Here is a 55,370-nt window from a genome sequence, read left to right as displayed (position 1 = left end):
TCGGTGCGGAACGGCATCTGCATGAACAGCTCGATCGGCGGGAACGGGATGTGCAGGAAGAAGCCGATCCGCAGGTCCGGCCGCAGCTCGCGGAGCATCGCCGGCACCAGCTGGAGCTGGTAGTCCTGGACCCAGACCGTGGCGCCCTCGGCCGCCACGTCGGCCGCGGCCTCCGCGAACCGGGCGTTCACCAACCGGTACGCCTCGCGCCAGCGCCGCTTGTATGCGGGTGTCTCCACGGCGTCGTGGTAGAGCGGCCAGATCGTCGCGTTCGACTGGCCCTCGTAGTAGCGCTCCAGCTCCTCGGCGCTCAACGGCACCGGGTGCAGGCGGATGCCCTCCAGGTCGAACGGCTCGGGCGCGGCGCCGGTGCCGCCGGCCCACCCCACCCAGGTGCCCTGGTGCTCGGCGAGCACCGGGTGCAGCGCGGTCACCAGCCCGCCCGGGCTGCGCCGCCACTGCCGCCCCTCGGGTGTGCTCACCTCGTCGACCGGCAGGCGGTTGGCCACTACGACAAAGGAGCTACGGACGGTCACGATCGGCCACCTCCGGGTACTGACGGGTCCACCGCGATGAGCGTACTGAGCGTAGCTGCGGCCTCTGTTCCCCCGTGCCGGAGTTACCTACCCGTCCCAGAACCGCCGAACCCACCGCGTGATCTTGTCGACACCGGTGGCTCAGAGGTCGATGATCGGCCACTCCTTCGGCAGCACCTCCCCGAGCAGCTCCCGCCGGTCCGTCACGATCGGCACGAGCGGATTGGCGGCGGCCTCCATGGCCAGCTGCGCGAGATCCATCCGCCCGGTCATCCGCCGCGACCAGCCTCCGAGGTAGGCGCACATGTCAGGTTCCACGGGGGTGATCTGCACCTGCGGCAGGGCGGCCAGCAGTTCCAGAAGCTCCCACTGCGGAGCCGTGGCCTGCTGATGGGCATGCGCCAGGCAGAGGGCGGGCACCAGCACGTCACGCGCGTAGTCGGCGGCCTCGGCGATCCTCGCACCGACGTCCTTGGCGCCCGAGGCATAGGCCAGCAGCGCGGCCGTGTCGAGCGCCAGGCCGAACTGCGTCACCGCCGCGCCTTCGCCCTGGCCGCAAGGACCTCCGACTGGAGCCGGCTGGCCCGCTCACGAAGCTCGGGCGTGATACTCGCGGTGAGCTGCTGCATCTCCGCGTGGGCCCGGGCCACGTCCTCGTCGGTGATCGTGACACCGGCGCGAGCGAGCAGCACCCGCGTCTGCTCGCCGGCCATCTGCCGACGCACGGCGCGCGCTACGAAGGCGGACACGTTCGGCTCCTTGGCCAGCCGCTCCGCGACGTCGTCCGGCAGGCTCACGGCGATCTTCTTGGTCATACGCCAAGGCTATTCAGTCATACCCGCGCCGGCAAGGAGGCGCGCCACCGTACCCCTGGGGTGGGGTGATGTGGGCGTGGCGGTCCGTACCTGTCAGGATTGACGGCGGCGTGCGTGCGGCCGGCTCCCGGCCGGCGGCGGCGGGCGGAGATCGACGCCCGCGCCCCGCACCCGACAAGCCCGCGAACGCAACCGACGGAGGTAGCCCGCACCGTGGCCCAGTTCATCTACGTCCTGGACAAGGCGCGCAAGGCGCACGGCGACAAGGTCGTGCTCGACAACGTGACGCTGAACTTCCTGCCGGGTGTCAAGATCGGGGTGGTCGGTCCGAACGGCGCCGGTAAGTCCAGCCTCCTCAAAATCATGGCAGGGCTGGACCGGCCGAGCAACGGCGAGGCCCGGCTCATGCCCGGCTACTCCGTCGGCATGCTCGCGCAGGAGCCGCCGCTCAACGAGGAGAAGACGGTCCTCGGCAACGTCGAGGAGGCGGTCGCCGAGACCAAGGCCAAGTTGGAGCGGTTCAACGCCATCGCCGAGCAGATGGCCACCGACTACTCCGACGAGCTGATGGAGGAGATGGGCAAGCTCCAGGAGGAGCTGGACGCCGCCGACGCGTGGGACATCGACTCCAAGCTCGAACTCGCGATGGACGCGCTGCGCTGCCCGCCGCCGGACGCCGACGTCACCAAGCTCTCCGGTGGAGAGCGCCGCCGGGTCGCGCTGTGCAAGCTGCTGCTGGAGGCGCCGGACCTGCTGCTGCTCGACGAGCCCACCAACCACCTGGACGCGGAGAGCGTGCAGTGGCTGGAGCAGCACCTGGCCAAGTACGCCGGCACCGTCCTGGCGATCACCCACGACCGGTACTTCCTGGACAACGTGGCCAACTGGATCCTGGAGCTGGACCGCGGCCGGGCCTACCCGTACGAGGGCAACTACTCCACCTACCTGGAGAAGAAGGCCGCCCGGCTCTCCGTCGAGGGACGCCGCGACGCCAAGATGAAGAAGCGGCTGTCCGAGGAACTGGAGTGGGTCCGCTCGAACGCCAAGGCTCGGCAGACCAAGTCCAAGGCCCGTCTGGACCGCTACGACGAGATGGCCGCCGAGGCGGAGAAGACCCGGAAGCTGGACTTCGAGGAGATCCAGATCCCGCCGGGCCCGCGACTGGGCAACACGGTCATCGAGGCGCAGAACCTGACGAAGGCGTTCGGCGACCGGGTGCTGATCGACGACCTGTCGTTCTCGCTGCCCCGCAACGGCATCGTCGGCATCATCGGCCCGAACGGCGTCGGCAAGACCACGCTGTTCAAGACCATCGTCGGGCTGGAGCAGCCGACCAGCGGCTCGGTCCGGGTCGGCGAGACCGTCTCGCTGTCGTACGTCGACCAGAACCGGCAGGGCCTGGACGGCGACAAGACGGTCTGGGAGGTCGTCTCCGACGGGCTGGACCACCTCATGGTGGGCAAGGTCGAGATGCCGTCCCGGGCGTACATCGCGGCGTTCGGCTTCAAGGGGCCGGACCAGCAGAAGCCGACGAAGGTGCTCTCCGGCGGCGAGCGCAACCGGCTCAACCTGGCGCTGACGCTGAAGATCGGCGGCAACGTGATCCTGCTCGACGAGCCGACGAACGACCTGGACGTGGAGACGCTGTCCAGCCTGGAGAACGCGCTGCTGGAGTTCCCCGGCTGCGCCGTGGTCATCTCCCACGACCGGATGTTCCTGGACCGGGTCGCCACGCACATCCTGGCCTGGGAGGGCGACGACCAGAACCCGGCGAAGTGGTTCTGGTTCGAGGGCAACTTCGAGGCGTACGAGAAGAACAAGATCGACCGGCTCGGCGCCGAGGCGGCCCGGCCGCACCGGGTGACCTACCGCAAGCTCACCCGTGACTGACCGCTTCGTCTACCACTGCGCGTTGCGCTGGTCCGACCTGGACGCGTACGGCCACGTCAACAACGCCCGCTTCCTCACGCTCTACGAGGAGGCCCGGGTGGCGATGATGTTCGCCGGTGGCCGGGCGTGGGGAGTGGGCTCGTTCGCCGACGGGGTGGTCATCCGCCGGCACGAGGTCGACTACCTGCGCCCGGTCGACTACGCGCTCGGCCGGGCCAGCGCGGAGGCGGCCCCGACCGTGCGGATCGAGCTGTGGGTGGACCAGATCCGCAACGCCTCGTTCTCGGTCGCCTACGAGCTGTACGACGGCGACACGCTGGCCAGCACCGCCCGGTCGGTGCTGGTGCCGTTCGACCTCGCCGCCCAGCGGCCACGCCGGATCTCGCCGGACGAGCGCGCGTTCCTGCTCCGCTACGCGCCGGGGCTGAGCGGATGACGACCGGGCACGGGCTGACCGGGGTGGCCGACGCGGGGGCCTTCCTGGCCCGGCTGGTCCGGTTCGACCCGGCCACGGTGGTCCGCCTGCGGCCGGTGCCCGGCGCCGGGCGTACGGCGCTCTGGGCGCGGCTGCCCTGGGGGGTGCTCGTGGTCCGTACCGTGCCCGGCGCCGCCCCCGGTGACGTCACGGTGGCCGCGGGGGAGCTGCTGGCCGAACTCTCCGCCGGGGGCGCGGCGCTGCCGGTACGGCGGGACGACGGCTGGCGCTGGCAGCTCCCACCGGCTGCCAGCCGCCTGGTGGAGACGCTGCCCGGCGCGGAGTTGCGCCGGATCGCGGAGGCGGCGGCCGGGACGCTGCGCGAGGCGGCCACGCACGGGGTGGCCGGCCGCGCGGTGGGTCAGCGGGTGCTGCGGGACGCGCTGCTGGACCACGTCGCCGTGGTGGTGACGCCGGACGAGGACCCGCGTACGCCGGTGGAGGTGTCGCAGCGGCTGGTGCAGGGTCTGGTCCGGATGGGCTTCGCCGGTAGCGGCGAGGACGACGTTCAGGTGCGGGTCGCCGGCCGGTGGGTCGGGCTCGTCGGTCCGTTCGGGGCGGTGTGGTCGCGTACCGTCGCCGATCTTGCACTCAGGCCGATGCCGGGTCAGCCGAAAGTATGACCCATCATCGGCCTTCCGGTTTGGGGCGGCCGTTGGGGGGATGCCTCATGCCGCCTGTCCGGGTACCGTCCTTCCTCGGATCCAACGCACCGTAGGCGATTGGATCCGCTGGGGAGTGAGGTGCGCGAGCGATGCCGTGGTGGTCATGGCGCCCTGGTCCCGCCGCTGGCGGCGAACCGGAGACTCGAAGCGGAGTCACAGTGGATGACACCATCCGGGTGGGGCCACCTACCCCGCGCCAGCCGGGAGACGACGCGCCGGCACCCGAGCGCCCGGCCCTGGCGGACACGCCGGCCACTGTCGCCCCGGTCACCCTGAGCCGGGTCTGCGACGCGCTCGACCTGCTGGACGTGCGCTACCTGGCCGACGGCGGCGGCAACCTGCTGGCCATGTGGGAGCGGCACGCCGTGCTCGTCGCGCTGGAGGGCCCGGAGGACGAGATCCTGGTGATGCGGGCCCGCCCGCACGCCACCGTCCCGCCGGACTGGGCCGACCGGGCGTACCGGGTGGTCAACGAGTGGAACCACACCCGCCGCTTCTGCAAGGCGTACATCGGCGACCCGACCGAGCGCGGCCAGCTCCCGATCTACGCCGAACTCCAGGTCCCGCTCGGCGCCGGGGCCCACGACGCGCTGCTCGTCGAGATGCTCGACTGCGGCGCCGCGGTCGCCACCACGTTCGTCGACTGGCTGCACGACGAGGGCGCGCTGCTCTGAGAGCCGGGCGGCTCAGCCGGCCGCCGGGTCCTCCATCACGTTCACCATGAAGTAGGCGGCCCGCTCCAGGTAGTCCCAGAGCGCGCCGGCGAGCTGCGGCGGCAGGTCCAGCGCGTCCACCGCCCGGCGCATGTGCAGCAACCAGGCGTCGCGCTCCGCGGCGCCGATCCGGAACGGGGCGTGCCGCATCCGCAGCCGGGGGTGCCCGCGCTGCTCGGAGTAGGTGTGCGGCCCACCCCAGTACTGGATGAGGAAGAGGGTCAGCCGGTCCGCCGCCGGGCCCAGATCCTCCTCCGGGTACATCGGCCGCAGCAGCGGGTCCTCGGCGACGCCGGCGTAGAACTCGTCCACCAGCTTGCGGAAGGCCGGTTCACCGCCGATCGCCTCGAAGAGGGTCATCGACTCGCCTGGGGAAGTCACGCTTCCATCCTGCCAGGTGCGCCCCCGCGGTCGCGCCCGCCCGCGGGGCGGCGCGGATCACGTCACCGCGTGCCGGCGCCGGCCGTGCTCCCGGCCCCGGTCGCCCGCCGCCGGGCCACGCGCGGCGTGCGTGGGCGCGGCGGCGTCCGGGGCCGACTCGGCGCGGGCGGCCGCGATCGCCGCGTCGATGGTGCGCGGCCGAGGCCAGGCGAACGCCGCGACGAGCATCAGCAGCACGCCCGCCGCGCTCCACGCGCCGACCACCGACGGGACGGAGAACCGCTCGGCGAGGGCGCCGGTGGCGAGCACCGCGGCGCCCTGGATGACCTGGGTGCCGGTGGCCATCACCCCGAACGCCCGGGCCCGGTAGCCGTCCGGCAGGGCCTGCACGAACAGCCCGTTGGCGACCGGCACCAGCCCGGCGACGGCGAAGCCGCACGCCGCGGCGAGCAACGCCACCACGGACGGGGCCGGGTCGAGGAGCGCGGGCACGAGCACCGCCGGCGCGATCACCATCAGCGGCCGCATCAGCGCCAACCGGCGCGCCGGGGCGATCAGCCGCCCGATGATCACCCCGCCGAGGACGTATCCGACCGGACCGGCGGCCATGATGACCGCCTGGGCGGTGCCGGCGTCCATCGTGCCGTCGGTGCGCTCGGCGGCCCAGCCGGCGGCCAGCCCTTCGGGGACGATCGAGAACAGCATCGCGCTGAACACCAGCATCGCGATGGCCCGCAGCACCGGCCGTTCGAAGACGATGCGGAAGCCCTGGCCGGTCTCCCGCAGCAGGTGGCTGCGGTGCTTCGCGGTCATCGTCGACGGCCGGTCGCGTACGCCGACGCGGACCAGCAGGGCCGACAGGGCGAAGGTCGCCGCGTTGACGAGCAGCGCGGCGTTCGGGTTCAGCGCGGCGATGGTCGCGCCGATCAGGTAGCCGACGACCTGGGCGGCCTGGGACGCGCTGGTGAACGCGGACAGGCCCACCACCAGCCGGTCGCCGGTGAGGATCTGCGGCATCACCGCCGAGCGCGCCGCCTGGCTCGGCGGATTCGCGAGCGTGGCCAGGAAGATCAGCGCGAGGACCGACCAGGCCGGCATGAACGGCATGGCGACGAGCACCATCAGCGCCATCCGGATCAGGTCGCAGATCACCATGACCCGGCGGTAGCGGTGCCGCTCGGCGAGCGCGGAGAGCAACGGGCCACCGAGCAGCCAGGGCAGATAGCTGACCGCGAACGCGGCGGCGGAGAGCGCGACCGATTCGGTCTCGCGCAGCACGAGCACGGTGACCGCGGCCTTGGCGAGATAGTCGCCGACCCAGGAGAGGATGTTGGCGGCGAAGAGCGCCCGGAACTCCGGCTGACCGAACACGTCGCGGAAGGTGGCCGGGCCCTCCTGGGCGGGTCGCTCGTCGGACACCGTCGCCTCCATCGTTCCTGGTCGACCACTTGTGATGGCCCGACCGGGAACCGTCGTCAGATCAACCGATCAGCGAGGACACGAGCACGCTCCCCGGTGGAGCGTGTTCACCGGATTCTGCCCGATCGTCTGACAACTGGCTAGGGTGAACGGATTGATCGTCGCATCTCCGACTGAACCGAACGGACGATACCCGAGGGGCCGCGCGGAGCGCGACCCCCGGAAAATAGTCCGGCTTGTCCGGCGACTCAGGTGGGTCCGCTGGTCCCCGTGCCCTCGGCCGTGGGCGTCGCCGGCGTCTGGGGCGGCAGCCCGGGGAAGAGCCGGGCCGCCGCGATCTGCGCGGTGATCCCGGAGTTCTCCAGCGCCTCGGCGAGGCGGCGGCGCAGCTCCCGGCCCACCGCGAACTGCCCGTCCGCGGTGGTCTTGACGACGGTACGGATCACCGTGCCGTCCACGGTGATCTGCTCGACGCCGAGGACCTCCGGCGCCTCGACGATCTTCGGCGCCAGCTCCGGGTCCAGCGCCACCGACGCCGCCGCGGTACGCAGCACCGCCGTGGCCTCCTCGGTGCCGGCGAAGCCGATCGGCAGGTCGACCACGACCAGGGCCCAGCCCTGACTCTTGTTGCCGACGCGGACGATCTCCCCGTTGCGGATGTACCAGAGCACCCCGCGGCCGTCACGGACCGTGGTCACCCGCAGGCCCACCGCCTCCACCACGCCCGTCGCCTCGCCGAGGTCGACCGTGTCACCGACGCCGTACTGGTCCTCGATCAACATGAACAGGCCGGCGATCAGGTCCTTGACCAGGCTCTGCGCGCCGAAACCGAGCGCCACGCCGGCGATGCCCGCGCTGGCCAGCAGCGGGGCCAGGTCGAAGCTGAACTCCTTGAGCACCATCAGCAACGCGATGCCGAACACGAACGCGGTGACCATGCTGCGCAGCACCGACCCGATCGCCTCGGCCCGCTGCCGCCGCCGCTCCGGCACGAACTGGTCCGGGTCGAGCGTGGCGCTGGGAATCCGTTCCCGCAGCGGGCGGAGCATGGTCGGCACCGCGCCGTCGGTGGTGGTCCGCACCAGCCGGTTGATGGTCCGGTGCAGCGCCCAGCGGGCGGCCACCGCGAGCAGCAGGATCAGCGCCACCCGCAGCGGCTTGAACAGGATCCAGTAGCTGCTCTCGGCGAACCAGGCGGAGTCGGTGACCCGGTACACCCACTCGCAGGAGCTGCTGCCCTGGCAGTCCGGCCGCCGGTCGGAGACGGCGGACAGCAGGGCGGAGATCAGGTCGGAGAGATTCACAGTGCTTTCGTACCGCACCCGCGTCGCCCGTCCGGCGCGGACCCACCGCCGGCCGGGCAACCCGCCCTGCTTCCTGCTCCGTTGTACCGGGGGGCGGCAAAAATGCCCCGGCCCGCACGGGGGCCCCGCGACTGGCCGTCCAGCGCGCAGCTGGGCGGAGCAAGGGGAAAAGCGACATGACGGAGGAACTCTTAGGCGCGCGCCGATCCTGGTCCCGTCGTCAGGTGCTGACGGTGGCGGCGGCGGCGGCCGGCGCCGCGCCGCTGGTGGCGACCGGGGCGGCGAGACTGTCCGCCGAATCGCCGGTCAAGTTCCGCAGCGACCCGTTCGAGATCCGCGATCTGCCGCAGGGGCAGCGGCCCTACTACAGCGGCGTGCGGCTCCCGCTCGTCGACACGGGCACGCACGACGAGCACGGCGTACGCATGGCGCTGCTCACCGGGAAGCTCTACGACCATCCGGTGGCCCAGGCCCAGTACGGCATCAACCTGCTGGAGAGTTACCGGGTCACCGGCGATCAGGTGTACCTCAAGCGGGCGATGGCGCAGGCGCAGCGCCTGATCGACAGGCGGGTCGTGCGGCGGGACGCCTGGTTCTACCCGTACCGGTTCCGGCACGCCATGCACCGCGGCACCGACGTCTACGAGACGCCGTGGTACTCGATGATGGCCCAGGGGCAGGCGATGAGCCTCTTCGTCCGGCTGGCGCAGATCGTCGGCGAGCGCACCCACTGGCGGCAGGCGGCCGACTCGACGTTCGCGTCCTACCTGCTCCCGCCGGTGGGCGGCCTGCCGTGGGGGGTGTACGTCAAGGACGGGCTGCTCTGGCTTGAGGAGTACGCCCACCCGACGCGGGTGCGCGGCGACCAGACCTACAACGGGCACGTCTTCTCGGCCTTCGGGCTCTGGGACTACTGGAGCCTGAGCCGCGACGCCCGGGCCCGCCAGATGCTCCAGGGCGCGATCACCACCGCCCGGGACGCCCACCACCTCGTCCGCACCCGCCAGTGGCGGAGCCGGTACTGCCTCACCCACCGCAAGGACGCGGGCATGTACCACTCGACGCACATCATCCAGCACGCCGTGCTGCACGCGATCACCGGCGACCCGACCTTCGCCGGGATCATGGACCTGTTCTACTCCGACCACCCCACCTACGGGGTGTCCGGAACGATCCGGCTCGCCCCCGGGGACCACGTCGGCTACAAGTTCGACGCGGCCGGCACGGTCCTGGACCGCAAGCGGATCTCCCTGACCAGGCCGACCGAGGCGGCCTCCACGGAACGGCACAAGGTGATGCGGCAGACCGGCATCTGGTACGACATCAGCGAGGGGAGCCTGAGCGGCTACCTGGTCCAGGAGATCCCCGGCCGGTCGTACCAGATCGGGAGAGCGGCGCCGATCGGCTACCGCATCCCGCGCTCGGCGGTGGTCGTCGCCGCGCCCGGCAGGGCGTACTCCCTGGACGACGCCGGGAAGGTGACGGCGGTGACCGCCGGCCTCGCCGTCGGTGACACCGTGACAGTGGATCTGCGCGCCGCCATCGACGGCGTCCAGCACTACCGCCTGGCCGCCGGCCCGCACGAGGGCCAGTGGGTCCGGCTGGGCACCCTGCGTAGCGTCGGCACGGCGTAGCGCGAGCGCGCCGGACCGCCCCGGTGCGGGTGATCCGGTGGGCCGCTTGCAGATTCGTGCGTGCAATCGAGGGCGCGATCAGGGACTATTGGCGCAACGGACGTCGGTGATCCGGCCGGCGTCGGAATTCGTTCCGCGCTGTTCGCGGGCGGTTCCGGCGCGCAGACGGCGGGAGCGGCTGGACCGGGAGGGTGAGCGCGATGCCTGACATACGACCCACGGCGGGCTCCGGTGCGCTCGTTCTCAACGCCACCTACGAACCCCTGTGCGTCGTGTCGGTGCGTCGTGCCGCGATCCTCGTGCTCTCCGCCAAGGCGATCTGCGTCGCCGACGGTGAGGGCATCCTGCACAGCGCGCGCAACGCGTTACCGGTGCCCTCAGTGGTACGCCTGACCCGCTACGTCCGGGTGCCCTACCGCACCCACGTCGGGCTGTCCCGGCGGGCCGTGTTCGCCCGCGACGGGTGGCGGTGCGCGTACTGCCGGGGGCCGGCGGAGACCATCGACCACGTGTTCCCGCGCAGCCGGGGTGGCCGGCACGCCTGGGAGAACGTGGTCGCCGCGTGCGCGCGGTGCAACCACACCAAAGGCGACAAGACGCCGGCCGAGCTGGGCTGGCGGCTGCACCACCTGCCGGCCGCCCCGAAAGGGGCGGCCTGGCGGGTTCTCGGGCACCGCGCGCCCGACCCGCGCTGGGCGGACTGGCTCGACCTGCGCGAGCCCGAGTCCGAGGCGGCCTGACCGGAGCGCTCAGCGCGCCTTGACCAGCGAGGCGTAGACGACCAGGTTGTCCGCGTACCCGGTCTCGCCGCCCACCCAGCGCCCACCGCAGGTGATCAGCCGCAGGTTGGGCCGGCTGAAGTCGCCGTAGACGTCCTCCACCGGCAGCTTCTCCTTGCCGTACCGCTCGATCGAGGTCACCTCGAACACCGCCACCGAGCGGTCCTCGCGGGTCACCTCGATCCGGTCGCCGTCGTCGAGGTTCTTCAGCCCGTGGAAGACGGCCGGCCCGGTGGTGGTGTCGACGTGCCCGACGAGCACCGCCGGGCCGTACTGGCCGGGGGTGGGGCCCTGGTCGTACCAGCCGACCTCGCCGGCCCGGTCCACGTCCGGCACGTCGATGCTGCCGTCCGGCGCGATTCCGACGCGGTGCACCGGCGCGCGCAGGTCGAGCTTGCCGATGCTCAGGTCGGTCGGCGGGCTGGCCGGCAGCACCGGGAACTTCTTCGGCGGCGGGCGCAGGCCGGCGACGATCCGGTCCGGCAGCACGCTGACCCCGGTCACCCGTTCCAGCCCGAGCATGGCCACGATCAGCGCCATCACGCTCGCCACCACGAGCACCGGGACACCCGGGTTGCGGCTCGGGGCGTACCGGCGGGTGGTGGCCGGTGCGGCGCGGGCCGGGACCGGCCGCGGGTCGGCGGTGGTGACGCTGGCCGTGAAGGCGTGCCCGGCGACATGGGCGAACCGGCGCGCGGCCCGGGACGTCAGCCGCAGCGCGGCCCGGAGCCGTTTCGCGCGCTCCGGCGGCCGGCGGCCGGCGGCGCGACGGCGGGTGCGGTCCGCCGCCGGGCCGGCGCGGTCCCGGCGGCGCGATTTGCGGGCCATGTCGGCGCCTCGTCAGACGCGGTTACCGGTCTTGCGGCGGGCGCTCACACCGGCCACCACTGCCACCGCCACCAGCCCGCCGACCAGCAGCAGCGAGCCGGTGCCCCGGCCGCCCGCGGCGCCCCCACCGCCGGTCGCCGGTCCCTTGCTCGGCTGCGCCATGTTCAGCACGGTGAGCATGGTCGAGGCGGTGTTGCCGTTGGAGCAGTCCAGGTTCACCGGGTAGTCGCCGGGCGCCTTGTTGCCGGGCACGGTGACCGAGCCGGTGAGGAAGCCGTTGTCGGGTCGCAGCGTCACCCGCCCGAAGGCGTCCGAGGTGACCTGGGCCTGACGGTTGTTGCTGTTGTCGCAGCCGGCCCGCAGGCTCACCCGGGAACCGGCCTGGACGCTGTTCGGCGTCACCTCGATGAACACGCTCTCGCCGGCCCGCGCCGGTGGCGCGGTGGCCAGGACGAACGTCGCGACCAGGCCGAACAGGCCGAGTACGGACGACAGCACGCGGTGTGACAGGAGCCCTCGCATGGTTCCCCCCTCCCGGCGCGACGGTGCGCCGGACCCACTGACGGGCAGCGGCGGCTGCTTTCCCGGGGGGCGGGGGAAGCTAACGAGGCGCCTTCACCACGGGATGCCAGGCCAGCGGCGTGGAGAGCACCATCGTGCTGGACGGCTGGCCGTACGGGGCGAGCCGGTCGATGACCTCCTCGAACTCGCCCATGTTGGTGGCGGCGACCTTGAGCATGCTGCAGGCGTCCCCGGTGATCCGGTGGATCTCCATGATCTCCGGCCAGCCGGCCACCTCGGGGTCGTTGAGGATGCAGCGCGCGCCGTAGCAGGACATCCGGATCAGGGCGAGCACCGTGCGTCCGGCCCGGGTGAGGTCGACGTGGGCGTGGTAGCCGGTGATCACGCCGGACTCCTCCAGCCGCCGCACCCGTTCGGCCACCGCGGGCGGGGACAGGTGGACCCGGCGGGACAACTCGCTGTACGAGAGCCGGGCGTCGGCCTGGAGCTCACGCAGCAGCGCCCAGTCCATGTCGTCCACGCGGGGACCTTCCTTCCGTAAAGGGAGCGACGCGAGATGGTTTCGGTTCGCGAGGTGAGACCACCATACCGCCGTTGAACAGGCATTCCATTCGGTCGCCCACCAGCGGGATCATGACGTCTACCCCGCGCACGGACGGAGAACGACTGTGGAACAGACGACGGCGGTGCGCCCGGTAACCCCCCAGGAACGGGCGGCTCGGGCGGCACGCAACGGCGGCGAGCCGACGCTGGAATTCGCCGAGCGCGTGCCGTACGACGCCTACGTACGGGCCAGCACCCTGCACCGGCTCCAGGAGCCGCTCAGCGACGACCCGGGCGAGATGTCCTTCCTGATGGTCAGCCAGATCATGGAGCTGTACTTCGGGCTGACCTGCCACGAGCTGCGGCACGCCAAGCGTGAGCTGCGCGAGGACCGGATCTGGGAGGCGCTGGCCCCGCTGCGCCGGGCCGCCCTGCACCTGGAGGGCCTCAACGCGGCCTGGCACGGCCTGCGCTGGATGAGCCCGGCCGACTTCAACCGCTTCCGCGACCGGCTCGGCGAGGGCTCCGGCTTCCAGTCCGCGATGTACCGGCAGCTGGAGTTCCTGCTCGGCCTGCGCGACCGGGCGCTGATCCGCCCGTTCCGCCGGCAGACCGACGTGTACGACGAGCTGACCGCCGCGCTGGCCACGCCGAGCCTCTGGGACGAGGTGGTGGCGCTGCTGGCCCGCAAGGGCTTCGACGTGCCGGCCGAGCTGCTGTCCCGGGACGTCAACACCGAGCACGAGGCGCACCCGGCGATCGAGGCGGCCTGGGTCCGGATCTACGGCGACAGCGGCCCGGACAACCACCTGCGCCTGCTCGGCGACGCGCTGACCGAGATCGCCGAGGAGTTCGGCGACTGGCGCTGGAACCACGTCAAGGCCGTGCAGCGCACCATGGGCGCCAAGGTCGGCAGCGGCGGTTCCGCCGGACTGGCATGGTTGCAGCGCAGCATGGCCCGGGTGGTCTTCCCGGAGCTGTGGTCGGCCCGCACCGCGATGTGACGAGAGAGAACAGCATGCACACCCCCGAGAACGAAGCCCTCCGCCGCGACGCCGACGACCCCGGTCACCGGCACCTGTTCCACATCCCGCCGGCTGACGGCGGTCGCTACCCGGACACCGCGTACCTGGCCGGTAACTCGCTCGGCCTGCAGCCCCGCGCCACCCGGGACGAGCTCCTCGCCGACCTGGACGCCTGGCAGCGCCTGGGCGTGGAGGGGCACCTGGAGTCGGAGCGGCCCTGGCTGCCGTACCACGAGCTGCTGACCGCGCCGGCCGCCCGCCTGGTCGGCGCGCTGCCCGCGGAGACGGTGGTGATGAACTCCCTCACCGTCAACCTGCACCTGCTGATGGTGAGCTTCTACCGGCCGGCCGGCGAGCGCACCCGCATCGTGATCGAGGACAGCGCGTTCCCGTCGGACAGCTACGCGGTGCGCAGCCAGGCCCGCTTCCACGGCCTGGACCCGGACACCACTGTCGTCCGCCTCAAGCCGCGCCCCGGCTCCGACACGCTCGGCACGCAGGACGTGCTGGACTTCCTGGCCCGCGAGGGCCACACGGTGGCGCTGCTGATGCTCGGCGGCGTGAACTACCTGACCGGCGAGCTGATGGACATCCCCGCCATCACGGCCGCCGGGCGGGCCGCGGGCGCGGTCGTCGGCTGGGACCTGGCGCACGCCGCCGGCAACGTGCCGCTGGCGCTGCACGACTGGGACGTCGACTTCGCGGCCTGGTGCTCCTACAAGTACCTCAACTCCGGCCCGGGCGCGCTGGGCGGCGTCTTCGTCCACGAACGGCACCTCGGCGACCCGTCGATCCAGCGCTTCGAGGGCTGGTGGAGCACCGAGGCGGCCACCCGGTTCGAGATGACCCCGGTGTCCCGGCCGCCGGCCACCGTCGAGGCGTGGCAGATCTCCAACCCGCCGATCTTCGCGATGGGCCCGGTGCGTACCTCGCTGGAGCTGTTCGACTCCGTCGGCATGCCGGCGCTGCGCGAGCGCAGCCTGCGGCTCACCGCCTTCCTGGAGCAGCTGCTCGACGAGGTCACGCCGGGCCGCCCGCTGAGCGTGGTCACCCCGCGCGACCCGGCCCGGCGCGGCTGCCAGCTCTCGGTGCGGATCGGGGTGGGCAGCGCGAACGAGCTGACCAAGCGGCTGCGGCACGAGCACGGCGTCGTCGCCGACGCCCGGGAGCCGGACATCGTCCGGTTCGCCCCGGTGCCGCTCTACTCGACGTACCACGACTGCTGGCGGGTCGCCGAGGCGCTGGCGGCAACTGTTGAGAAGGAGGGCTCATGACCGAGCGCGACGAGATCGCTGTCGTCGGCGCCGGGCTGGCCGGCTGCCTGCTGGCCTGCTACCTGGCCCGGCGCGGCTACCCGGTGGCCCTCTACGAGCGGCGGCCCGACCCGCGTACCGGCACCGTCGAGCGGGGCCGCTCGATCAACCTGGCGCTGTCCGAGCGCGGCCTGGACGCGCTGCGCCGCATCGGCCTGGAGGACGAGGTGATGGCGGACGCGCTGCCGATGCGCGGCCGCATGATCCACCCGGTCGAGGGTGAGCCGGAGTTCCAGTCCTACAGCGGCACCGGCGACCTGGCGATCAACTCGATCAGCCGGGGCGCGCTGAACAACGCGCTGCTGGACGCCGCCGCCGCGCTGCCGAACGTGCGCGTCGCGTTCGACCACCGGCTGGTCGGCCTCGACCCGCTCGGCGGCGAGATGACGTTCGAGACCCCGCAGGGCAAGGTCACCGCCACCGCCTCGGTCATCCTCGGCGCCGACGGCGCCGGCTCCGCGGTGCGCGGGCAACTGCTCGCGTACGGGGGCCTGACCGAGAGCCTCGACTTCCTCGACTACGGCTACAAGGAGCTGACCATCCCGCCGCTGGGCGGGGAGTTCGCGCTCGACCCGGGCGCGCTGCACATCTGGCCGCGCGGCACCTCGATGATGATCGCGCTGCCGAACCCGGACCGCTCCTTCACCTGCACGCTGTTCTGGCCGACCCACGGCACGCGCAGCTTCGCGTCGCTGAGCAGCCCAGCCGCGATCGAGCGGTTCTTCGCCACCCACTACCCGGACCTGGTCCCGCTGGCCCCGAACCTGGTCGACGACTACCAGCACAACCCGATCGGCCTGCTCGGCACGGTGCGCTGCACGCCGTGGCAGGTGGCCGGGAAGGTCGGCCTGATCGGCGACGCCGCGCACGCCATCGTGCCGTTCTACGGCCAGGGCGCGAACTGCGCGTTCGAGGACGTGGTCGAGCTGGACCGCTGCCTCGACGAGTGCGACGACGAGTGGGCCGCCGCGCTGCCGCTGTTCCAGCACCGCCGCCAGGACAACGCGGAGGCGATCGCCCGGATGGCGCTGGCGAACTTCGTGGAGATGCGGGACAAGGTCGCCTCGCCGGTGTTCCGGACCCGCAAGCAGGTCGAGCACGCGCTGGAGCGCGCGCTGCCCGGCCGCTACGTCTCCCAGTACGAGCTGGTCTCGTTCTCGACCACCCCGTACGCGCAGGTGCGCCGCCGGGTGCGCGCGCAGTACGCGGTGGTCGGCGCGGTGGCGGCCGGCGCGGTGGCGCTGCTCGCCGGTGGGGTCCGCGCGGCGCTGGGGCGGCGGCGATGACGCTCTGGGATCCCCGGCTGATGGCCGGGCACGCGCCGGACGGCCCCGGCCTGCTGCGTAACTTCGTCGGCGGCGAGTTCGTCGACGCCGGCGCCCGGTTCACCAAGCGCAGCCCGGTCACCGGCGAGCCGGTGTTCGAGGTGGTCGAGGCGTCGCAGTCCACGGTGGACGACGCGGTGGCCGCCGCCCGGGCGGCGCTGCGCGGCCCGTGGGGCCGGATGGGGGAGCGGGAACGCGCCGAGGTGCTGCGCCGGGTCGCCGACGAGCTGGAGCGGCGCTTCGACGACCTGGTTGCCGCCGAGGTGGCGGACACCGGCAAGGCCATCTCGCAGGCCCGGACGCTCGACATCCCGCGCGGCGCGGCCAACTTCCGCGCGTTCGCCGAGATCGTCGCGACCGCGCCCACCGAGTCGTTCACCACTGTCACCCCGACCGGTGGCCGGGCGCTGAACTACGCGGTCCGCAAGCCGGTCGGCGTGGTCGCGGTGATCGTGCCGTGGAACCTGCCGCTGCTGCTGCTCACCTGGAAGGTCGCGCCGGCCCTGGCCTGCGGCAACGCCGTGGTGGTCAAGCCCAGCGAGGAGACCCCGGCCTCGGCCACGCTGCTGGCCGAGGTGATGGCCGCGGCGGGCGTGCCGGACGGCGTGTTCAACCTGGTGCACGGCTTCGGCCCGGGCTCGGCCGGCGAGCACCTGACCCGCCACCCGGGCGTGGACGCGATCACGTTCACCGGCGAGTCGGCCACCGGCAGCGCGATCATGCGCGCCGCCGCCGACGGGGTGAAGGCGGTCAGCTTCGAGCTCGGCGGCAAGAACGCCGGCCTGGTGTTCGCCGACGCCGACCTGGACGCGGCGGTGGCCGGCTCGGTGCGGTCCAGTTTCACAAACGGCGGCCAGGTGTGCCTGTGCACCGAGCGCATCTACGTGCAGCGGCCGGTGTTCGAGGAGTTCACCGCGCGGCTGGCCAAGCGTGCCGACGAGCTGGCGTACGGCTGGCCGGACGACGAGGCGACGGCGAACATGCCGCTGATCTCGCACGGGCACCGGGACAAGGTGCTCGGCCACTACGCGCTGGCCCGCACCGAGGGTGCCGAGGTCCGCGCGGGCGGCGGTACGCCGCGCTTCGGCGACGGCCGCGACGGCGGGGCGTACGTGCAGCCGACGGTGCTCACCGGCCTCGGCGCGGACGCCCGCACCAACCAGGAGGAAATCTTCGGCCCGGTGGTGCACGTCGCGCCGTTCGACGACGAGGAAGAGGCGTTCGCGCTGGCCAACGGCACCGACTACGGCCTGGCCGCGACGGTGTGGACGCGGGACGTGGGCCGGGCGCACCGGGCCGGCGCCCGGCTCGACGCCGGCATCGTCTGGGTGAACACCTGGTTCCTGCGCGACCTGCGCACCCCGTTCGGCGGGGTGAAGGCGTCGGGTGTCGGCCGCGAGGGCGGCGTGCACTCGCTCGACTTCTATTCCGAACTGACAAACGTCTGTGTGGACCTGTCATGAGCGCGCGTGGTGGGCAGAATGGCCGGAATCCCCAGCGACGTAAGCGAGGAACCGCCATGACCGTGGACATCGAGGCCGCCAACCGGGAACTCGCGGTGGCCCGGCAGGAGGGCCAACCCTGCCCGCCGCTGCGCGGCCGGCTGCTGCCCGAGGGCGACGTCGAGGCCGCGTACCAGGTGCAGCAGGTCTACACCCGGCAACGGCTGGGCAAGGGGCACCGCCGCGTCGGCGCGAAGATCGGCCTGACGTCGCGGACCGTGCAGGAGAGCTTCGGCGTCTTCCAGCCCGACTTCGGGGTGCTCTTCGACGACATGGCCGTCGGCGACGGCGTCGAGGTGCCGATCGACCGGCTGCTCCAGCCGCGGGTGGAGGCGGAGATCGCCTTCGTGCTCGGCGCGGACCTGCCGGACGAGCGGGTCACCACTGTCGACCTGATCCGGGCGGTGGACCACGTGCTGCCGGCCATCGAGATCGTCGACTCGCGGGTCGCCGACTGGGACATCTCCATCGTGGACACGGTGGCGGACAACGCCTCCAGCGGGCTGTTCGTGCTCGGCACCGCGCCCCGGCGGCTCGCCGACGTGGACCTGCGGCTGTGCGGCATGGTGCTGGAGCACGCCGGTGAGCCGGTCTCGGTCGGCGCGGGCGCGGCCTGCCTCGGCAATCCGCTGCACGCGCTGCAGTGGCTGGCCGCGACCATGGCCCGGGCGGGCGACCCGCTCAAGGCCGGTGACGTGGTGCTCTCCGGCGCGCTCGGCCCGATGGTGCCGGTCACGCCCGGCGCCGCGTACGAGGCGCGCATCTCCGGGCTCGGTTCGGTGCGTACCTGTTTCTCGACGGAGGGAACGTCATGACTGTCGGAGTGGCGGTGCTCGGGTCGGGCAACATCGGCACCGACCTGATGATCAAGGTGCTGCGGCTCAGTGAGAGCCTGCGCATGGTGGCGATGGCCGGCATCGACCCCGCCTCGGACGGTCTGGCCCGGGCCCGCCGGCTCGGCGTGACCACCACCGCCGAGGGCGTCGACGGCCTGGTCGCGCTGCCCGAGTTCGCCGACGTCCAGCTCGTCTTCGACGCCACCTCGGCCGGCGCGCACAAGCGGCACGACGAGGTGCTGCGGGCACACGGGCGCACGGTCGTCGACCTGACCCCGGCCGCGATCGGCCCGTACGTGGTGCCGCCGGTGAACCTCGACGAGCACCTGGCCGAGCCCAACGTCAACATGGTGACCTGCGGCGGGCAGGCGACGGTGCCGATCGTGCACGCGGTCGGCCGGGTCACCCCCGTCGCGTACGGCGAGATCGTCGCCTCGATCGCCTCGAAGTCGGCCGGTCCGGGCACCCGGGCCAACATCGACGAGTTCACCGAGACCACCGCCCGGGCGATCGAGGTGGTCGGCGGCGCCGAGCGCGGCAAGGCCATCATCGTGCTGAACCCGGCCGACCCGCCGCTGCTGATGCGCGACACGGTCTACTGCCTGTGCCCGGACGCCGACGCCGACCGGGTGAAGATCGCCGCCTCGGTGGCCGACATGGTGGCCGCCGTGCAGGAGTACGTGCCCGGCTACCGGCTCAAGCAGGACGTGCAGTTCGACGCCGTCGACACGTACGCGCCGGTGCTCGGCCGGCACTTCACCGGCCTGCAGGTGTCGGTGTTCCTGGAGGTCTCCGGCGCCGGGCACTACCTGCCCGCGTACGCCGGGAACCTCGACATCATGACGTCGGCCGCGCTGCGCACCGCGGAGCGGCTGGTGGCGCTGCGTTCCCCGGAGGGGGCACCCCGATGACCGACCTGTACATCCAGGACGTGACGCTGCGCGACGGCATGCACGCCATCGGGCACCGCTACACGGTCGGCCAGGTGCGTACCATCGCCGCCGCACTCGACGCGGCCGGTGTGGCCGCTGTCGAGGTGGCGCACGGCGACGGCCTGGCCGGTTCCAGCGTCAACTACGGGCACGGCGCCGCCGCCGACGCGGACTGGATCGCCGCCGCCGCCGAGGTGCTGACCACCGCGCGGCTGACCACGCTGCTGCTGCCGGGCATCGGCACCATCGCCGACCTGAAGGCGGCGAAGGCGCTCGGCGTGACAAGCGTCCGGATCGCCACGCACTGCACCGAGGCGGACATCTCCGCCCAGCACATCGCCTGGGCCCGCGAGAACGACATGGACGTCTCCGGGTTCCTGATGATGTCGCACCTCAACGACCCGGCCGGGCTGGCCGCGCAGGCCAAGCTGATGGAGTCGTACGGCGCGCACTGCGTCTACGTCACCGACTCCGGCGGGCGGCTGCTGATGTCGGACGTGGCGCAGCGCGTCGACGCGTACCGGCAGGTGCTGGAGCCGGAGACGCAGATCGGCATCCACGCGCACCACAACCTGTCCCTGGGTGTGGCGAACAGCGTGCTGGCGGTCGAGCACGGCCGGATCCTCGGCGACGGCCCGCTGGGTTCGCCGTCCGGGCGGACCGTCCGGGTGGACGCGTCGCTGGCCGGCATGGGCGCGGGCGCGGGCAACGCGCCGCTGGAGGTCTTCGTCGCGGTCGCCGAGCTGCACGGCTGGAAGCACGGCTGCGACGTGTTCGCGCTGATGGACGCCGCCGACGACCTCGTCCGCCCGTTGCAGGACCGGCCGGTCCAGGTGGACCGGGAGACGCTCTCCCTGGGGTACGCGGGCGTCTACTCCAGCTTCCTGCGGCACGCCGAGCGTGCCTCGGCCAAGTACGGCGTGGACGTCCGCTCGATCCTGGTCGAGCTGGGCCGCCGCCGGATGGTCGGCGGCCAGGAGGACATGATCGTGGACGTGGCACTGGACCTGGCCGGTAAGGAGGCCGTGAGCGCGAGGAGTGAGCCGGGTTTGCGAGCCCCGCAGTCGCGAACGAAAGGTGGCACAGCATGATCGGGCCGGACATCGCCGGCATCGCGGAGAAGCTGGGCGCGGCGGCCGACACCGCCACCGCGATCCCGCAGCTCGCCGCCGAGACCGGCCTCGACGTCGACGCCGCGTACTCGGTGCAGACCGCGCTGGTGAAGCGCCGCCTCGACCGGGGCGAGCGGCTGGTCGGCCTGAAGATGGGCCTGACCAGCAAGGCGAAGATGGCGCAGGTCGGCGTGGACGAGGTGATCTGGGGCCGGCTGACCGACGTGATGCGGGTGCCCGACGGCGGCGCCGTCGACGTCGGTGACTTCATCCACCCGCGCGTCGAGCCGGAGGTGGCGTTCCTGCTGGACCGGCTGCCCGACCCGGGCGAACCGGTCGGCTCGTTCACCCGGGCGGTACGCGCTGTCGCCCCGGCGATCGAGCTGATCGACTCCCGGTACGCGAACTTCACCTTCTCCCTGCCGGACGTGGTCGCCGACAACACCTCGGCCGCCGCGTTCGTGGTCGGCCCGTGGGCGCCGGTGCCGGACGGGCTGGACAACCTCGGCGTGCTGCTGGAGATCGACGGGCGGGTGGCGCAGGTCGGCTCGACCGCGGCCATCCTCGGCGACCCGCGCCGCGCGCTGGACGAGGGCCTGCGGCTGGCCGGCCGGCACGGCGTCCGGCTGCGCAAGGGCTGGGTGTTCCTGGCCGGCGCGGCCACCGCCGCGGTGCCGCTGCGCCCCGGGGCGCACGTCCGCGCCACAGTGGAGAAGCTCGGTTCCGCCTCCCTGAAGGCTCTCCCATGACCGCCCGCGTGGTCGCCGGGAAGGCCGTGCCGCGGGGCGCGTTCCCGCACGTCAAGGTGGCCGGCGGATTCGTCTACGTGTCCGGTACGTCGTCGCGCCGGCCGGACAACACGTTCGCCGGGGTGTCGGTGGACGATCTCGGCACCACCGACCTGGACATCCGGGAGCAGACCCGGGCCGTGATCGAGAACATCCGGGACCTGCTGCGCTCGGTCGACGCCGACCTCGGCGACCTGGTGCAGGTCACCAGCTACCTGGTCAACATGAACGACTTCGGTGGCTACAACCAGGTGTGGGCCGAGTTCTTCGACGCCACCGGCCCGACCCGGACCACTGTGGCCGTGCACCAGCTTCCGCACCCGCATCTGCTGATCGAGATGCAGGCCGTCGCCCTTCTTCCGTCGGGAGGTTCCCATGAGTGAGATCGCCGAGCCGTTCAGCTTCTCCGGCTGGATCGGCGACAACCAGCACCTGCTCAAGCCCCCGGTGGGCAACAAGGAGATGCTGCCCGGCAGCGACGACTTCATCGTCATGGTGGTGGGCGGCCCGAACCAGCGCACGGACTTCCACGTCGACCCGTACGAGGAGTTCTTCTACCAGGTCAAGGGCAACATGCACGTCAACCTGATGCTGCCCGAGGGGCCGCGTACGGTGCACGTGCGCGAGGGCCAGATGTGGATGCTGCCGCGCAACACCCCGCACTCGCCGCAGCGTCCCGAGGCCGGCTCGATCGGCATGGTGATCGAGCGGGTCCGCGAGGAGGGCACGCTGGAGAAGTTCCAGTGGTACTGCGCCGAGTGCCACCACAAGGTGCACGAGGTGGAGTTGCAGGTCCGCGACATCGCCGCCGACCTGCCCCCGGTCTTCGCCGCGTTCTACGCCGACGAGAAGGCCCGCACCTGCGACAACTGCGGCGCGCTGCACCCGGGCAAGGGCTGACGCCGGTGTCGATGCCGGTCGTGGACGTGCACACGCACGTCGTACCGAAGGGGTGGCCGGACCTCGCCGCGGCGTGCGGCGGGGCCGGCTGGCCCTGGCTGCGGGTGGACTCCGAGCGCGCCGCCATGATCATGGTGGGGGAGACGGAGTTCCGCCCGATCGGCGCGCAGTGCTGGGACGCGCCGACCCGGCTCGCCGACATGGCCGCCGACGGCGTGGACGTGCAGGTCGTCTCGCCCACCCCGGTCTTCTTCAGCTACGACCGCCCGGCCGACCAGGCGGTCAAGGTGGCCCGGATCTTCAACGACCTCACGCTGGAGGTCACCGCGGCCGGCGGCGACCGGCTGGTGCCGTTCTGCCAGGTGCCGTTGCAGGACGCGGACGCGGCCTGCGCCGAGCTGGACCGCTGCCTGGCGGCCGGGCACGCCGGGGTGGAGATCGGCAACCACGTCGGCGACCGGGACCTGGACGACGCGGGCATCGTGCAGTTCCTCACCCACTGCGCCGAGGTCGGCGCGCCGGTCTTCGTGCACCCGTGGGACATGCCCGGCGGCCCCCGCCTGGACCGGTGGATGGCCCGGTGGCTGACCGGGATGCCGGCCGAGACGCACCTGTCGGTGCTGGCGCTGATCCTCGGCGGCGTGTTCGACCGGGTTCCGGAGACGCTGCGGATCTGCTTCGCGCACGGTGGCGGCAGCTTCCCGTTCTGGCTGGGCCGCGCCGACAACGCCTGGCACCGCCGCGGCGACCTGGTACGCGGCGCGTCGAGCGCGCCGCCCAGCTCGTACGTGGACCGGTTCCACGTCGACTCGGTGGTCTTCGAGCCGGCCGCGCTGCGGCTGCTCGTGGACACCATGGGCGCCGAGCGGGTGCTGCTCGGCAGCGACTACCCGTACCCGCTGGGGGAGCGGCCGGTGGGCCAGGTGGTGCACCGGGCGGACTTCCTCACCGACGATCAGCGGGCCGCGCTGCTCGGCGGCAACGCGCTGCGGTTCCTCGGCCGCTGAGACCGGCCCGGGTGCGTCCGTCGTCGCCCTAGAGTCGACGGACGCACCCGGCGCTGCGCAGGACCCGCCGGACGTGTCGCCCGGCCTCCCGGCCGCCGGACCGGCAGGATGGACGGCATGGCCGAGCCGCACGACCTGACCGCGCTGGAACAGGCCGCCGCGATCCGCCGGGGCGAGCTGTCCAGCCTGGAACTTGTCGAGCACCACCTGCGCCGGGTCGAGGCGCTCGGCGACACCGTCGGCGCGTTCGTCACCGTCACCGCCGAACACGCGCGGGCGGCGGCCCGGGCGGCCGACGCGGTCCCGGCGGCGGACCGGCATCCCCTGCACGGCGTGCCGACCGCGATCAAGGACCTGACACTCACCGCCGGGGTACGCACCACCTTCGGCTCGGCCGCCTTCGCCGACTTCGTCCCGCCGGTCGACGCCGACGTGGTCCGCCTCATGACCGACGCCGGCCTGGTCAGCGTCGGCAAGACCACCACCTCCGAGCTGGGCTGCTCGCTGTACTCCGAGGGGCTGGTGGCGCCGCCGGCCCGCAACCCGTGGGACCTCGCGGGCACAGCGGGCGGGTCCAGCGGCGGGGCGGCCGCAGCGGTAGCCGCCGGACTGGTGCCGGTGGCCCAGGGCTCCGACGGCGGCGGCTCGCTGCGCATCCCGGCCGCGCTCTGCGGTCTGATCGGCTACAAACCCAGCCGGGGCATGGTCTCCGGCGGGCCACTCGGCTTCGGTGGCTTCGGGCTGCCGGTGAACGGGCCGATCGGCCGCACCGTCGCCGACGTGGCCGCGCTGCTCGACGTGCTGGCGCGACCCGTGCCCGGCGAGCCGTACCTGCCGCCGGCCGCGCCCGCCGGCGGCTACCTCGGCGTCGCCCGCTCCGCCCGCGCCACCGGCCCCGGCCGGCTGCGCGTCGGCCGCTTCACCACGCCGATGCTCGCCGACGAGCCGGTCCACCCCGACTGCGTCGACGCCGTCGACCGGGCCGCCGCGCTGCTCACTGACGCCGGGCACGAGGTGGTCGACGTCCCCGCGCCGCTCGGCCCCGAGGCGTGGCCGCTGTTCGAGACCCTCTGGTACGCGCTGGCGGTCACACCGGTCCCGCCCGACCGGGAAGGCGAGCTGCTGCCGCTGACCCGGTACCTGCGGGAGCGCGGCGCGGCCCTCGGCGTCCCCACGCTGATGGCCGCGCTCGGCGAGCTGCAGGCGCAGGTACGCCTCGGCGTACGCCGTACCGCCGGTTGTGACCTGCTGCTCTGCCCGACGCTCGCGGCCCCGCGGATGCCGGTCGGCGCGCTCGCCGCCCTCGAACCGGCAGAGGATTTCGACAGGCAGCGGCGCTTCTCGCCGTACTGCGCGGTCTTCAACGTCACCGGCGATCCGTCCGTTTCCCTGCCGGTCGGACGCACCCCCGACGGCCTGCCGGTCGGGGTGCTGCTCACCGGCCGGTACGGCGACGACGCGACATTGGTCGCCACTGCCGCGCAGCTTGAGCACTCGAGTGGCGGATGGGATCAGCACCCCGCAATCTGGCTGGCCACCGACTCCGCTAACGTGAACATCACAAGTGAGGTGCGGCGCGGCCGGTCCTGACCGGTCACCCGACCCGAATCATTCCTGGTCTCTCTTTCCGCCTGGGGGCGTTGGGATTGTCTGTTACCGAGACGTTGGTGGTCTTCGTCGGCATCCCGGCCGCCGCGGTGCTGCTGATCGCCGGCCTGGCGGCCGTCGGGGGCAGCCGTGGCAACGGTGGCGGCGCCAAGCGCTACCGGCCGGGCCGGCCCTTCGACTTCACTCCGGTCTGGTTCCTGAGCCGTCCGGAGCAGCTGGCCGACTCGGCCGGCACGGCGCTGTCCGCCGGAGCGCAGGCGCCGGCGTTGACCAGCCGCAAGCAGGAGCAGGCCGGCCGGGAGGCGCCGGCCGGTGGAACCGGAGGCGCAAGTGACCGTTGGTGAAGCGCGGCCCACGACGGGGACGGACACTCCGCCCGACGTGCTGGACGGACCGTTCTCGACCCGTCAGCTGCTCCGCATCGACGAGGCGCTGCGCCTCGCCGACCAGGGCACCGGCCTGGTCTTCTCGGTCTACGTCGGCGGGCTGGACGAGCCGATCCGGGAGCACGCCGAGCGGCTGCACCGCCAGCTCGCCGAGCCCGACCGCTCGGTGCTGATCGCGGTGTCGCCCAACCAGCGGCAGCTGGAGGTCGTCACCGGCCGGTACGCGCGCAAGCGCATCCCGGACACGTACGCGAAGCTGGCCGCGCTCTCCATGGTGGCCGCCTTCGGTGGCGGCGACCTGGCCGGCGGCATCATCCAGGGCCTCGACCAGCTCGCCAGCCACGCCGGCAAGGGCTGACCCGCCCCGCACACGACGAAGCCCGGCCCGCGCACCGCGCGGGCCGGGCTTTCTCGTCGTCTCAGCGGGGCCAGGCAGAAGGATCCAGGCGCATGGGCCACGGCTCGTCGAGCTGGGCGGCGTCATCCGGCCCGACCGTACCCATCAGGTTGTAGTGGACACCCTTGACCAGTTGGTAGCGGTAGATCACCGGGCCGAAGTCGCCTCGCTCCACCCGCCAGTAGTGCGGGATGCCGGCCTCGGCATAGAGCGGAGGCTTGATCAGCCGGTCATACCGGCGGCTGCTGGGTGACTCGATCTCGACGACGAGCGCGACATCCGAGGGGTGCGTCCACAAGCCGTCCGGGGGAGCGCTCGGCTTCAGCACGGAGATGTCCGGAATGAGATTGGCGACAGGTGCCCGGAGTCCGGCCTCCCGAATGACCCACCAACCGGTCGGCGCAGTGGCCTGGAGCGCCGATCGGATCTCGTCGGCCAGAAGTTGGTGCCCGTACCCGGGGGGTGGGGTCACGTGCAGGCTCCCGTCGATGATCTCGTAGCGGCTTCCGTCCTCGGGGAGGTCGGACAGGTCCTGCTCCTGCCACGGCCGCTCCGGCGGGCGCCACTCGTGGGTCGGTTGTGCCATCACGTCCACCTCCTCCGCACACGATAACGGCCGGGGGTCGGCGCGGGCTCCCACCCACGCCGGCCCCCGGCCGCCGCGCCCCTGCTTTCAGGCGCTGCGGGCGTCCCGCTCGCGGGCCCTCAGCGCGCGGACCACGCCGTCGCGACCCTCCGCCACCAGCCGCCGCAGCGACGCCGGCCGCCCGTCCTGGGCCAGCCACGCGTCGGTGGCCGCGACCGTGTCCTCCTCGACCAGGTGCGCCGGGTAGGCGAGCTGGACGAACTCCTGCGCCGGCTCGCTGTCACGCTGCGCCCACACCTGGTCCACCGTGGCGAAGTACCGCTCCCGGTACGGCGCGGTCAGCTCGACCTGCGCCGCGTGGGTGAAGCCCTGCAGCAGCGCCCGGTTGCGCCAGTTGGGCAGCGCGTCCGGGCCGGTGAGCAGCGCCCACACCGCCGCCTTGTTCTCCTCGGTCGGCACCAGCGCGTACGCGTACGCGGCCTCCCGCTCGCCGCTGGCGGTACGGTCGGCGGCCAGTTCCGCGTCCACGTCGGCGGCACCGGCCGCGCCGTTGGCCACGAGCGACTGCAGCACGGTCCAGCGCAGCTCGGTGTCGACGGTCAGCCCCTCCGGCACCCCGTTGCCGTCCAGCCAGCCGCGCAGCGTCGCCAAGTCCTCGCCGGAACGGGCCGACGAGGCGTACGCGCGGGCCCAGGCGAGCTGGAAACCGCTGCCCGGCTCGGCGGCGGCCAGCGCGGTCCGGGCGGTACGGGCCAGGTCCGCCCAGCCGGTCGGCGCCCATTCCGGGTCGGCGTAGAAGGTGAGCGCGGTGTTCGCCTGCCGCAGCGTGGCCGTGACCAGGTTGATGTCCGTCTCGGCGGTCAGCCCGGCCAGCACCAGCGCCACGTAGTCGCGGGCCGACAGCTCGGCATCACGGGTCATGTCCCAGGCGGCCGTCCAGCACAGCGCCCGGGCCAGCGACGAGTCGAAGCCGGCGATGTGCTGCACCACGGTGGCCATCGACCGCTCGTCCAGCCGCAGCTTGGCGTACGTGAGGTCCTCGTCGTTGAGCAGCAGCACGTCCGCGGCGGGCTTGCCGTGCAGCTCGGACAGCTCGGTCAGCTCGCCGGTCACGTCCGTCTCGATCAGCTCCCGGCGCACCAGCCGGCCGTCGGTCAGGTCGTACAGGCCCACGCCGATGCGGTGCGTACGCAGCGTCGGGTAGCCCGACGGCGCCTCCTGCCGGACCACCACCCGCTCGTACGTGCCGTCGGCGCCGATGGTCACCTCCGGGCGCAACGTGTTGACCTGCGCGGTCTCCAGCCACTGGGCGGCGAACTTGCGCAGCTCCCGGCCCGAGGCCGTCTCCAGCTCGGACAGCAGGTCGTCGAAGGTGGCGTTGCCCCACGCGTACTTGCCGAAGTAGGCGCGCAGGCCGGCCAGGAACGGCTCCTCGCCCACGTACGCGACGAGCTGCTTGAGCACGCTCGCGCCCTTGGCGTACGTGATGCCGTCGAAGTTGACCTCGACCGCCTCCAGGTCCGGCATCTCGCAGTAGACCGGGTGGGTGGAGGAGAGTTGGTCCTGCCGGTAACCCCAGTTCTTGCGGATCGACAGGAACGTGGTCCAGGCGTCGGTGAAGCGGGTGGCGTGCGTGTTGCACCAGTGGCTGGCCCACTCGGCGAACGACTCGTTCAGCCACAGGTCGTTCCACCAGCGCATGGTGACCAGGTCGCCGAACCACATGTGCGCCAGCTCGTGCAGGATCGTGTTGGCGCGCTGCTCGTACTCGAAGTCGGTGACCTGCGAGCGGAAGATGTAGTGCGACTCGGCGTGCGTGACGCAGCCGAAGTTCTCCATCGCGCCGGCGTTGAAGTCCGGCACCCAGAGCTGGTCGTACTTGGGCAGCGGGTAACGCACGCCGAACTTCTCCTGGAAGAAGTCGAAGCCCTGCGTGGTGATCAGGTGCAGGTCGTCGGCGTCCATGTGCGGGGCCATGCTGGCCCGGCAGAAGTAGCCCATGTCGATGCCGTCGTGGCTGCGGCGCACCTCGTGGTACGGCCCGGCGCAGAGCGCGGTGATGTAGGTGCTCATCCGCTCCGAGAGCGCGAAGTGCACGGTCTTCAGCCCCTCACCGGCCGCCTCCTCGCGGGCCACCGGCATGTTCGACACGACCCGCCAGTGGTCCGGCACCGTGGCGTGCCAGGTGTAGACGCTCTTCAGGTCGGGCTGGTCGAAGCAGGCGTAGACCTTCTGCGCGTCGGCGGTCTCGAACTGGCTGTACAGGTAGGTCTCGCCGTCCACCGGGTCGACGGTGCGGTGCAGGCCCTGCCCGCTGTTCGAGTAGCCGAAGTCGGCGTCGACCACGAGCACGTTCTCGGCGGCCAGGCCGGTCAGCGTGAGGCCCTTCTCGGCGGACCAGCCGGACAGGTCGACCGGCTCGCCGTTGAGCGTGGCGGAACGCACCGACTCGGCGGCCGCCTCGATGAAGGTGGTGGCCCCCGGCTCGGCGCAGCGGAACCGGACCTCGGTCACCGAGCGGAACGTGCGACCGGTGGGCTGCACCGCGGTCGACAGGTCAAGGCTGATGTCGTACCCGGTCACCTCGAGCAGGCGGGCCCGCTCGGTCGCCTCGACCTGGGTCAGGTTGCGCACTCCCGGCACTGTTCGTCTCCATCCCACTCGTCTCGCCGCGCCCCGCGGCACCGGTCTTTCCCGGCCCGCTCGTGACGGCCCGCTGAGAACCGAGTCTTCCATGCACGGACCGCTCCCGGTGGTCGAGGTCACGCTCTCATTCCGGTACCGGTCGATACGGCCGTGGGTGGAGGATCGGGAGTGACCGCGCCGGATCCCCGGCGCGACGTTGTCGTGAAGGGATGACACCGTGACCGAACGTGTCACCGCGGACATGTGGTTCGACCCGCTGTGCCCGTGGGCCTGGATCACCTCCCGCTGGCTGCTCGAGGTCGAGCAGGTCCGGGACGTGGACATCCGGTTCCATGTGATGAGCCTGTCCGTGCTCAACGAGGGCCGGGACCTGCCGGAGGAGTACCAGGACCTGATGGTCAAGGGCTGGGGTCCGGTGCGGGTGTGCATCGCCGTCGAGCAGGCGCACGGCGCCGAGACGCTGGCGAAGCTCTACACCGCGATGGGCACCCGGATCCACCTCGGCAAGGAGGAACTGGGCCGCGACATGCTGGTCGGCGCGCTCACCGACGTCGGTCTGGACCCGGCGCTCGCCGACGCCGCCGAGTCCACCCAGTACGACGACGCGCTGCGGGCCAGCCACGAGGCGGGCATGCGGCCGGTCGGCACCGAGGTGGGTACGCCCGTGATCCACGCGCCGGGCCCGGACGGCGGGCAGGTCGCCTTCTTCGGCCCGGTGATCACCCCGGCGCCCAAGGGCGAGGCGGCCGGCCGGCTCTGGGACGGCGTGCTGCTGGTCTCCGCCACCCCCGGGTTCTACGAGCTCAAGCGCACCCGCGAGCAGGGCCCCATCTTCGACTGAGGGGTAAGGAAGGGCCCCTTCTTAACGCCTCCGGCAGCGGAAGGGCCCCTTGTTAACACCCGCAGCGCGCCCCGAGCCCCGCACCCGCCCGTCACCGGGCCGGTGCGGGGCTCGTTTCACCGGATGTCCCAGCCGACGGCCCACGCGGGGCCGCACCACGGCAGCTCCTGGAGGCGTTCCCATGGCTAAGCACCGCCGCATGTCCGACGACGCGCCGCAGCCGGCGACCGAGGACTCCGGTGCGACGTACTGGTCGGTGACCGAGAGCGCCTGGCCGGCCGGCCCGGCCGAGGTGGCCGACCTGCTGGCCCCGCCGATCGTGGTCGGCGTGGCCCGGGTGGTGGCCACGTCGCGGATGACGCCGCCGGCCGAGACCGTCCGGCCCGGGCGGGCGCCGTCGCGTACCGGCGCCGCCGCGGGCGCGACGACGGTACGCCTCAACGCCGGCTCCCGCCCCGCCGCCCCGGCTCGCCGTCCGGTTCCGGGCCGGCACCGTAACCCCACCGCCTGAGCCGCCCTCCCGGTGTTAAGAAGGGGCCCTTCCTCTACCGGAGGCGTTAACAGGGGGCCCTTCCTTTCACCTGGTGGTAAGGGGGTGAGTCCGGCGGCGCGGGCGATCGGGGCCCGGGTAGCGTCAGCGGACATGACGGTCGTGCATCCGATCAACCGGGCCTGGATCACCACTGGCGGCACCGGCGCGCAGAACTACGACGAGTTCGCCGACGACGCGGAGATCACCTCCATCGTCGAGGCGAATCCGCACAGCGCCCTGGGCATCGAGATGCCCCACCGGGCGCCCGGCAGTCTCGGGAAGTCCTTCCTCGACGCGCTGCCGGACGCGGTGGCGCGCCTGGCCGAGGCGAAGGCGGACGGCAGCTACACGCCGGCCGAGCAGGTGGTGGTGCTCTACCGGATCAGCGCGCCGGGCGAGGAGAGCGCGTACGGGCTGTGGGCCATGGTCGACACCGACCAGATCTCCACCCGCGCCGACGAGCCGGGCCTGGTGATCCGCAACGAGGACGTGTTCATCGCCAAGGTGCGCGAGCGCGTCGCGCTGGCCGAGGCGCTCGGTCACCTGCTGTCGCCCGTACTGCTGCTCCAGACCGGCAAGGGCGACGAGCTGCACGCCGCGCTCGCGGCGGCGACCGACGCGGCCGGCGCGCCCGCGGCGACCGACGTCGACCAGTCCGGTCGCACGCACGCCATCTGGCTGCTCGGCCCGGGCCCGGCGCAGGACGAGCTGACCACGCTCGCAGGCGGCGGGGAGCTGGTGGTCGCGGACGGCAACCACCGCAGCCTGGCCGCGCAGACCGGCGGGTTCCCGCGTTTCCTCGCGGTGGTCACCACGCCCGCGTCGGTCGCGATCCAGCCCTACAACCGGCTGGTCAGCGAGCTGACCACCACGCCGGAGGAGCTGCTCGACCGGCTGCGCGCGGCGGGCGCGGAGATCACCCCGGTGGACGGGCCGGTCGACGTGCCGGCCACCGGCGGCGTCGTGCGCCTCTACCTCGGCGGCCGGGGGTACGCGGTGACGCTGCCGCACGTCGGCGCGGGCCGGCTGGAGAACCTCGACCACGCGCTCGTCGAGCGTCTGCTGCTGCGCGACGCGCTGGGCCTCGACCCGGGCGACAAGCGCATCACGTACGTGGGCGGCGACTATCCGGCGAGCTGGCTCGTCGGTGAGGTCGACGCCGGCCGGGCCGAGCTGGCGGTGCTCGTCGCGCCGGTGACCGTCGACGACTTCGTCGCGGTGAACCTGGCCCGGGAGAAGATGCCCCGCAAGAGCACCTGGTTCACCCCGAAGGCGCGGGCCGGTTTGGTCGTGGCCGAGCTGCCGCACTGACCGTGTGACGTACCGCCTCCGGGTCGCCGCCGGTTCGCCGGCCCGGGGGCGGGCCTGTCAGACTGCGCGGTATGCGCGTCTACCTGGGATCCGACCACGCCGGTTTCGAGTTGAAGGTGCACCTCGCCAACCACCTGGCCAAGCAGGGCTACGAGGTGGTGGACGTGGGTCCGCACGCCTTCGACCCGGACGACGACTACCCGGCGTTCTGCCTGCACACCGGCGACCGGGTGGTCGGTGACCCGGGCAGCCTCGGCGTGGTCATCGGCGGCTCCGGCAACGGCGAGCAGATCGCCGCGAACAAGGTCGCCGGCGTCCGGGCGGCGCTGGCCTGGAACGTGGAGACCGCCCAGCTGGCCCGCGAGCACAACGACGCCAACGTCGTCGCGATCGGCGCCCGGCAGCACACGCTGGACGAGGCGACCGCGCTGGTCGAGGCGTTCCTGACCACGCCGTTCTCCGGCAACCCCCGGCACAGCCGGCGCATCGAGCAGGTGGCCGCCTACGAGCAGAGCCGCAAGCTGCCCGAGCTGCCCGCCTGACCGGACGCCGCCGGGCTCACCGCCCGTTGCGGGGCAGCTCCTCGCGGGGCACCCAGTTGCGCCGGATCAGCACCACCCGCTCCTCCGCCGCGGCGAGATCGTCGTCGGTGGGGCGGGCGGCGTCCCGTGCCCGCAGCGCGGCGGTGACGCTCACCTGCGACGAGCCGGAGCCGACCAGCCCGCGCAGCCCGCGCTCGCCCTCCTCGGCGGTCGGGGCGGCGCGGCGTCCGCGCGGCTCCGGCTCGCCCGGCCGGCCGCCGCGCGGGGCCCGGGGCGTCACGTCGTCGTGTACGGGGGCGGTGCTGGCCGTGGTGCCGTCGGCGCTGTCGGCCGGGGCGCCGGCCTCGCCGTGATGCCGTAGCCGCCGTCGCCGTCGCTCCGCCTCACCCATCCCCCGACCGTACCGCCCCCGACCCACCCGCGCCCGGGGTCGCGCCCGCGTCCGCGCCCGCGCGATCATGAAGTTGGCCGGGACGAAACGGACGGTTCACGCCGCCAACTTCATGATCGACGGGGAAAACGGGCGGGGCGGGCGGTCAGAAGACCTCCATGGGGGAGGGGGCGCGGTACCAGGTGAAGGCGGGCGTCAGCGCGGTCAGCGTGTCCGGGAGCAACTCCCGGACGCGGCCGGCGGCGGCCAGCGCGTACGGGTTCGCGCCGCCGAGGTACAGCTCACCGAGCGCGCGTACGTCACACGCCAGCCCGGCCGGTGCGGTGGTGGGCGTGCACTCCGCCCCGTCCGGGCCGCCGATCAGCCGCCAGCGGCCGGTGTTCTCCTTCAGCAGCTCGTCGGTGACCTCGATCACCACGTCCACGTCAGCGGCGTAGCGCCGGGCGGCGAGCGCGGCCGGCACGTCCACCACCCGCACCCAGAGCGCGTCGGCGAGATGCGGGGAGAGCTGGCGGGGTTCGTCCACCAGCCGCAGCAGCGGCTCGTCCAGGGCCGCGATCGGGAACGACAGCCGCCGGGTCAGGTCGACCGAGAGCAGCAGGCGCCACAGCGCCGTGTACGCCTCCGGCGTCAGCGCCACCACCTCGCCGACCTGCGTCTCGGCCTGCGGGCCGGTGGCCGTCGAGCTGTCCTTCGTCCGGTAGAGCGCGTACCCGTCGAGCCCGCCGGGGCCCTCGTGCAGCAGCACCCGGCGTTCGGTGGCGCCGCCCCGGTGCGCCTTGAGGTCCGCCAGCAGGTACGACCACCAGCGCTCGTCGCGGCGGGACCAGCCGGGGCGGTCGGCGCGCGCCTGCTCGTACAGCCGGGCCAGCTCGTCCCGGCGCGCCTCCGGACGGTCCAGACGCAGCCTGCCCTCGGCGGGCGCCGGGGCGGGCAGGCGCAGCCCCGTGGTGTCCACGGACAGCATGTACCGCGGTGCCGCCGACCCGTAGCCGAAGCGGGGATAGATGCGGCCCTCGCTGGCCCAGAGCACCGCGATCGGTTCCCGGCCGGCGTCGCGGACGTCCCGCAGCTGGCGGTGCATCAGCGCGGTGAGCAGGCCGCGCCGCCGGTGCGTCGGCGCGACAGCGACCATCGTCACGTGCGCGGCCGGCACGTTCGCGCCGGGTACGGCCAGTTCGCGGCTGAACGCGGCGGCGTTTGCCACGATCGTTCCGCCGTCGCGGACCAGTAACGACCGGTCCGGCTCGAAGATCGGGCGTTCGAGCGCCTGCACGTCGGGGTCCAGATCGCCGTGGAAGGCCAGCGCCAGCAGCGCCGCGATGTCGTCGAAGTCCTCAGCTCGGGATACCAGCACGTCAGTCACGGCACGTGTGTATCGCACCGCGATGGGGGTCGGCACCCTATTTGCGGGCTGGCTACCCTCGGAAGCGAGGCCGGGATCGGCCGAGGGGGAGGACGAGGATGGCGGACGAGACACAGCCGTGGGCCGAGCGCACCGTGGAGGTGCCGCCCCAGCCGGGGGTGGTGCCCCCGCAGCGGGACGCGTTCCAGCGCGGGGTGGCGGCGGTCGGTCAGCCGCGCACGCGGCGTACGCCCCGCACCGAGCAGTTCCCCACCGTCGAGCAGCACGGCGACTGGGCCGGTGAGCCGGCGCCGCGCCGGCCGATGAGCTGGCATCTCGCCCAGGCCCGCAAGGGCGGGGAGCTGAGCGCCGCCGGGGCCCTGTTCGCGTTCGTCTGCTGGGGCATCTGGGCGATCTCCGGGCGGGGCAACCTGATCGCGCCGCTGCTCACGTTCGTGCTCAGCCTGCTCACCGCGGTCGGCCTGTTCGCGCTGGCCCGGCTGCTGGGCCGGCTGATCCTGGAACGGCAGCTCGGCCGGGTGCGCCGCAGCGCCAAGGGTGCTCACCTGGTCACCGCGTTGTTCCTGGTCGGCGTGGGGGTGGCGTACCTGCAGCAGACCGAGTGGGTGGTCTCCGCCTGGAACTGGGTGACCGGCGTCTAGGTGACTGTCGTCCGTCCGGCGCGCGCCGGACGGACGACAGGGGCGTCGGCGTCAGAAGGTGGTCGGTGCGCCGGCCGTCTTGCAGGCGGCGTTGATGTCCTTGCTGGCCTTCTCCATGGCGGGGTTGTCGGCGGCGGTGCCCGGGTCGGCGGCTGAGCCCGCCTTGGCGGCCTCCGCGGCGAACTCCTTCAGGGCGGTGGCCGTCTTGCCGTCGCCGGCGGTCCCGGCGAGCTGGGTCACCCGGTCACCGAGCTCGGTCAGGATCGCGCCGGTCTGCTTCGTCAGGTCGCCGCCCGACTGCACGGCGGTCATGAGCTTCGCCCGCATGTCCTTGTTGATCTTCTCTGCGGCGGTGCAGAGTTCCTTGTCGCTCACGGCGGCCGCCGACGGCGAGGGGGCAGCCGACGAGGGGGCGGCGGAGGCCGAGGTGGCCGCCGGCCCGGCCGTGGTCGAGGGCTTCTCGTCGCCGCACGCGGCGAGCCCCAGCACGGCACAGGTCAGGAGGATCGGCAAGATCCGATTGGTTTTCACGCCTGCGCACGCTAGTCGACAGCCGTCGTCGATCAAACTCGGTTTGCCCCGGGATGCGCGGGCGGGCGGCATTCGCGCCGCCCGCCCGCGTGCCCGGCCGCGGTACGCCGCGACACCGGTCGTCTCTCCACCAGGACCGTGCTGGGTTACCCCGCCCCACGGGCTTCATCCGTCGCCCGTTGGGCTGAGCGGCCACCGCCCACCGCCGTGAGCGGCCGTTCAGCGAGCCGGGCCGTGCTTCCGGCGCACCGGACCCGTCCGGCCGTCGTGTCGGCGGTGCGCCGCGGCGCAGCATGACGGTATGGGCGCGTATCGATCAGCGTACGAGCGGAGCATCGCCGACCCGGCCGGTTTCTGGCGGGACGCGTCGGCCGACATCGACTGGGTCATCCCGCCGGAGCACATCCTCGACGAGGAGGCGGCGCCGCTGTACCGCTGGTTCCCCGACGGGGTGCTGAACACCTGTCACAACGCGCTGGACCGGCACGTCGCCGCAGGGCGTGGCGACCAGCCCGCGTTGATCCACGACAGCCCGGTGACCGGCACGGTCCGCACGCTCACCTACGCCGAACTGCTCGCCGAGACCGCCCGGTTCGCCGGTGCGCTGCGCCGGCTCGGCGTCGGCCGGGGCGACCGGGTGCTGCTCTACCTGGCGATGGTCCCGGAGGCGGTGATCGCCATGCTGGCCTGCGCCCGGATCGGCGCGGTGCACTCGGTGGTATTCGGCGGCTTCGCCGCGCACGAGCTGGCCGTCCGGATCGACGACGCGCGGCCGAAGGTGGTGGTGGCGACCTCCTGCGGCATCGAGGCCGACCGGGTGGTGCCGTACCACCCGATCCTGGCCGCCGCGCTGGACGAGGCCGGGCACGCGCCGGAGCGGTGCGTGGTGGTGCAGCGCCCGCAGGAACCGGCGCCGCTGGTGCCGGGCCGCGACCTGACCTGGGCCGAGGTGATGGCGGACGCGGAACCGGCGTCGTGCGAGCCGGTGGCCGCCACGGACCCGCTCTACGTCCTCTACACCTCCGGCACCACCGGCCGGCCCAAGGGCGTGGTGCGGGACAACGGCGGGCACGCGGTGGCGTTGCGCTGGTCGATGCGCAACGTCTACGGCATCGAGCCGGGCGAGGTCTTCTGGGCCGCCTCCGACGTGGGCTGGGTGGTCGGCCACTCCTACATCGTGTACGCGCCGCTGCTCACCGGCGCGACCACCGTGCTCTACGAGGGCAAGCCGGTCGGCACCCCCGACGCCGGGGCGTTCTGGCGGGTCGCCGCCGAGCACCGGGTGGCGGCCCTGTTCACCGCGCCCACCGCGATCCGGGCGATCCGCCGCCAGGACCCGGACGGCGCGCACATCGACCGGTACGACCTGAGCGCGCTGCGTACCCTCTTCCTCGCCGGTGAGCGGCTGGACCCGGACACCTGGGCCTGGGCGGGGCAGCGGCTCGGCGTACCCGTGGTCGACAACTGGTGGCAGACGGAGACCGGCTGGCCGGTGGCGGCCAACCCGCGCGGCCTGGAGCCGCTGCCGATCAAGCCGGGGTCGCCGACGGTGCCGGTGCCCGGCTACGACGTGCGCGTGGTCGACGGCGCGGGCCGGGACGTGCCGCCCGGCACGGACGGCTCGATCGTGATCCGGCTGCCGCTGCCGCCCGGCTGCCTGCCCACGCTCTGGGGTGACGACGAGCGGTTCGTCCGCTCCTACCTGTCGACGTTCCCCGGTCACTACCTGACCGGTGACGGCGGCCGGTTCGACGAGGACGGCTACCTGTACGTGATGGGCCGCACCGACGACGTCATAAACGTGGCCGGGCACCGCCTGTCCACCGGCGCGATGGAGGAGGTCCTGGCGACGCACCCGGCGGTGGCCGAGTGCGCGGTGATCGGCGTGGCCGACGCGCTGAAGGGGCAGGTGCCCAGCGGGTACGTGGTGCTCAAGGCCGGCGCCGACGTGGACCCGGACGCGCTCGCCGCCGAACTGGTCGCGCTGGTCCGGCAGCGGATCGGCCCGGTGGCCGCGTTCCGCCGGGTGACTGTGGTGCCGGCGCTGCCCAAGACCCGTTCCGGGAAGATCCTGCGGCGCACCATGCGGGGCCTGGTCGAGGGGCGCGACGAGCCGGTCCCGGCGACCATCGACGACGCGGGCGCGCTCACCGTCTTCCGCGACCTCGGCGCCGCGGACCGGGACGGGCAGGGCTGACGCGGTCCCCGGCCGGACTTCCACCGGCCGGGGACCGCCTGCCCTCAGCGCCGGACCGGGTTGCTCGCCGCGTAGTCGCGGGCGACGCGGACCAGCTCCACCAGGCCGCCGGCGTACTCCTGCGCCTCGCCGTGCGCCTCGTCGAACGGCGGCTGGAAACCGACGCCCTCCCACTGGCCGGTGGCCTCGTTCCACCTGTCGTTGCCGACCTCGAAGTCCCAGGCGAAGATGCCCAGCTCGTAGTAGAGCTGGTCGGCCGAGTTGCCGGCCGCCGAGTAGAGCACGTCGGCGACCGGGCCGGTCTGCGACGGCCAGGTGACGGTGCCGCGCTCGGCCGCGATGGCCCCGACGATGCGCCGGGCGCTGGCCAGGAACAGCGTAGACTCGTCGATCGACGGGCGCGGCAGCGTCACCCGCCCGTCGGCCTTGTACGCCCCGGGCGGCCACATGAAGTAGCCGCCGTACGAGTGCACGTTCATCGCGAACTTGATGTTCGGGTGCGCCTTGGCCAGGTCGATCACGTTGCGGCTCTCCGGCTCGGACAGCTCCGCCGTGCCCGCGTAGTTGCCGGCCAGGCAGTTCGTGCTCGCGCCCACGTACCCGTCGAACAGGGATCCGACCGTGTAGTTGCGGTTGACGTCGACGCCCCACATGTTCCGGTACTTCGGGTCCCGCGCTTCACCGGCGCAGTGGTTGACCAGGTTCTTGCGCTGGAAGTTGTAGTCGTGGAACGAGTAGTTCGCGCCGTCCGGGTTCACCGTCGGGATGACGAACACGTCCACCTGCTCCAGCAGCTTGCGGGTCGCCGCGTCGGTGCGGGCGTTGGCGAGCAGCCGCTCGGCGAACTCCAGCGTGACGAGCGGGGTGGCCCACTCGCGGGCGTGCTCCTGCGAGTACGCCAGCACGCCGATCCGGGAGCCGTCACGGTGTTTGCCGATGCGCAGTGCCTGCACCGTCCACGGCCGGGCCGGCACCTCGGTGCCCTGCAACCCGTCGTCGAGGCGTACCGGCCCGGTGACCGGCATCGGCAGCCCGGCCGAGCCCTCCTCCACAGTGGCCCGGAAGCGGGCGCCGCGCGGCGCGTTGATCAGGGCGGCCACGTCGTCGGTGGTGCTCGTCACCTTGCCCGCCCGGTCGGTGGCCAGCGAAATCGTGAGCACCCGGTCCCGGTAGCGCATGCTCAGCGGCCGGTTCGGCCGGCCCGGGTCGACGGTGCGTACCTGCACGCCGTTCATGCCCTGGTCGCCGAAGCGGACCGACTCCACCACCACGGCGGCGGCCGCCGGGTCACCCAGGTAGGCGGCGGCGTTGCGGCGGTAGCCCTGCGTCTTGTTCGGCAGGTCGATCACGTCGACCAGGTCGCGGTACTGGCGGCCGAGCCGGGCGATGCGCGCCTTGATGTCCACCGGCGTCAGGTACGCGTCGATGAAGTCCTTCTGGTAGCCGGCCGGCTGCGGCGGCGGGGAGGCGTTCGGCCAGAGCGACGGCGTGACCGGCCGGCTCGTCCCGCCCAGGCTGGACGTGGCGGTGAACTGCACGGGCCGGCCGGGCGCCGGCTGCGGCAGCGCGTAGTGGTACTGGTATTCGCCCGAGTCCTCGAAGCGGTACAGCGGGAACGAGCCGGTGGCGCCGTCGGCGGTACGCCAGGTGACGGTGATCTCCACGTCGGGGTCGTCGCTGGCGGTGGTGGCGACCTGCGCCTGGACGAACGTCCGCCCGCCGGTGGTCCACCAGTACGCCTGGAGGAACTGGAGCGTGTCGACAGCGGCGGCGCCGCTCGCGCGCAGCCCGGCGCGGGTGCGCTCCTGGGCGGCGCGGCGGCTCTCGGCGATCCGCCGGGTGCCGTCGTCGGCCCGCTGTACGACCTGCAGGGCGGTCGCGCCCTGCCGGGTGAGGTCGGCGAGCTGCCGGCCGGTGAGGACCAGGTCGGCGATCAGCTTGCCGTCCCGCGAGCGGGGACGGTTGGCCAGGTCCGCGCCGCCGGCGACCAGGCGGTCGAGCTGCGCCCGGTCGGCGAGCTGCACGCGGACCAGCGCGGTCTCGGTGGGGGCGAGGGTGAGCGCGGGGGCGGCCGGCGCGGCGGCGCCGGGGCCGGGATGGGACAGGACAGCGGCGATCAGGATGCTGGTGGTGGCGAGCGCGGTCCACCGTCGTCGGACGAACACGGGGCCTCCTGACGAACGTCGATCTCTCTGCCGTTCACACCAGCCGAGGCATCGATCGCTGTCAAGCTCACTTCCGGTCAGCCGGCGAACCGGTACAACCGGAACTCCTTCTCCGCGCCGCACACCAGCATCTCGGTGTTCCACGAGCAGGACTCGCTGCGGATCTGCTTGAGCTGCCCCATCTCGACCGGCTTGCCGTCCACCGCCGTGCCGGCGAGGACCCGGTCGTCCTCGTACGCGCTCGGCGCCTCGGAGAAGATCAGCAGGTTGCCGGCGTCCAGCCGGACCGCGAACCCGTCCCGGTCCCGCAGCACCTTCGCCGTGCCGTCCGGCGCGAACAGCGTCACCGCGTCCGGCGAGCCCTGCACGGCCAGCACGTGCTCACCGACCGGCACCAGCGACTCGGCGCCCGGCGCCGGCCACTGCCGGTTGCCCTCACCCTCGGTCGCCGCCACCACCCGGGTGCCGTCGGCGCCGCCGGCGGGCGTCTCCAGCAGGCACACGCGACGTTCCCCGCAGGTGACCAGATCCTTCACCCGGCCGCCCTGCTCCGGCGCCTCGTACAGCACGCCGGGCGTGCCGAGGCTGCCCAGGTCGTAGGAGAGCAGCCGCAGGCCACGGTCGTCCTCCGCCACGTACAGCCGGTCGTCGCGGGCGGCCATCGGGTCGTCGAGGCCGGCCACGTTGCCCCGGTCCTTGAGGACCTTTCCGCTGCGCAGGTCCAGGACCCGGACCGAGCGGTCCGCGCCGACCTGCACCAGCCGGTCCGCCTTCCCCGCCCACGGGGCGAGCGGCGAGCCCTCGGCGTCACCGGGCCCGTCCAGCGCCGCGCCGGTGCCGACCGGCAGCACCTTCGTACGGGCGTCGCCGTACTCGGTGCGCGGGTTGCGCCGCTCCCACCGCTGCCGGCCGTCGTCCATCCGCAGCCCGACCAGGCGCTCGCCGGCGCGGTCCACCCGGACCAGCGTGTCGGCCCCGAAGAACAGCGCGTCGTCGCGGCCCACGTCGGTCCGCCAGCGCTGCTCGCCGGAATCGCCGTCGAGCACCGCGAGCACGCGCGGAGTGCCGCTGCCGGTGGCGTCGCCGAGGACGAGCAGCCCGTCGGGCAGCGCCCGGATCCCCGCCCACCGCTGCGTGGCCGCGTCGGTCCGCTTCTCCCAGACCGTCCTGCCGGTGGCCGCCTCGACGGCCGTCACGTGGAGGTGGTCGTCGGGCAGCGAACGGGCCAGGTAGGCGCGCTCCCCGAGCGTCGCGGTGAACATCTGGCCCGGCCGCGTGTCACCGGCGGCCACCGTCCTCACCAGCTCGGCGGTGTGGAAGTCCAGCGCCGGGTGCCGGTCCCGGAACACCCAGAGCAGCACCGACGCCGCCACGGCGACGACCACGAGACCCGCGCCGAGCGCGATCCACCGGCCGCGCCGGGGCCGGCCGCCGCCGGGCCGGACACCGCCCGGAGCGGGGGAGAAAGGCGCCCCGGGTACGCCGGGACCGGGCCCCGCCGGCGGCCATCCACCGCCGGGCGGTGGCATCCCGGGTACGCCGGGTCCGGCGTGGTGCGCGGCGGGCGCTGCCCCCGGCGGCACGAAACCGGGGACGCCCGGAGTGCCGTCGTACCTCGGGTGCGGGACCGGACCTCCGGCGAGCGGCGTGCCGTCGTACCTGGTGGCGGGGGTCTGCGGGACGGGCCCGTCGGCGACCAGCGTGCCGTGCGGTCCGGCGGAGGCCGCGTCCGTACCGCCGAGCGGCGCGGTCGGGTTCGTCCTGGTCGCACCGGCGGGGACCGTGGCGGCGCTCGCCGTGCCGGCGTCGGTCCCGCCCGGCGCGGGCCCTGTCGGTTCGGGCTGCGTGGGCGCGGGCTGGGCGGACGCCAGCTGGACCGGCGCGGCCGGGCGGCCGGACCGGCGGGGCAGCGGCAGGTCGGTGAGCGCGCCCTCGGCGACCGGCATCTCCGGCTGCTCCAGCACCGTCGGCGCGATGCCCAGCTCGGCGTGCAGCAGCCGGGCCACCAGCGGCACCCGGGTCGACCCGCCGACCAGGAACAGGCCGCTGAGCTGCTCCGGTCGCAGCCCGGCGGCGGCGGTCACCTCCCGGGTCTCCGTCACCGCCCGGGCCAGCAGCGGCGCGGCGAGGCGTTCGAAGTCCTCCCGGGGCAGCGGCACCGCCGCCTCCACCCCCGGTACGGCCACCGGCGCCACCATGGCCCGGGACAGCATCTCCTTCGCGCCGCGCACGTTGTCCCAGAGCTGCTGGCGGTCCCGCCGCTCGGCGGTCGTCGTCGCCTCGGTCAGCCGGGCCCACTCACGCGGGTGGGCCGGGCCGACCAGCTCGCCGAGCCGCCCGAGCAGGGCCGCGTCCAGGTCCAGGCCGCCGAGGTCGGGAATCCCGCCGGTGGCGACCAGCTGGAAGCCGGAGTCGCCCCACGGGTCGGCGCCCTCGTTGCGCAGCACCGCCACGTCGAGCGTGCCGCCGCCGAAGTCGAACACCGCCACCGAACCGCCCACCGGCACCGGCCGGCGCAGCACCTGCGTGAAGTAGCGCGCCGCGGCCACCGGCTCGCGCAGCAGGCGGGTGCCGGGCGCGATCGGCCCGGCCAGCGTGTGCTCGGCCGCGGCCGGCCAGCCGGCGAGTTCCAGCGCGTCGTGCAGCACCTGACGGCGGGCCGGCGTCCAGGCCGCCGGGTGGGTGACCACCGCCGGGGGCAGCATCCCGACCGCCGCCACCGCCGCGTCCGCGACCGCGCGCAGCGTCGCGGCCAGCAGCTCCGCCGGCCGGTACGCCCGCCCACCCAGCTCGACGGTCTCCTCGTCGACCCGGCGCTTCGGGTTCGGCTCGTAGCCGGCCGGGTCGGCCTGCGCCAGGCGCTGCGCGTCCCGCCCGACGTGCAGGTGACCGTCCGCGTCGGCGTACACGCCGGACGGCAGGATCGGATGGCCGTCGACGAGCACCGGCCGGGTCCGCCCGTCCGGCCAGCGCAGCACCGCCACGGTGTTCGAGGTCCCGAGGTCCACGCCGAGGGCGAAACCGTCCTGCTGGCCTGCCATCCGCGGCTACCTCCACCACCCGACGAGGATGTCCGGCCCGCATCGTACGCAGGCCACGCCGCCTCGCCGTTCACCCGGCCCGGGGGAATGGACTGGCCCGTCCGGCCCTGCGCCGCATACCGTCGCCGTCATGAGGGTGATCTCCGTAAACGTGGGCCGACCGCAACCGAACCCGTGGAAGGGCATCGGGGCCACCGGCATCGACAAGCGGCCCGTGGACGGCCGGGTCGCCGTCACCGCGCCCGGACCGAAGGGCACCGGCGATGTCGGGCTGGCCGGCGACCGGGTCTACGACGTGGCCCACCACGGCGGCACCGACCAGGCGGTCTACGCGTACGCGCGGGAGGACCTCGACCACTGGGAGGCCGAGCTGGGCCGCCCGCTCGCCGACGGCAGCTTCGGCGAGAACCTGACCACCAGCGGGCTGGACGTCAACGGCGCGCTGATCGGCGAGCGGTGGCGGATCGGCCCGGACCTGGTGCTGGAGGTCACCTGCCCGCGCATCCCCTGCGGGACGTTCCAGGGGTGGCTGGGCGAACGCGGCTGGATCAAGCGGTTCACCGAGGAGGTACGGCCCGGGGCGTACCTGCGGGTGGTCACGCCGGGCAGCGTCGGGGCCGGAGACCCGGTCGAGGTCGTGCACCGGCCCGGCCACGACGTGACGGTGGCGCTGGTGTTCCGGGCCACGACGCTGGAGACGGAGCTGTTGCCCCGGCTGCTGGTGGCCGACGCGCTGCCCGAGGAGGACATGGCGCGGATCCGCCGCCGCCTGTCCTGACCGGCCGTCAGGGCTGTCCGCGTCCGGTCCGCCGCCTGGCCGCCACCACCAGCCCGGCGGCGGCGAGCGCCGCCACCGTCACGCCGCCGACGATCCACCAGGCAGGCGGTCCCGCGGCCCGCGTCCGCTCAGCCGTGGCGACGGACGGCGTGGTGGCCGCCGCCGGGCTCGACAGCTCGCGGATTCCGGCGCACACGCCGGTGGCGCCACCATACGAGTTCACCCGGTACCGGGTGCCGAGGCGGAAGGCGTAGCCGCAGGCGGCCTCGCCGGGCGAGACGCGCAGCGTGAGGCTGTTCCCGACCTGGGCGCCGCCCTTCTCGACGGACTCGACGGTGAGCCGGATCGCCCTGTCGGTCACCTGCGAGACGGTGCCGACGACGGTGCTGTCGGCGTTGGCGTCCTGTTCGGTGGTGGACCCGACGCACGAGCACGCCCACGCGGGTTTCGGGGGTGACATGACGACGACGAGGCCGAGAGCTGCCAGGGCGACGACAAGCAGGGCACGAAGTCTCATGGCCGCTTCGACGTCGTCCGATCCCCGCCGGTTCCGCGCCGCTTGACGTCAACCGGACTTCAGGTCGGACGCTTGCCGACGTGCTGAACTCCGTACTCGACGAGGCGTACGAGCGCGTACGCCACACCGGTCCCGAGCGCGACGGGTGGCTGTCCAACCACGTGCCGATGGCCGCGGAGGCGCTGGTGCGCCACGGCCACGGGCGGGCGGTGCACCGCTGGATCGACGCGTACGCCGACCGGCTGGAGGAACGCCCGCGCGGCATCCGGCGTATCGCACCCGCGGAGTGGCGCGACCCGCTCGGCGACCCGGTGCGTAGCGGCGACTGGCTCGACTTCTTCGACCGAGAGCTGGCCGGCGAGCCGTGGCGCGACGTGCTGGCCCGGTGGTGGCCGCGCCTGTTGCCGGGCATCGCCGCCGGCGCCACGCATGGCGCCATCCGGGTCGGCCACGCCGTACGCGCCCTGCTCGACGCCGAGACCGGACCGCGGGTCACCGAACTCGGCCACGGGCTCGCCTACTGGGCCGCCCGCTGGCAGCCACTCGCGCCGCCAGGCACCGGACCGTACCCGGTGACAGACGCGCGGTCCGCGCTCGACGCGGTGCCGCGCGTACCCGACCAGCGGTTCGGCATCCGGTCCCGCCTGGCGCAACTGGCCGACCTGACCCGGTGGCCGGCGGTGGCGGCGGCGGTGCCCGGCGAGGCGGCCGACGACGCGCCCACCCGGCTCGCGGCGGTCGTCGACGCCGCCGTGCAGCGGCACGGCACCCACGGGTACGCCGCCCCGGTCATGCTCGTACACGCGGCGACCGCGCCGAACGCCGTGCTGCGGACGCTGCCGGCCCTGCCGCCGGCGCTCTGGCGGCCGAGTCTGGCGGCCGCCTGGGCGGCGACCGCCGCCGTCACCGCCGCCTACGCCCCGGTCGAGGCTCGTGCCCTCCCACCGGCCGCCGGGCCGGAACTCGGCGAGGCCATGGCGCGTGCGCTGGACACCGGGGACGCGCACGCGATCAAATTCATCGACACCCTGAGCGATGCGTACGCCCGCAGCGGTGACCCGGTCCTGCGCGCCGTCGCCGCCCGATCCGTCGAGCAGATCGCCGCCGACTGACCACCAGGAGAGCCGATGACCCCCGACGACGAAGCGTTCCTGCGCCGCGCCGTGGAACTCGCCGACCGGGCCGGCGCGTCCGGCGAGCGGCCGTTCGCGTCGCTGCTGGTCGGCGCGGACGGTGCCGTCCTGATCGAGGACCACAACACGGTGGTCTCCGAACGGGACGTCACCGCGCACCCGGAGCTGAAGCTGGCCCGCTGGGCCGCCCGGCAGCTCGCCCCCGAGGCGGCGGTCGCCACCACCATGTACACCAGCTGCCAGCCCTGCCCGATGTGCACTGTGGCGATCAACGCATCAGGCCTCGGCCGGGTCGTGTACGCGCTGTCCACCGAGCAGTTCGAGCAGGTCAAACCGGCCACCCCGGCACCGCGCCCGGTGCGGTACGACGGACCGGCGCTGTTCGACGAGGCGCGCCGGCCGATCGAGGACCACTACTAGGCCATCGGCGCCGATCGGGTGGAGATGGCGGCTCGCCGAGCCGGTGTGGCCCATCTGACCGGGGGCTCGCTCCGGCGCTGCTGACCAAGGTCGACGCGACTGAGCTGCTTCACAGCCAGGCGTTCGGAACGGGCACGAGATGGCGGGAGACCCGCCGGCCGTACGGCTGGCCCGTCACCGTCGCCTGAGGACGCGGGCGGGTGGCAGGCACCCCGTACGGTCGGCGGGGTGTTGTTCGAGCCGGTGACCGCGGAGTTCTCGTTCCTCGACGACGGGAACGAGCTGGTCGGCGACTTCGTCCGGCCGCCCTGGCCGGGGCCGTACCCGGCGGTGGTCTTCGTCGAGGGTTCCGGTCCTGGTGGCCGCGACCAGGGGTCGTGGCAGACGAGGCTGGCCGCAGCCGGCTTCGCGAGCCTGGCCTACGACAAGCCCGGTTCCGGAGCGTCAACGGGTGACTGGACCCGTCAGACCATGACCGACCGCGCCGACGAGACCGTGGCAGCGGTCCGGGCCGTGCGGAGCCGCGCGGACGTGCTGTCCGGCGCGGTCGCGCTGATCGGCGGCAGCCAGGGCGGCTGGGTGGCTCACCTCGCGGCGGCCGCTGACGACGGGATCGCGGCGGTGGTGACGGTGTCGGGTCCGGGCGTGAGCGTACGGATCCAGGAGGAGTACCGGCTCCGCCACCAACTCGCGGCGGAGGGCTTCAGTGACACGGACATCCAGCAGGCGCTTCTCCTGCTACGCGACCAGATCCGGCGGGTCCGGTCGGGCGACGACCCGGCACGCGTGCACGCCGCGCAGGCGCACTGGCACGGCGCCCCCTGGTATCCGATGCTCGCCGGGACGACACCCGAGTCCATCGCGTTCATCGCGGGCATCGCGGACTACGACCCCGCCCCGGCACTGGCGGCCCTGCGCTGCCCGCTGCTGGCGATCTTCGGCGCGGACGACCTGCTCGTGCCGGTGGAGGCGAGTGTCCGCGCGATCAGCAGCGCCCTCGACGACGCGGGCCACGCCGATCACACGACTGTGGTCTTCCCCGGCGCCGACCACAGCATCCGCGTCTACACGGGCGACGGACCCGCGCAGGTGAAGGAGGGTCGCTACACCCCTGCCGAGCGGGCGCCGGGCTTCGACGAACTCGTCGTCACCTGGCTGCGGCGCCGCCTGCCGGCGACCGACCTGGGGTACGCGGCGCGCTGATCGCGGCATGGGCGGGTGCTCACGCGGGGAACCACCTCCACTGCCCCTCGGAGACGACCTCGACGGCGCTCAGCCCGACCCAGACGGTGTCCCGCAGCGACGGCATGAGGTCCGCCAGCCCGGACTGCCGCATCCGGTGGACCCAGTGCTCCTCGCCGATGTTCGGTAGTGCTGACAGTTCGAGTACGCCCAGCGGCCTCCTGCGCGTAGCGGTCATGACGCTCTGCCCGGTGTCCGGAGATCGGTGCGCAGGAATGCTGACCGGATCGGTAACGAAACCCGTCGCTGTCGACCGGGGGCTGCGGATGGTCGCAAGATCCGCCCCACGCAAGCGAAAGGCCCAGGTGCCGCAATCATGCGGTCTGCCTGGGCCTTCGTGGGTGGAGCGGGCGACGGGAATCGAACCCGCACCGTCAGTTTGGAAGACTGAAGCTCTGCCATTGAGCTACGCCCGCGAGCGCCCCACCACAGCAGGGCGCGCCGACAGCGTACCCAATCCGGGTTGGCGCCGCGAAGCGCATACCCCGCGCTCGCCGCGGACCGTCAAGATCCACACCACCTCGGCGAGGTGGCGCCTTCCCGGGCCCTCGGACCCAGCCACTTCCCCGAACTGGCGGCCCGGCGGCGGCGCGGCGGCGGCCCGGCGGCGGCCCGCCGACCGCCGCGCCGCGCCCCGGTCACCCGCGCGGGGGACCGGACGGCATACACTCTTCGTCGCCACGGGGTGTGGCGCAGCTTGGTAGCGCACTCGCTTTGGGAGCGAGGGGCCGTGGGTTCAAATCCCGCCACCCCGACTGTCGTTCGCGACCGGATCGTCCCGGGAACCGCCGGTTTTTTCCGCGCGGTGCCCGGGCCCTGCCGATGCCGTCGGCCGGCTCGCCTACACTCGATGCGCGCAATCACGCCCCAGAATCAACACCCAGATCCGTCAAGGAGTACGCCTGTGAAGAGCACCGTCGAGACTCTGAGCCCGACGCGCGTGCGGCTCGCCATCGAGGTGCCGTTCGTCGAGCTCGAGCCGAGCCTCAAGAAGGCGTACCGGGAGATCGGCCAGCAGGTCCAGGTTCCCGGCTTCCGCCGGGGCAAGGTTCCCAGCGCGGTGATCGACCAGCGGGTGGGCCGGGGGACCGTCCTCAACGAGGCGATCCAGGAGGCCATCCCGCAGAACATCCTCGCCGCGGTCCGGGAGCACGACCTGAAGACGCTGGGCCGTCCCGAGGTCGACATCACGGAGTTCAACGACGGCGACTCGCTCAACTTCACCGCCGAGGTGGACGTCCGGCCGGAGATCACCCTGCCGGACCCGGCCACCATCGAGGTGACCGTCGACGAGATCGAGATCGCCGACAGCGAGATCGACGAGCAGATCAACAGCCTGCGCGAGCGCTTCGCCACGCTGAAGACCGTCGAGCGGGCCGCCCAGGAGGGCGACTTCGTGCAGATCGACCTGAACGCCACGGTCGACGGCGAGGAGGTCCCGGGCGGTTCGGCGAGCAACATCTCGCACGAGGTGGGCAGCAAGCAGCTCCTGCCGGGTCTGGACGAGGCGCTGGTCGGCCTGGCCGCCGGCGACAGCACCACCTTCACCACGCAGCTCGTCGGTGGCGACTACGCCGGCCGCGACGCCGACGTGGCGGTGACCGTCCGCACGGTCAAGGAGAAGGAGCTCCCCGAGCTCAACGACGACTTCGCGCAGATGGCCAGCGAGTTCGACACCATCGACGAGCTGCGCGGCGACCTGCGGGAGCGGATCACCCGGGGCAAGCAGGTCGAGCAGATCTACGCCGCGCGCGACAAGGCCCTGGAGCAGATGGTGGCCGCCGCCGAGGTGCCGGCGCCCGAGGGCGTCGTCAAGGAGGAGGTCGAGAGCCGCAAGGCCGCGATGGTCGACCAGCTCGAGCGCATCGGCGCCTCCCTGGAGGAGTACCTCGCGGCGGAGGAGAAGACCGAGGAGCAGATCGACGCCGAGCTGACCGAGGCGGCGACCGACGGCGTCAAGATCCAGCTCCTGCTGGACACGCTGGCCGACGCCGAGGACGTGCAGGTCTCCGACGACGAGTTCGGCCACGAGATCGTGCACCGGGCGCAGCGCGCCGGCATGGCCCCGCAGCAGTACTACGACCAGCTGGTCCGCTCCGGCGCCGCCGCGGCCGTCTTCGGCGACGTCCGCCGGGGCAAGGCGCTCGCCGCGGTGATGGAGAAGATCAAGATCAAGGACTCGGCGGGCAACGAGGTCTCCCTCGACGCGCTGCGGGCCCAGAACGAGGCCGAGCACGACCACCAGCACTGACCGTCGGGGGTGTCGGCCGCCGTCCCGCGCTGTGCGCCGGGAGGCGGCCGAAACCCTTTCCGGGGTACGCCGTGCGGGTGACTGCGCTGAGAGCGAACAGTGCCCCGACCGGGAGTACGCCTCCCGGCTGAGCGGTTAGTGTCGGGTAGGACGGTACGGAGAGCGAAGGGCTGCCATGACCGACATGCACATCCCCAAGAAGTCGCTCCGGGTGAACGAGGCCCGCGGTGGCGACTCCATTGGCAACCTCGACGACTCGGTCTACAACCGGTTGCTCAAGGAACGGATCATCTTCCTGGGCAGCGAGGTGAACGACCAGGTGGCCAACCGCATCTGCGCGCAGCTCCTGCTGCTCGCCGCGGAGGACCCGGACCGCGACATCTTCCTCTGGATCAACTCGCCGGGTGGCTCGGTCTACTCCGGCATGGCGATCTACGACACCATGCAGTACATCGACAACGACGTCTCGACAGTGGCGATGGGCATGGCGGCCTCGATGGGCCAGCTGCTGCTCTGCGCCGGCACCAAGGGCAAGCGTTACGCCCTGCCGCACGCGCGGATCATGATGCACCAGCCGTCGGGTGGCCTCGGCGGCACCGCGTCGGACATCGCGATCCAGGCCGAGCAGATGCTCTACACCAAGCGGATGTTCCAGGAGCGGGTCGCGTTCCACACCGGCCAGTCCCAGGCGCAGATCGAGGCGGACTCGGACCGTGACCGTTGGTTCACCGCCCAGGAGGCCATGGACTACGGCTTCATCGACAAGGTGATCATCGGGGCCGCGCAGGTTCCGGATGGCGCCGGGACCCTGAGCTGACCGAGGAGCTGACGATGACCGACCTGAGCCTGCCGCCCCAGTTCGCGGCCGTGCACAACCGCTACGTCCTGCCGTCGTTCGTCGAGCGCACGTCGTACGGGATGAAGGAGTCCAACCCGTACAACAAGCTCTTCGAGGACCGGATCATCTTCCTCGGCGTGCAGGTGGACGACGCGTCGGCCAACGACGTGATGGCCCAGCTGCTGACGCTGGAGGGCACCGACCCGGACCGCGACATCATCATGTACATCAACTCGCCCGGTGGCTCCTTCACCGCCATGACGGCGATCTACGACACCATGCAGTACGTCCGCCCGGACATCCAGACCGTCTGCCTCGGGCAGGCGGCGAGCGCGGCGGCGGTGCTGCTCTCCGCGGGCACCCCGGGTAAGCGGATGGCGCTGCCCAACTCCCGGATCATCATCCACCAGCCGGCCACCGAGGGCGGCTACGGCCAGGGCTCGGACATCGAGATCCAGGCGCGGGAGATCCTGCGGATGCGGACGCAGCTGGAGGACATGCTGTCCCGGCACTGCAACCGCCCGATCGAGCAGGTTCGCAAGGACATCGACCGTGACAAGATCATGACGGCCGAGGAGTCCAAGGAGTACGGGCTGGTCGACACGATCCTGACCAGCCGCAAGAAGGGTCTGCTGGCGTCGCACGCCGCGGGCTGAGCCACGTGTGGTCGGAGGTCGGCCGGGGTATCGTTCCCGGTCGACCTCTGACACACCGGTTTTGGGGGTCGGAGAAAACCCGGCCACCGGGTAACGTCGGGTCTGTACCGCTCCGCCGGTCGGATCGGTGGAGCCGACAGCATGGTGGAACGACAGGACGGACGGGCGCTCCGGCGCTCGCAGGTCAGGGCCGGCGTTCCGGCCGATGAGTGCAGGGAGAACGTAGGTGGCACGGATCGGTGACGGCGGCGACCTACTGAAATGCTCGTTCTGCGGCAAGTCGCAGAAGCAGGTCAAGAAGCTCATCGCGGGCCCTGGCGTCTACATCTGCGACGAGTGCATCGATCTCTGCAACGAGATCATCGAAGAGGAGCTGGCCGAGTCCGGCGAGGTGAAGTGGGAAGAGCTTCCCAAGCCGATGGAGATCTGCCAGTTCCTCGACAACTACGTGGTGGGTCAGGAGCAGGCCAAGAAGGCGCTCGCCGTCGCGGTCTACAACCACTACAAGCGGATCCAGGCCGAGGCCGCCGGCGCCCCGGGCTCCGGCACCGACGGCGTGGAGCTGGCCAAGTCCAACATCCTGCTGCTCGGCCCGACCGGCTGCGGCAAGACCCACCTGGCGCAGACGCTCGCCCGGATGCTCAACGTCCCGTTCGCCATCGCGGACGCCACAGCGCTCACCGAGGCGGGCTACGTCGGCGAGGACGTCGAGAACATCCTGCTGAAGCTGATCCAGGCCGCCGACTACGACATCAAGCGCGCCGAGACGGGCATCATCTACATCGACGAGGTCGACAAGATCGCCCGCAAGTCGGAGAACCCCTCGATCACCCGTGACGTCTCCGGCGAGGGCGTGCAGCAGGCGCTGCTGAAGATGCTCGAAGGCACTGTCGCCAACGTGCCGCCGCAGGGCGGGCGCAAGCACCCGCACCAGGAGTTCATCCAGATCGACACCACCAACGTGCTGTTCATCTGCGGTGGCGCGTTCGCCGGGCTCGACCAGATCATCGAGGCCCGCACCGGCTCCGGCGGCACCGGCTTCGGCGCCCGGCTCCGGTCGGTGTCCGAGCGGTCGACCGACGACATCTTCAGCCAGGTCATGCCGGAGGACATGCTGAAGTTCGGGCTGATCCCCGAGTTCATCGGCCGGCTTCCGGTGATCACCAACGTGCGCAGCCTCGACCGCACCGCGCTGGTGCGGATCCTGACCGAGCCGCGCAACGCGCTGGTCCGGCAGTACCAGCGCCTGTTCGAGCTGGACGGCGTCGAGCTGGAGTTCGAGCAGCCCGCGCTGGAGGCCATCGCCGATCAGGCCATGCTCCGCGGCACCGGCGCCCGCGGCCTGCGGGCGATCATGGAAGAGGTGCTCCTCTCCGTGATGTACGAGGTGCCGAGCAACCCCGACGCGGCCCGGGTGCTGATCACCCGCGAGGTCGTGCTGGAGAACGTCAACCCGACGATCGTGCCCCGCGAGTTCACCGGCCGGCGCCGGCGGGACCGCGAGGAGAAGTCGGCCTGACCGCCGTCGCGACCGCGCCCGGGTCAGCTCGGGCGCGGTCCGCGTGAACGGGTCCGCCGGTCCCACTCGCCCGACGGGGTGACCACCACCATCATCAGGCGCACCGGCTCGTCGCCGGCCGTCCGGTAGCCGTGCTCCCGGTCGGCGTGGAACTCGACCGTCTCGCCGGCGCGTACCTCGTGGTCGACGCCGTCGACGGTGACCGTCGCGGTTCCGTCGAGCACGTGCAGGATCTCCCGGGTGCCGTGGGCGTGGTCGGGGGAGCGCAACGTCTCTCCGGGTTCCATCCGCCAGTCCCACAGCTCGACCAGGTCGGGTTCGCCGAGCCCACTGAGCAGACGCGCCAGGCCGCCGTGCGGGCCGCGCCACAGCACCGGCGCGTCATCGGCAGCGCTGACCCGTACCGTGCTCTCCTCGGCCGGCTCCAGCAGCCGGGCGATGCTGACGCCGAACGCGTCGGCGACCCGGCAGAGCGTGCCGATGCTCGGGTTGGTGCGGGCACCCTCGATCTGCACGAGCATGCCCTTGCTGACGCCGGACCGGCCGGCCAGTTCCTCGAAGGACCAGCCGCGGGCGGCTCGCAACTCATGTACCTGCCGGGCGACCGCTGAGGTCACCGCGCCGACCCGTCCGCTTGCGTCGGTCATCACACTGTCCTTCACGGTCACTATTATGGTACGACTGCGATGTGCTCCCCATTGTCCTCGCCGCCGTCTCGGCGCTCGCCTTCGGCACGGCCGACTTCTCCGGCGGCAAGGCGTCCCGATGGGCCGACCCCATCGCTGTCACCGTCGTGTCGCAGATGCTCAGCCTTCCGCTGCTGGTCGTGCTCGTACTCGTCGTGCCCGGCACCCCGAGCGCCCTCGACCTGGGCTGGGGGCTGCTGGCCGGGGTGGCGGGCGCGGGCGGCGTCATGCTGCTCTACCGCGCGCTGGCCACCGGCGTCATGGCCGTCGTCGCGCCGGTCACCGCGATCACGGCGGCGATCGTGCCGATCGTCGCCGGCCTGGTCCTCGCCCATTCCCCGGGCGCCGTGGCGCTGGGCGGCGCCGGGCTCGCCGTGGTCGCCATCGGGCTGGTCAGCCTGGGGGAGCGCGGCGCCGCACGCCGCGTTTCCGGCCGCGTCCTGGCCATGGCACTCGCCGCGGGACTGCTCTTCGGCGTCTTCTTCGCGCTGCTCGGCCAGGCCGACGAGAGCGCTGGCATGTGGCCGGTTCTGGCGGTACGCGTCAGCTCCGTCGCGTTCGGCGTCGCGCTCGCCGCGCGTACCGGCACTCGCCTGCGCCTCGGGCGGCGGGTGCTCGGCTGGGCCGCGGCCGCCGGCCTGCTCGACTCGGCAGCGAACGCGCTCTTCCTCGCCGCCGCCGGACGCGGCCACCTGAGCGTGGTGGCCGCCGTCGCCTCGCTCTACCCGGCGAGCACCGTCCTGCTCGCGCTCGCCGTCGACCGGGAACGGCTCCGGCCGGTGCAACTGGCCGGACTCGGCTTCGCCGCCGCCGCGCTCGTGCTGTCCAGCGTCTGAGCCCTGTCGCGCGCCCGCCTGCGCCCGTACCCTCGGGTCATGCGCGTCGCCGTCTGCCAGCTCAACGCCCGCGACGACCGGGCGGCGAACCTCGCCGCCGCCGAGGCCCTGCTGGTCAGGGCCGCGGCGGCCGGCGCCGACCTCGCCCTCCTTCCGGAGTACGTCGACTACCTCGGCCCCGACGACCGGATGCCCCCGGCGGAGCCGGTCGACGGCGAGGTGGGGCGGTTCTTCGCGGCGGTCGCCCGGCGGCTCGGCATGTGGGTGATCGCCGGCTCGTTCCACGAGGCCGGGCCGGACCCCGCGCACACCTGGAACACCTCGCTGGTCTTCGACCGCGAGGGCGCGCTCGCCGCCGCCTACCGCAAGATCCATCTGTACGACGTGGAGATCCCCGGCCGCGTCTCCTACCGGGAGTCGGCAACCGTCGCGCCCGGGGAGAAGCCGGTGGTGGTCGACGTCGAGGGCCTGCGGGTGGGCCTGTCCATCTGTTACGACCTGCGGTTCCCCGAGTTGTACCGGCAGCTCGCGACCGACGGCGGCGCCGAACTGCTCGTCGTGCCGGCCGCGTTCATGATGCACACCGGGCGGGACCACTGGGAGGTGCTGCTGCGGGCCCGGGCGATCGAGAACCAGTGCTTCGTGGCGGCGGCGGGCCAGACCGGTGACCACGACCCGGGCCGGACGTGCTTCGGCCGGAGCATGGTGGTGGACCCGTGGGGGACGGTGCTGAGCCAGGTCGCCGACGGTCCGGGACTGGCGGTCACCGAGATCGACCTGGAGCGGCTGCGGACGATCCGCGCCGAGCTGCCCAGCCTGGCCAACCGCCGGCTCTGACCGCGGTCAGCCTCCGAACAGCAGGCCCAGGGCGGCGATTCCGGCGATCGCCGCCGCAGTGACCAGCAGGGCGGTGGTCATCCGGGAGGGGCCGCGCCGGGCCAGGCGTCTGATCGACAGCACCAGTACGGCGAGCACGACGGCCCCGATCACCAACTGCCAGAACGGCAGCAGGAGGCCGAGCAGAGCGTCCTCGGCGACGGCCGGGACCGGGGACGGGTCATCCATGCCGACCACTCTGGCACGGGGCCGCCGCCGGGGGATCCCTTCCGCGGGTGCTTTCCGGCCGGCATCGGCTGCGCGCGCTCCGCTCGGGCAATGACGATCATTGATTTGCCTTCCACGGCCGGTCCGCGTAACTTTCTCTCTGCACGCGGGAGGCCGGGGCAAACCGGCCGAGAACGGGCGCCAGGCTGGTGGCGGCGACGCCGAGCCAGACTGAGATTCGGGCGGTGCTCGACACTCCGGGACATGGAGTTGCGAAGGCGAAGCCGACCGGGTAGAGTTCGAAAGTCGGCAGGGAGCCGGGCGGGTGGTCGCGAAAGCGACGCCGGCCGGTCCGCCGAAACCCACGAGAGCCACGAACGCCGGAAACGGCGAGCGTCAGCGTGGGTCTGGTCGAACCAAGTTGATCACCTCGGACACGAGGTTGACGACGAACGTGAGACCGAGTAGGTTGGAGAGGTTGCCCCAAACGGGGGCTCCGCGGTGCGGGGTTTCTGGTTGGTGTGTGGTTGTTCTTTGAGAACTCAACAGGGTGCTTGTAAAGCCAGTGCCAATTGTTTTATACCCCGGACTGGTGGCTGTTCTTTGGAATGGTTGCTGGTTGGGATTCCTTTGGCAACACTTTTGTTGCCAGGATGCTGTTCGACAAAGATTTTTGTTGGAGAGTTTGATCCTGGCTCAGGACGAACGCTGGCGGCGTGCTTAACACATGCAAGTCGAGCGGAAAGGCCCTTCGGGGTACTCGAGCGGCGAACGGGTGAGTAACACGTGAGCAACCTGCCCCAGGCTTTGGGATAACCCCGGGAAACCGGGGCTAATACCGGATATGACCTTGCACCGCATGGTGTTTGGTGGAAAGTTTTTCGGCTTGGGATGGGCTCGCGGCCTATCAGCTTGTTGGTGGGGTGATGGCCTACCAAGGCGACGACGGGTAGCCGGCCTGAGAGGGCGACCGGCCACACTGGGACTGAGACACGGCCCAGACTCCTACGGGAGGCAGCAGTGGG

55 protein-coding genes, 2 tRNA genes, 1 rRNA gene and 1 pseudogene (1 of these 59 running past the window's edge) are annotated in these 55,370 nt (G+C 72.7%); 38 read left to right on the top strand and 21 right to left on the bottom strand.

Annotated features, from left to right (window positions below):
• The 3 genes from A4R25_RS28185 to A4R25_RS28175 form a co-directional block, all read right to left on the bottom strand.
• On the bottom strand, positions 1–536 hold the 5' portion of the coding sequence (locus A4R25_RS28185; RefSeq protein ID WP_043328887.1) for a trehalose-6-phosphate synthase. The gene continues 865 nt to the left of window position 1, outside the view; only the first 536 of its 1,401 coding nucleotides appear in the window; the start codon lies at positions 534–536; its stop codon lies off the left edge, out of view.
• Between the two features lie 141 nt (positions 537–677).
• Positions 678–1,070 carry a hypothetical protein gene (locus A4R25_RS28180; protein ID WP_051611384.1) on the bottom strand — a complete coding sequence of 131 codons (393 nt, stop codon included), beginning with the start codon at positions 1,068–1,070 and terminating at the stop codon, positions 678–680.
• Positions 1,067–1,351, bottom strand: a complete 285-nt coding sequence (locus A4R25_RS28175) for a hypothetical protein (protein WP_043328891.1) — start codon at positions 1,349–1,351, stop codon at positions 1,067–1,069. Before A4R25_RS28175 ends, A4R25_RS28180 begins: the two co-directional genes overlap by 4 nt.
• A gap of 213 nt (positions 1,352–1,564) precedes the next feature.
• Between A4R25_RS28175 and ettA the strand changes: the two genes are divergently transcribed.
• The 4 genes from ettA to A4R25_RS28155 all read left to right on the top strand — a co-directional run bounded on the left by ettA (position 1,565) and on the right by A4R25_RS28155 (position 5,055).
• On the top strand, positions 1,565–3,241 hold the full coding sequence (gene ettA, locus A4R25_RS28170; protein ID WP_043328893.1) for an energy-dependent translational throttle protein EttA: 1,677 nt from the start codon (positions 1,565–1,567) through the stop codon (positions 3,239–3,241).
• Complete coding sequence (locus A4R25_RS28165) at positions 3,234–3,677, top strand: thioesterase family protein (RefSeq protein ID WP_043328894.1); 444 nt, start codon at positions 3,234–3,236, stop codon at positions 3,675–3,677. Before ettA ends, A4R25_RS28165 begins: the two co-directional genes overlap by 8 nt.
• Positions 3,674–4,339, top strand: coding sequence for a hypothetical protein (locus tag A4R25_RS28160; RefSeq protein WP_064448653.1), 666 nt, complete (start codon positions 3,674–3,676; stop codon positions 4,337–4,339). Before A4R25_RS28165 ends, A4R25_RS28160 begins: the two co-directional genes overlap by 4 nt.
• Before the next feature lie 131 nt (positions 4,340–4,470).
• On the top strand, positions 4,471–5,055 hold the full coding sequence (locus A4R25_RS28155) for a YbjN domain-containing protein (protein ID WP_064448652.1): 585 nt from the start codon (positions 4,471–4,473) through the stop codon (positions 5,053–5,055).
• Between the two features lie 12 nt (positions 5,056–5,067).
• Here the strand turns inward: A4R25_RS28155 and A4R25_RS28150 are convergent, their stop codons facing one another.
• The 3 genes from A4R25_RS28150 to A4R25_RS28140 all read right to left on the bottom strand — a co-directional run bounded on the left by A4R25_RS28150 (position 5,068) and on the right by A4R25_RS28140 (position 8,198).
• Entirely contained in the window at positions 5,068–5,454 is a 387-nt protein-coding gene (locus A4R25_RS28150; RefSeq protein ID WP_051611386.1) for a globin, read from the bottom strand.
• A gap of 78 nt (positions 5,455–5,532) precedes the next feature.
• A complete protein-coding gene (locus A4R25_RS28145) occupies positions 5,533–6,906 on the bottom strand; it encodes an MFS transporter (protein ID WP_064448651.1) in 1,374 nt (457 codons plus the stop codon).
• Positions 6,907–7,142: 236 nt separating this feature from the next.
• Positions 7,143–8,198, bottom strand: coding sequence for a mechanosensitive ion channel family protein (locus tag A4R25_RS28140; protein ID WP_231915658.1), 1,056 nt, complete (start codon positions 8,196–8,198; stop codon positions 7,143–7,145).
• Between the two features lie 176 nt (positions 8,199–8,374).
• Between A4R25_RS28140 and A4R25_RS28135 the strand changes: the two genes are divergently transcribed.
• Positions 8,375–9,832 carry a D-glucuronyl C5-epimerase family protein gene (locus A4R25_RS28135; protein ID WP_082931173.1) on the top strand — a complete coding sequence of 486 codons (1,458 nt, stop codon included), beginning with the start codon at positions 8,375–8,377 and terminating at the stop codon, positions 9,830–9,832.
• A gap of 200 nt (positions 9,833–10,032) precedes the next feature.
• Complete coding sequence (locus A4R25_RS28130; RefSeq protein WP_030502198.1) at positions 10,033–10,572, top strand: HNH endonuclease; 540 nt, start codon at positions 10,033–10,035, stop codon at positions 10,570–10,572.
• A 9-nt stretch (positions 10,573–10,581) separates the two neighbouring features.
• On the opposite strand, the gene A4R25_RS28125 is transcribed toward A4R25_RS28130, so the two are convergent.
• The 3 genes from A4R25_RS28125 to A4R25_RS28115 all read right to left on the bottom strand — a co-directional run bounded on the left by A4R25_RS28125 (position 10,582) and on the right by A4R25_RS28115 (position 12,481).
• Complete coding sequence (locus A4R25_RS28125; protein WP_043328904.1) at positions 10,582–11,439, bottom strand: class F sortase; 858 nt, start codon at positions 11,437–11,439, stop codon at positions 10,582–10,584.
• A gap of 12 nt (positions 11,440–11,451) precedes the next feature.
• A complete protein-coding gene (locus A4R25_RS28120) occupies positions 11,452–11,961 on the bottom strand; it encodes a hypothetical protein (protein ID WP_043328906.1) in 510 nt (169 codons plus the stop codon).
• 79 nt (positions 11,962–12,040) lie between these two features.
• On the bottom strand, positions 12,041–12,481 hold the full coding sequence (locus A4R25_RS28115) for an Lrp/AsnC family transcriptional regulator (protein WP_030502195.1): 441 nt from the start codon (positions 12,479–12,481) through the stop codon (positions 12,041–12,043).
• 148 nt (positions 12,482–12,629) lie between these two features.
• Here A4R25_RS28115 and A4R25_RS28110 point away from each other — a divergent pair, with 148 nt between their 5' ends.
• From A4R25_RS28110 to A4R25_RS28045, 14 genes are all read left to right on the top strand, one after another.
• The gene (locus tag A4R25_RS28110) at positions 12,630–13,508 is read left to right on the top strand and encodes a tryptophan 2,3-dioxygenase (protein ID WP_043328908.1); all 879 of its coding nucleotides are present in this window, start codon (positions 12,630–12,632) and stop codon (positions 13,506–13,508) included.
• A 14-nt stretch (positions 13,509–13,522) separates the two neighbouring features.
• Complete coding sequence (gene kynU, locus A4R25_RS28105) at positions 13,523–14,803, top strand: kynureninase (RefSeq protein WP_043328909.1); 1,281 nt, start codon at positions 13,523–13,525, stop codon at positions 14,801–14,803.
• Complete coding sequence (locus tag A4R25_RS28100; RefSeq protein ID WP_064448649.1) at positions 14,800–16,128, top strand: NAD(P)/FAD-dependent oxidoreductase; 1,329 nt, start codon at positions 14,800–14,802, stop codon at positions 16,126–16,128. Before kynU ends, A4R25_RS28100 begins: the two co-directional genes overlap by 4 nt.
• 20 nt (positions 16,129–16,148) lie before the next feature.
• Entirely contained in the window at positions 16,149–17,630 is a 1,482-nt protein-coding gene (locus A4R25_RS28095; RefSeq protein WP_064448677.1) for a 2-hydroxymuconic semialdehyde dehydrogenase, read from the top strand.
• A 56-nt stretch (positions 17,631–17,686) separates the two neighbouring features.
• Entirely contained in the window at positions 17,687–18,484 is a 798-nt protein-coding gene (locus A4R25_RS28090) for a 2-keto-4-pentenoate hydratase (protein WP_064448648.1), read from the top strand.
• A complete protein-coding gene (locus tag A4R25_RS28085; RefSeq protein WP_043328915.1) occupies positions 18,481–19,416 on the top strand; it encodes an acetaldehyde dehydrogenase (acetylating) in 936 nt (311 codons plus the stop codon). Before A4R25_RS28090 ends, A4R25_RS28085 begins: the two co-directional genes overlap by 4 nt.
• Complete coding sequence (gene dmpG, locus A4R25_RS28080) at positions 19,413–20,528, top strand: 4-hydroxy-2-oxovalerate aldolase (protein ID WP_064448647.1); 1,116 nt, start codon at positions 19,413–19,415, stop codon at positions 20,526–20,528. Before A4R25_RS28085 ends, dmpG begins: the two co-directional genes overlap by 4 nt.
• Positions 20,525–21,298 (top strand): 2-keto-4-pentenoate hydratase, encoded by a 774-nt coding sequence (locus A4R25_RS28075; RefSeq protein WP_064448646.1) that lies wholly within the window; start codon positions 20,525–20,527, stop codon positions 21,296–21,298. The genes dmpG and A4R25_RS28075 overlap by 4 nt, the downstream gene beginning before the upstream one ends.
• Complete coding sequence (locus A4R25_RS28070) at positions 21,295–21,720, top strand: RidA family protein (protein WP_064448645.1); 426 nt, start codon at positions 21,295–21,297, stop codon at positions 21,718–21,720. Before A4R25_RS28075 ends, A4R25_RS28070 begins: the two co-directional genes overlap by 4 nt.
• A complete protein-coding gene (locus A4R25_RS28065) occupies positions 21,713–22,237 on the top strand; it encodes a 3-hydroxyanthranilate 3,4-dioxygenase (RefSeq protein WP_030502185.1) in 525 nt (174 codons plus the stop codon). Before A4R25_RS28070 ends, A4R25_RS28065 begins: the two co-directional genes overlap by 8 nt.
• A gap of 5 nt (positions 22,238–22,242) precedes the next feature.
• On the top strand, positions 22,243–23,244 hold the full coding sequence (locus tag A4R25_RS28060) for an amidohydrolase family protein (RefSeq protein WP_197494985.1): 1,002 nt from the start codon (positions 22,243–22,245) through the stop codon (positions 23,242–23,244).
• A 117-nt stretch (positions 23,245–23,361) separates the two neighbouring features.
• Entirely contained in the window at positions 23,362–24,834 is a 1,473-nt protein-coding gene (locus A4R25_RS28055) for an amidase (RefSeq protein ID WP_043330996.1), read from the top strand.
• Between the two features lie 74 nt (positions 24,835–24,908).
• On the top strand, positions 24,909–25,196 hold the full coding sequence (locus A4R25_RS28050; protein WP_043328923.1) for a hypothetical protein: 288 nt from the start codon (positions 24,909–24,911) through the stop codon (positions 25,194–25,196).
• Positions 25,183–25,596 carry a DUF5130 family protein gene (locus tag A4R25_RS28045; RefSeq protein ID WP_030502180.1) on the top strand — a complete coding sequence of 138 codons (414 nt, stop codon included), beginning with the start codon at positions 25,183–25,185 and terminating at the stop codon, positions 25,594–25,596. Before A4R25_RS28050 ends, A4R25_RS28045 begins: the two co-directional genes overlap by 14 nt.
• A 61-nt stretch (positions 25,597–25,657) precedes the next feature.
• Here the strand turns inward: A4R25_RS28045 and A4R25_RS28040 are convergent, their stop codons facing one another.
• Positions 25,658–26,221 carry a Uma2 family endonuclease gene (locus tag A4R25_RS28040; RefSeq protein WP_064448676.1) on the bottom strand — a complete coding sequence of 188 codons (564 nt, stop codon included), beginning with the start codon at positions 26,219–26,221 and terminating at the stop codon, positions 25,658–25,660.
• Positions 26,222–26,308: 87 nt separating this feature from the next.
• Complete coding sequence (gene pepN / locus A4R25_RS28035) at positions 26,309–28,855, bottom strand: aminopeptidase N (RefSeq protein ID WP_064448643.1); 2,547 nt, start codon at positions 28,853–28,855, stop codon at positions 26,309–26,311.
• Between the two features lie 229 nt (positions 28,856–29,084).
• Here pepN and A4R25_RS28030 point away from each other — a divergent pair, with 229 nt between their 5' ends.
• The 4 genes from A4R25_RS28030 to A4R25_RS28015 all read left to right on the top strand — a co-directional run bounded on the left by A4R25_RS28030 (position 29,085) and on the right by A4R25_RS28015 (position 32,093).
• Positions 29,085–29,708: a DSBA oxidoreductase gene (locus A4R25_RS28030; protein ID WP_043328926.1), complete on the top strand. Its 624-nt coding sequence runs from the start codon at positions 29,085–29,087 to the stop codon at positions 29,706–29,708.
• A 199-nt stretch (positions 29,709–29,907) separates the two neighbouring features.
• Entirely contained in the window at positions 29,908–30,219 is a 312-nt protein-coding gene (locus A4R25_RS28025) for a hypothetical protein (RefSeq protein WP_231915657.1), read from the top strand.
• A gap of 132 nt (positions 30,220–30,351) precedes the next feature.
• Positions 30,352–31,551 (top strand): DUF1015 family protein, encoded by a 1,200-nt coding sequence (locus A4R25_RS28020; protein ID WP_064448641.1) that lies wholly within the window; start codon positions 30,352–30,354, stop codon positions 31,549–31,551.
• 71 nt (positions 31,552–31,622) lie between these two features.
• The gene (locus A4R25_RS28015) at positions 31,623–32,093 is read left to right on the top strand and encodes a ribose-5-phosphate isomerase (protein WP_043328932.1); all 471 of its coding nucleotides are present in this window, start codon (positions 31,623–31,625) and stop codon (positions 32,091–32,093) included.
• A gap of 16 nt (positions 32,094–32,109) precedes the next feature.
• On the opposite strand, the gene A4R25_RS28010 is transcribed toward A4R25_RS28015, so the two are convergent.
• Both A4R25_RS28010 and A4R25_RS28005 read right to left on the bottom strand, forming a co-directional pair.
• A complete protein-coding gene (locus A4R25_RS28010; RefSeq protein WP_043328934.1) occupies positions 32,110–32,484 on the bottom strand; it encodes a hypothetical protein in 375 nt (124 codons plus the stop codon).
• 145 nt (positions 32,485–32,629) lie between these two features.
• Positions 32,630–33,850, bottom strand: coding sequence for a GNAT family N-acetyltransferase (locus tag A4R25_RS28005; RefSeq protein ID WP_231915656.1), 1,221 nt, complete (start codon positions 33,848–33,850; stop codon positions 32,630–32,632).
• Between the two features lie 98 nt (positions 33,851–33,948).
• Here A4R25_RS28005 and A4R25_RS28000 point away from each other — a divergent pair, with 98 nt between their 5' ends.
• The gene (locus A4R25_RS28000) at positions 33,949–34,491 is read left to right on the top strand and encodes a hypothetical protein (protein WP_064448639.1); all 543 of its coding nucleotides are present in this window, start codon (positions 33,949–33,951) and stop codon (positions 34,489–34,491) included.
• Between the two features lie 51 nt (positions 34,492–34,542).
• Here the strand turns inward: A4R25_RS28000 and A4R25_RS27995 are convergent, their stop codons facing one another.
• Entirely contained in the window at positions 34,543–35,022 is a 480-nt protein-coding gene (locus tag A4R25_RS27995) for a hypothetical protein (RefSeq protein WP_064448638.1), read from the bottom strand.
• A gap of 235 nt (positions 35,023–35,257) precedes the next feature.
• Between A4R25_RS27995 and A4R25_RS27990 the strand changes: the two are divergent.
• A pseudogene (locus tag A4R25_RS27990) lies at positions 35,258–37,219 on the top strand (propionyl-CoA synthetase); the annotation flags it as partial.
• 44 nt (positions 37,220–37,263) lie between these two features.
• Here the strand turns inward: A4R25_RS27990 and A4R25_RS27985 are convergent.
• On the bottom strand, positions 37,264–39,384 hold the full coding sequence (locus tag A4R25_RS27985; protein WP_064448636.1) for a M14 family zinc carboxypeptidase: 2,121 nt from the start codon (positions 39,382–39,384) through the stop codon (positions 37,264–37,266).
• Positions 39,385–39,461: 77 nt separating this feature from the next.
• Complete coding sequence (locus A4R25_RS27980) at positions 39,462–42,425, bottom strand: Hsp70 family protein (RefSeq protein WP_064448635.1); 2,964 nt, start codon at positions 42,423–42,425, stop codon at positions 39,462–39,464.
• A gap of 130 nt (positions 42,426–42,555) precedes the next feature.
• Between A4R25_RS27980 and A4R25_RS27975 the strand changes: the two genes are divergently transcribed.
• Positions 42,556–43,203, top strand: coding sequence for an MOSC domain-containing protein (locus A4R25_RS27975; protein WP_043328945.1), 648 nt, complete (start codon positions 42,556–42,558; stop codon positions 43,201–43,203).
• 7 nt (positions 43,204–43,210) lie between these two features.
• Here the strand turns inward: A4R25_RS27975 and A4R25_RS27970 are convergent, their stop codons facing one another.
• Positions 43,211–43,720 carry a hypothetical protein gene (locus A4R25_RS27970; RefSeq protein WP_064448634.1) on the bottom strand — a complete coding sequence of 170 codons (510 nt, stop codon included), beginning with the start codon at positions 43,718–43,720 and terminating at the stop codon, positions 43,211–43,213.
• Positions 43,721–43,803: 83 nt separating this feature from the next.
• Between A4R25_RS27970 and A4R25_RS27965 the strand changes: the two genes are divergently transcribed.
• From A4R25_RS27965 to A4R25_RS27955, 3 genes are all read left to right on the top strand, one after another.
• Positions 43,804–44,832, top strand: coding sequence for a questin oxidase family protein (locus tag A4R25_RS27965; RefSeq protein WP_373888021.1), 1,029 nt, complete (start codon positions 43,804–43,806; stop codon positions 44,830–44,832).
• A 15-nt stretch (positions 44,833–44,847) separates the two neighbouring features.
• Positions 44,848–45,273, top strand: a complete 426-nt coding sequence (locus A4R25_RS27960) for a nucleoside deaminase (protein WP_064448632.1) — start codon at positions 44,848–44,850, stop codon at positions 45,271–45,273.
• A 228-nt stretch (positions 45,274–45,501) separates the two neighbouring features.
• Positions 45,502–46,476 (top strand): S9 family peptidase, encoded by a 975-nt coding sequence (locus tag A4R25_RS27955; protein ID WP_064448631.1) that lies wholly within the window; start codon positions 45,502–45,504, stop codon positions 46,474–46,476.
• A 19-nt stretch (positions 46,477–46,495) separates the two neighbouring features.
• On the opposite strand, the gene A4R25_RS27950 is transcribed toward A4R25_RS27955, so the two are convergent.
• Positions 46,496–46,693 (bottom strand): hypothetical protein, encoded by a 198-nt coding sequence (locus A4R25_RS27950; RefSeq protein WP_064448630.1) that lies wholly within the window; start codon positions 46,691–46,693, stop codon positions 46,496–46,498.
• Between the two features lie 164 nt (positions 46,694–46,857).
• Positions 46,858–46,931, bottom strand: a tRNA-Gly gene (locus A4R25_RS27945).
• 265 nt (positions 46,932–47,196) lie between these two features.
• Between A4R25_RS27945 and A4R25_RS27940 the strand changes: the two genes are divergently transcribed.
• The 5 genes from A4R25_RS27940 (at position 47,197) to clpX (ending at position 51,779) form a co-directional block, all read left to right on the top strand.
• A tRNA-Pro gene (locus A4R25_RS27940) sits at positions 47,197–47,270 on the top strand.
• A gap of 149 nt (positions 47,271–47,419) precedes the next feature.
• On the top strand, positions 47,420–48,766 hold the full coding sequence (tig, locus tag A4R25_RS27935; protein WP_043328957.1) for a trigger factor: 1,347 nt from the start codon (positions 47,420–47,422) through the stop codon (positions 48,764–48,766).
• 175 nt (positions 48,767–48,941) lie between these two features.
• Positions 48,942–49,583: an ATP-dependent Clp protease proteolytic subunit gene (locus A4R25_RS27930; protein ID WP_013288035.1), complete on the top strand. Its 642-nt coding sequence runs from the start codon at positions 48,942–48,944 to the stop codon at positions 49,581–49,583.
• Between the two features lie 14 nt (positions 49,584–49,597).
• On the top strand, positions 49,598–50,260 hold the full coding sequence (locus A4R25_RS27925; protein ID WP_013288034.1) for an ATP-dependent Clp protease proteolytic subunit: 663 nt from the start codon (positions 49,598–49,600) through the stop codon (positions 50,258–50,260).
• Between the two features lie 226 nt (positions 50,261–50,486).
• The gene (clpX, locus tag A4R25_RS27920; protein ID WP_018786885.1) at positions 50,487–51,779 is read left to right on the top strand and encodes an ATP-dependent Clp protease ATP-binding subunit ClpX; all 1,293 of its coding nucleotides are present in this window, start codon (positions 50,487–50,489) and stop codon (positions 51,777–51,779) included.
• Between the two features lie 23 nt (positions 51,780–51,802).
• Here the strand turns inward: clpX and A4R25_RS27915 are convergent, their stop codons facing one another.
• Positions 51,803–52,426: a helix-turn-helix domain-containing protein gene (locus tag A4R25_RS27915; RefSeq protein ID WP_064448675.1), complete on the bottom strand. Its 624-nt coding sequence runs from the start codon at positions 52,424–52,426 to the stop codon at positions 51,803–51,805.
• Positions 52,427–52,467: 41 nt separating this feature from the next.
• Here A4R25_RS27915 and A4R25_RS27910 point away from each other — a divergent pair, with 41 nt between their 5' ends.
• Both A4R25_RS27910 and A4R25_RS27905 read left to right on the top strand, forming a co-directional pair.
• The gene (locus tag A4R25_RS27910) at positions 52,468–53,301 is read left to right on the top strand and encodes an EamA family transporter (RefSeq protein WP_064448629.1); all 834 of its coding nucleotides are present in this window, start codon (positions 52,468–52,470) and stop codon (positions 53,299–53,301) included.
• A 39-nt stretch (positions 53,302–53,340) separates the two neighbouring features.
• Complete coding sequence (locus A4R25_RS27905; RefSeq protein WP_064448628.1) at positions 53,341–54,138, top strand: carbon-nitrogen hydrolase family protein; 798 nt, start codon at positions 53,341–53,343, stop codon at positions 54,136–54,138.
• 6 nt (positions 54,139–54,144) lie between these two features.
• Here A4R25_RS27905 and A4R25_RS27900 read toward each other — a convergent pair whose 3' ends face one another.
• Positions 54,145–54,366, bottom strand: coding sequence for a hypothetical protein (locus tag A4R25_RS27900; protein WP_013288029.1), 222 nt, complete (start codon positions 54,364–54,366; stop codon positions 54,145–54,147).
• Between the two features lie 652 nt (positions 54,367–55,018).
• On the opposite strand from A4R25_RS27900, the gene A4R25_RS27895 reads away from it, so the two are divergent.
• Positions 55,019–55,370: ribosomal RNA gene (locus A4R25_RS27895) — 16S ribosomal RNA — on the top strand; the annotation flags it as partial.

It is taken from the genome of Micromonospora sp. NBRC 110037 (assembly GCF_001652995.1).
Classification (GTDB): Bacteria; Actinomycetota; Actinomycetes; order Mycobacteriales; family Micromonosporaceae; genus Micromonospora; species Micromonospora chalcea.
This window is presented reverse-complemented; position numbering and strand designations above follow the sequence as displayed.

What these genes read in the sequence shown, in the direction of transcription:
- A4R25_RS28085 (WP_043328915.1), top strand. Translation starts at nt 18,481, where the DNA reads ATGACTGTCGGAGTGGCGGTGCTCGGGTCGGGCAACATCGGCACCGAC.
- kynU (WP_043328909.1), top strand. Translation starts at nt 13,523, where the DNA reads ATGCACACCCCCGAGAACGAAGCCCTCCGCCGCGACGCCGACGACCCC.
- A4R25_RS27915 (WP_064448675.1), bottom strand. Translation starts at nt 52,426, where the DNA reads ATGACCGACGCAAGCGGACGGGTCGGCGCGGTGACCTCAGCGGTCGCC.
- A4R25_RS28150 (WP_051611386.1), bottom strand. Translation starts at nt 5,454, where the DNA reads ATGACCCTCTTCGAGGCGATCGGCGGTGAACCGGCCTTCCGCAAGCTG.
- A4R25_RS28010 (WP_043328934.1), bottom strand. Translation starts at nt 32,484, where the DNA reads ATGGGTGAGGCGGAGCGACGGCGACGGCGGCTACGGCATCACGGCGAG.
- A4R25_RS27970 (WP_064448634.1), bottom strand. Translation starts at nt 43,720, where the DNA reads ATGAGACTTCGTGCCCTGCTTGTCGTCGCCCTGGCAGCTCTCGGCCTC.
- A4R25_RS28040 (WP_064448676.1), bottom strand. Translation starts at nt 26,221, where the DNA reads ATGGCACAACCGACCCACGAGTGGCGCCCGCCGGAGCGGCCGTGGCAG.
- A4R25_RS28120 (WP_043328906.1), bottom strand. Translation starts at nt 11,961, where the DNA reads ATGCGAGGGCTCCTGTCACACCGCGTGCTGTCGTCCGTACTCGGCCTG.
- A4R25_RS27980 (WP_064448635.1), bottom strand. Translation starts at nt 42,425, where the DNA reads ATGGCAGGCCAGCAGGACGGTTTCGCCCTCGGCGTGGACCTCGGGACC.
- A4R25_RS27930 (WP_013288035.1), top strand. Translation starts at nt 48,942, where the DNA reads ATGACCGACATGCACATCCCCAAGAAGTCGCTCCGGGTGAACGAGGCC.
- A4R25_RS28015 (WP_043328932.1), top strand. Translation starts at nt 31,623, where the DNA reads ATGCGCGTCTACCTGGGATCCGACCACGCCGGTTTCGAGTTGAAGGTG.
- A4R25_RS27905 (WP_064448628.1), top strand. Translation starts at nt 53,341, where the DNA reads ATGCGCGTCGCCGTCTGCCAGCTCAACGCCCGCGACGACCGGGCGGCG.
- A4R25_RS27925 (WP_013288034.1), top strand. Translation starts at nt 49,598, where the DNA reads ATGACCGACCTGAGCCTGCCGCCCCAGTTCGCGGCCGTGCACAACCGC.
- A4R25_RS27960 (WP_064448632.1), top strand. Translation starts at nt 44,848, where the DNA reads ATGACCCCCGACGACGAAGCGTTCCTGCGCCGCGCCGTGGAACTCGCC.
- A4R25_RS27975 (WP_043328945.1), top strand. Translation starts at nt 42,556, where the DNA reads ATGAGGGTGATCTCCGTAAACGTGGGCCGACCGCAACCGAACCCGTGG.
- A4R25_RS28125 (WP_043328904.1), bottom strand. Translation starts at nt 11,439, where the DNA reads ATGGCCCGCAAATCGCGCCGCCGGGACCGCGCCGGCCCGGCGGCGGAC.
- A4R25_RS28055 (WP_043330996.1), top strand. Translation starts at nt 23,362, where the DNA reads ATGGCCGAGCCGCACGACCTGACCGCGCTGGAACAGGCCGCCGCGATC.
- A4R25_RS27950 (WP_064448630.1), bottom strand. Translation starts at nt 46,693, where the DNA reads ATGACCGCTACGCGCAGGAGGCCGCTGGGCGTACTCGAACTGTCAGCA.
- A4R25_RS28100 (WP_064448649.1), top strand. Translation starts at nt 14,800, where the DNA reads ATGACCGAGCGCGACGAGATCGCTGTCGTCGGCGCCGGGCTGGCCGGC.
- A4R25_RS28130 (WP_030502198.1), top strand. Translation starts at nt 10,033, where the DNA reads ATGCCTGACATACGACCCACGGCGGGCTCCGGTGCGCTCGTTCTCAAC.
- A4R25_RS28175 (WP_043328891.1), bottom strand. Translation starts at nt 1,351, where the DNA reads ATGACCAAGAAGATCGCCGTGAGCCTGCCGGACGACGTCGCGGAGCGG.
- A4R25_RS28145 (WP_064448651.1), bottom strand. Translation starts at nt 6,906, where the DNA reads ATGGAGGCGACGGTGTCCGACGAGCGACCCGCCCAGGAGGGCCCGGCC.
- A4R25_RS28065 (WP_030502185.1), top strand. Translation starts at nt 21,713, where the DNA reads ATGAGTGAGATCGCCGAGCCGTTCAGCTTCTCCGGCTGGATCGGCGAC.
- A4R25_RS27900 (WP_013288029.1), bottom strand. Translation starts at nt 54,366, where the DNA reads ATGGATGACCCGTCCCCGGTCCCGGCCGTCGCCGAGGACGCTCTGCTC.
- A4R25_RS28160 (WP_064448653.1), top strand. Translation starts at nt 3,674, where the DNA reads ATGACGACCGGGCACGGGCTGACCGGGGTGGCCGACGCGGGGGCCTTC.
- A4R25_RS28135 (WP_082931173.1), top strand. Translation starts at nt 8,375, where the DNA reads ATGACGGAGGAACTCTTAGGCGCGCGCCGATCCTGGTCCCGTCGTCAG.
- A4R25_RS28020 (WP_064448641.1), top strand. Translation starts at nt 30,352, where the DNA reads ATGACGGTCGTGCATCCGATCAACCGGGCCTGGATCACCACTGGCGGC.
- A4R25_RS28090 (WP_064448648.1), top strand. Translation starts at nt 17,687, where the DNA reads ATGACCGTGGACATCGAGGCCGCCAACCGGGAACTCGCGGTGGCCCGG.
- A4R25_RS28025 (WP_231915657.1), top strand. Translation starts at nt 29,908, where the DNA reads ATGTCCGACGACGCGCCGCAGCCGGCGACCGAGGACTCCGGTGCGACG.
- A4R25_RS28095 (WP_064448677.1), top strand. Translation starts at nt 16,149, where the DNA reads ATGGCCGGGCACGCGCCGGACGGCCCCGGCCTGCTGCGTAACTTCGTC.
- A4R25_RS28075 (WP_064448646.1), top strand. Translation starts at nt 20,525, where the DNA reads ATGATCGGGCCGGACATCGCCGGCATCGCGGAGAAGCTGGGCGCGGCG.
- A4R25_RS28070 (WP_064448645.1), top strand. Translation starts at nt 21,295, where the DNA reads ATGACCGCCCGCGTGGTCGCCGGGAAGGCCGTGCCGCGGGGCGCGTTC.
- A4R25_RS28000 (WP_064448639.1), top strand. Translation starts at nt 33,949, where the DNA reads ATGGCGGACGAGACACAGCCGTGGGCCGAGCGCACCGTGGAGGTGCCG.
- A4R25_RS28155 (WP_064448652.1), top strand. Translation starts at nt 4,471, where the DNA reads ATGCCGTGGTGGTCATGGCGCCCTGGTCCCGCCGCTGGCGGCGAACCG.
- dmpG (WP_064448647.1), top strand. Translation starts at nt 19,413, where the DNA reads ATGACCGACCTGTACATCCAGGACGTGACGCTGCGCGACGGCATGCAC.